This is a genomic window from Streptomyces alkaliterrae, assembly GCF_007097205.2.
Classification (GTDB): domain Bacteria; phylum Actinomycetota; class Actinomycetes; order Streptomycetales; family Streptomycetaceae; genus Streptomyces; species Streptomyces alkaliterrae.
Map to the genome: position 1 here is coordinate 1 of NZ_VJYK02000008.1, position 43,498 is coordinate 43,498.

Annotated in this window: 35 protein-coding genes, 1 other RNA gene and 1 pseudogene; 9 read left to right on the forward strand and 28 right to left on the reverse strand. The window is 72.3% G+C overall.

Translation table 11 applies throughout. The features are described 5' to 3' along the window. The 7 genes and pseudogenes from FNX44_RS01645 to FNX44_RS01675 form a co-directional block, all read right to left on the reverse strand. Positions 1-1,591: beta-N-acetylhexosaminidase (locus FNX44_RS01645; protein WP_143646091.1), on the reverse strand; the 1,591-nt coding region annotated here is incomplete at its 3' end. A 6-nt stretch (positions 1,592-1,597) separates the two neighbouring features. After that, positions 1,598-2,425, reverse strand: coding sequence for a carbohydrate ABC transporter permease (locus FNX44_RS01650; protein WP_143646092.1), 828 nt, complete (start codon positions 2,423-2,425; stop codon positions 1,598-1,600). Further along, positions 2,422-3,327, reverse strand: a complete 906-nt coding sequence (locus FNX44_RS01655) for a carbohydrate ABC transporter permease (protein WP_143646093.1) — start codon at positions 3,325-3,327, stop codon at positions 2,422-2,424. Before FNX44_RS01655 ends, FNX44_RS01650 begins: the two co-directional genes overlap by 4 nt. Before the next feature lie 3 nt (positions 3,328-3,330). Further along, complete coding sequence (locus FNX44_RS01660; protein ID WP_143646094.1) at positions 3,331-4,647, reverse strand: extracellular solute-binding protein; 1,317 nt, start codon at positions 4,645-4,647, stop codon at positions 3,331-3,333. 237 nt (positions 4,648-4,884) lie between these two features. Beyond that, positions 4,885-4,998 (reverse strand): annotated as a pseudogene (locus FNX44_RS28710) (DUF6126 family protein); the annotation flags it as partial. A gap of 65 nt (positions 4,999-5,063) precedes the next feature. Further along, positions 5,064-5,360: a DUF3039 domain-containing protein gene (locus tag FNX44_RS01670; RefSeq protein ID WP_143646096.1), complete on the reverse strand. Its 297-nt coding sequence runs from the start codon at positions 5,358-5,360 to the stop codon at positions 5,064-5,066. A gap of 106 nt (positions 5,361-5,466) precedes the next feature. Continuing rightward, the gene (locus FNX44_RS01675) at positions 5,467-6,027 is read right to left on the reverse strand and encodes a YqgE/AlgH family protein (RefSeq protein WP_143646097.1); all 561 of its coding nucleotides are present in this window, start codon (positions 6,025-6,027) and stop codon (positions 5,467-5,469) included. Between the two features lie 226 nt (positions 6,028-6,253). Here FNX44_RS01675 and murA point away from each other — a divergent pair, with 226 nt between their 5' ends. Continuing rightward, positions 6,254-7,582 (forward strand): UDP-N-acetylglucosamine 1-carboxyvinyltransferase, encoded by a 1,329-nt coding sequence (gene murA / locus FNX44_RS01680; protein ID WP_143646098.1) that lies wholly within the window; start codon positions 6,254-6,256, stop codon positions 7,580-7,582. 79 nt (positions 7,583-7,661) lie between these two features. Here murA and FNX44_RS01685 read toward each other — a convergent pair whose 3' ends face one another. After that, complete coding sequence (locus FNX44_RS01685; protein WP_143646099.1) at positions 7,662-8,372, reverse strand: NADPH-dependent F420 reductase; 711 nt, start codon at positions 8,370-8,372, stop codon at positions 7,662-7,664. Positions 8,373-8,493: 121 nt separating this feature from the next. Continuing rightward, entirely contained in the window at positions 8,494-9,462 is a 969-nt protein-coding gene (locus FNX44_RS01690; RefSeq protein ID WP_323369015.1) for an endonuclease/exonuclease/phosphatase family protein, read from the reverse strand. Positions 9,463-9,733: 271 nt separating this feature from the next. On the opposite strand from FNX44_RS01690, the gene FNX44_RS01695 reads away from it, so the two are divergent. Next, positions 9,734-10,474: a GntR family transcriptional regulator gene (locus FNX44_RS01695; protein ID WP_143646100.1), complete on the forward strand. Its 741-nt coding sequence runs from the start codon at positions 9,734-9,736 to the stop codon at positions 10,472-10,474. After that, positions 10,471-11,178: an HAD family hydrolase gene (locus tag FNX44_RS01700; RefSeq protein ID WP_228449532.1), complete on the forward strand. Its 708-nt coding sequence runs from the start codon at positions 10,471-10,473 to the stop codon at positions 11,176-11,178. Before FNX44_RS01695 ends, FNX44_RS01700 begins: the two co-directional genes overlap by 4 nt. Positions 11,179-11,309: 131 nt before the next feature. Here FNX44_RS01700 and FNX44_RS01705 read toward each other — a convergent pair whose 3' ends face one another. From FNX44_RS01705 to FNX44_RS01730, 6 genes are all read right to left on the reverse strand, one after another. Further along, complete coding sequence (locus FNX44_RS01705) at positions 11,310-11,591, reverse strand: HU family DNA-binding protein (protein WP_007498188.1); 282 nt, start codon at positions 11,589-11,591, stop codon at positions 11,310-11,312. A gap of 379 nt (positions 11,592-11,970) precedes the next feature. Next, positions 11,971-13,383 (reverse strand): NAD-dependent malic enzyme, encoded by a 1,413-nt coding sequence (locus FNX44_RS01710; protein WP_143646101.1) that lies wholly within the window; start codon positions 13,381-13,383, stop codon positions 11,971-11,973. A gap of 373 nt (positions 13,384-13,756) precedes the next feature. Next, on the reverse strand, positions 13,757-16,063 hold the full coding sequence (locus FNX44_RS01715) for a HelD family protein (RefSeq protein WP_143646102.1): 2,307 nt from the start codon (positions 16,061-16,063) through the stop codon (positions 13,757-13,759). Between the two features lie 165 nt (positions 16,064-16,228). Continuing rightward, positions 16,229-16,933 carry an anti-sigma factor family protein gene (locus tag FNX44_RS01720; protein ID WP_143646103.1) on the reverse strand — a complete coding sequence of 235 codons (705 nt, stop codon included), beginning with the start codon at positions 16,931-16,933 and terminating at the stop codon, positions 16,229-16,231. Then, positions 16,930-17,460 (reverse strand): sigma-70 family RNA polymerase sigma factor, encoded by a 531-nt coding sequence (locus FNX44_RS01725; RefSeq protein WP_323369017.1) that lies wholly within the window; start codon positions 17,458-17,460, stop codon positions 16,930-16,932. Before FNX44_RS01725 ends, FNX44_RS01720 begins: the two co-directional genes overlap by 4 nt. Before the next feature lie 356 nt (positions 17,461-17,816). After that, the gene (locus FNX44_RS01730) at positions 17,817-18,728 is read right to left on the reverse strand and encodes a glycoside hydrolase family 19 protein (RefSeq protein WP_143646104.1); all 912 of its coding nucleotides are present in this window, start codon (positions 18,726-18,728) and stop codon (positions 17,817-17,819) included. Between the two features lie 190 nt (positions 18,729-18,918). Between FNX44_RS01730 and FNX44_RS01735 the strand changes: the two genes are divergently transcribed. From FNX44_RS01735 to FNX44_RS01745, 3 genes are read left to right on the forward strand one after another with little or no spacing between them, the layout of a single operon-like run. Further along, positions 18,919-19,197 (forward strand): type II toxin-antitoxin system Phd/YefM family antitoxin, encoded by a 279-nt coding sequence (locus FNX44_RS01735; RefSeq protein ID WP_143646105.1) that lies wholly within the window; start codon positions 18,919-18,921, stop codon positions 19,195-19,197. Further along, entirely contained in the window at positions 19,194-19,457 is a 264-nt protein-coding gene (locus tag FNX44_RS01740; protein ID WP_143646106.1) for a Txe/YoeB family addiction module toxin, read from the forward strand. Before FNX44_RS01735 ends, FNX44_RS01740 begins: the two co-directional genes overlap by 4 nt. Positions 19,458-19,511: 54 nt before the next feature. After that, on the forward strand, positions 19,512-19,754 hold the full coding sequence (locus FNX44_RS01745) for a FitA-like ribbon-helix-helix domain-containing protein (RefSeq protein ID WP_185203236.1): 243 nt from the start codon (positions 19,512-19,514) through the stop codon (positions 19,752-19,754). A gap of 73 nt (positions 19,755-19,827) precedes the next feature. Here FNX44_RS01745 and ssrA read toward each other — a convergent pair. The 5 genes from ssrA to ftsE all read right to left on the reverse strand — a co-directional run bounded on the left by ssrA (position 19,828) and on the right by ftsE (position 23,735). Further along, positions 19,828-20,199: a transfer-messenger RNA gene (gene ssrA / locus FNX44_RS01750) on the reverse strand. A gap of 153 nt (positions 20,200-20,352) precedes the next feature. Further along, complete coding sequence (gene smpB / locus FNX44_RS01755) at positions 20,353-20,832, reverse strand: SsrA-binding protein SmpB (protein ID WP_143646107.1); 480 nt, start codon at positions 20,830-20,832, stop codon at positions 20,353-20,355. 17 nt (positions 20,833-20,849) lie between these two features. Next, complete coding sequence (locus tag FNX44_RS01760) at positions 20,850-22,022, reverse strand: S41 family peptidase (RefSeq protein WP_143646108.1); 1,173 nt, start codon at positions 22,020-22,022, stop codon at positions 20,850-20,852. A gap of 79 nt (positions 22,023-22,101) precedes the next feature. Continuing rightward, the gene (gene ftsX, locus FNX44_RS01765; RefSeq protein ID WP_143646109.1) at positions 22,102-23,013 is read right to left on the reverse strand and encodes a permease-like cell division protein FtsX; all 912 of its coding nucleotides are present in this window, start codon (positions 23,011-23,013) and stop codon (positions 22,102-22,104) included. Positions 23,014-23,045: 32 nt separating this feature from the next. Continuing rightward, positions 23,046-23,735: a cell division ATP-binding protein FtsE gene (gene ftsE / locus FNX44_RS01770; RefSeq protein WP_143646110.1), complete on the reverse strand. Its 690-nt coding sequence runs from the start codon at positions 23,733-23,735 to the stop codon at positions 23,046-23,048. A gap of 394 nt (positions 23,736-24,129) precedes the next feature. Between ftsE and FNX44_RS01775 the strand changes: the two genes are divergently transcribed. Beyond that, positions 24,130-24,324, forward strand: coding sequence for a hypothetical protein (locus tag FNX44_RS01775; RefSeq protein WP_143646111.1), 195 nt, complete (start codon positions 24,130-24,132; stop codon positions 24,322-24,324). A 176-nt stretch (positions 24,325-24,500) separates the two neighbouring features. Here the strand turns inward: FNX44_RS01775 and FNX44_RS01780 are convergent, their stop codons facing one another. From FNX44_RS01780 to FNX44_RS01800, 5 genes are all read right to left on the reverse strand, one after another. Continuing rightward, on the reverse strand, positions 24,501-25,115 hold the full coding sequence (locus tag FNX44_RS01780) for a hypothetical protein (RefSeq protein WP_323369018.1): 615 nt from the start codon (positions 25,113-25,115) through the stop codon (positions 24,501-24,503). A gap of 345 nt (positions 25,116-25,460) precedes the next feature. Further along, entirely contained in the window at positions 25,461-26,108 is a 648-nt protein-coding gene (locus FNX44_RS01785) for a LuxR C-terminal-related transcriptional regulator (RefSeq protein WP_143646113.1), read from the reverse strand. Between the two features lie 120 nt (positions 26,109-26,228). Beyond that, the gene (gene prfB, locus FNX44_RS01790; protein ID WP_143646114.1) at positions 26,229-27,344 is read right to left on the reverse strand and encodes a peptide chain release factor 2; all 1,116 of its coding nucleotides are present in this window, start codon (positions 27,342-27,344) and stop codon (positions 26,229-26,231) included. Positions 27,345-27,372: 28 nt separating this feature from the next. Further along, positions 27,373-28,575 carry a serine/threonine-protein kinase gene (locus FNX44_RS01795; protein ID WP_143646115.1) on the reverse strand — a complete coding sequence of 401 codons (1,203 nt, stop codon included), beginning with the start codon at positions 28,573-28,575 and terminating at the stop codon, positions 27,373-27,375. A 175-nt stretch (positions 28,576-28,750) separates the two neighbouring features. Next, positions 28,751-30,472, reverse strand: coding sequence for a serine/threonine-protein kinase (locus FNX44_RS01800; protein WP_143646116.1), 1,722 nt, complete (start codon positions 30,470-30,472; stop codon positions 28,751-28,753). A 341-nt stretch (positions 30,473-30,813) separates the two neighbouring features. Between FNX44_RS01800 and FNX44_RS01805 the strand changes: the two genes are divergently transcribed. After that, positions 30,814-33,990: an FHA domain-containing protein gene (locus FNX44_RS01805; protein WP_228449533.1), complete on the forward strand. Its 3,177-nt coding sequence runs from the start codon at positions 30,814-30,816 to the stop codon at positions 33,988-33,990. Positions 33,991-34,172: 182 nt separating this feature from the next. Further along, positions 34,173-36,401, forward strand: a complete 2,229-nt coding sequence (locus FNX44_RS29605; RefSeq protein ID WP_143646118.1) for a bifunctional glycosyltransferase/CDP-glycerol:glycerophosphate glycerophosphotransferase — start codon at positions 34,173-34,175, stop codon at positions 36,399-36,401. A 95-nt stretch (positions 36,402-36,496) separates the two neighbouring features. On the opposite strand, the gene FNX44_RS01815 is transcribed toward FNX44_RS29605, so the two are convergent. The 3 genes from FNX44_RS01815 to FNX44_RS01825 form a co-directional block, all read right to left on the reverse strand. After that, the gene (locus FNX44_RS01815; RefSeq protein ID WP_143646119.1) at positions 36,497-41,455 is read right to left on the reverse strand and encodes an NAD-glutamate dehydrogenase; all 4,959 of its coding nucleotides are present in this window, start codon (positions 41,453-41,455) and stop codon (positions 36,497-36,499) included. Positions 41,456-41,863: 408 nt separating this feature from the next. Then, complete coding sequence (locus FNX44_RS01820; protein ID WP_143646120.1) at positions 41,864-42,544, reverse strand: HAD family hydrolase; 681 nt, start codon at positions 42,542-42,544, stop codon at positions 41,864-41,866. A gap of 103 nt (positions 42,545-42,647) precedes the next feature. Beyond that, on the reverse strand, positions 42,648-43,202 hold the full coding sequence (locus FNX44_RS01825; RefSeq protein ID WP_143646121.1) for a DUF6912 family protein: 555 nt from the start codon (positions 43,200-43,202) through the stop codon (positions 42,648-42,650). Between the last annotated feature and the right edge of the window lie 296 nt (positions 43,203-43,498).

Here is a 43,498-nt window from a genome sequence, read left to right on the forward strand (position 1 = left end):
GTCGGTAGTCGACGCCGAGGGCGTCGAGCCGGGCGTAGTGGGCGGCGATCATGCGCCGGTCGAAGTCGGCGTAGTCGCGCGTGGCGGGGTCGCTCCAGACGACCTCGGCGAAGGCGGCGAGGCGGGGGAAGGTCTGATAGTCGAGGCGCTGCTGGTTCTCGACGACCTCCGTCCACAGGTTGGCCTGGGCGCCGATGACGTGCCGGGCGGCGTCGGTGCCGGCGAGTTGCGGCGGCACGGGCTCGAAGTGGTAGACGTCCCGCAGGGTGCGGACGTAGCCGATGGGGACGGGTTCGTCGTCGCCGTCGGCCTGCCGGTGGTCGAGGTAGACGTGCTGTTCGGGGCACATGATCACGTCGTGGCCGGCGCGGGCGGCCTGGACGCCGCCGGCGTAGCCGCGCCAGGAGGACACGGTGGCGCCGGGGGTGAGGCCTTCGCCGTCCGGGCCGAGGCTGCCGCCTTCCAGGATCTCGTCCCAGCCGACGAGTCGGCGGCCGCGTGCGGCGAGCCAGCGGTCGAAGTGCCGGATGAACCAGGCCTGTAGTTCGTCCTCGTCGCGCAGTCCGAGTTCGGTGATGCGGCGCTGGGCGGTGGCGGAGGCGCGCCACTGGTCCTTGACGGCCTCGTCGCCGCCGAGGTGCACGAACTCGCCGGGGAAGACGTCGAGTACCTCCTCCAGCACGTGCTCGAAGAAGCGCAGGGTGTGTTCGGTGGGGGCGAGGATGTGCGGGCTGACGCCCCAGCCGGTCCACACGTCGAGTTCGGCGGCCTGTTCGGGGGTGAGGGCGTCGGTGTTGCCGAGCTGTGGGTAGGCGGTGACGGTCGCCTGGGAGTGCCCGGGAATGTCGATCTCGGGTACGACGGTGATGTGGCGTTCGGCGGCGTAGGCGACGATCTCCCGGAGGTCGTCCTGGGTGTAGCGGCCGCCGTGGACGCGTTCGTCCCACAGGTCGGAGGCGGTGTGGCCGACGCGGGTGCGGGCGCGCCTGGCTCCGACCTCGGTGAGTTCCGGGTAGCGGCGGATCTCCATGCGCCAGCCCTGGTCGTCGGTCAGGTGCAGGTGGAGGACGTTGAGTTTGTGCGCGGCCAGCAGGTCGAGGGTGCGCAGCACGCCCTCCTTGGGCGTGAAGTGGCGGGAGACGTCGAGCATGAAGCCGCGCCAGCGCATCCGGGGCCGGTCGCTGATCCGGGTGTGCGGCAGCGTCCAGGTGGTGGTGCGGCCGAGGTTCGCGCGCCGGTGGGCGTCGGGGCCGAGGAGTTGGCGCAGCGTCTGGGCGCCCCAGAAGACGCCGGCGGTGTCGCCGCCGAGGATTTCGACACCCTGGTCGGTGATCTCCAGCCGGTACGCCTCGGGCGCGGCGGCCCGGTCGACGGCGAGTCGCAGGACCGGGCCGTCGGCTCCGGTGGTGTGCGGCGGCAGGTCGAGGCCGGTGGCGGTGCCGACCGTGGCGCGCAGCCACCGGGCGACGCCCTCGGTGGCGGGCCCGGCGTCCAGGGTGGTGCTCGCACCAAGCGTCAACTCACCTCCGGTCAGGCGCACCTCGTGCGGGACAGGGACAAGCCCGAGGTCGGGGACGGGTGTGTCGGTCATATGGGATCAGTCCTTCACCGCGCCGCCGAGTCCGGAGACCAGGCGGCGCTGAACGAGTACGAAGAAGACGAGTACCGGGATCGTCATCACGGTGGAGGCGGCCATCACGCCGCCCCAGTCGGGGGTGTCGGTGTCGAAGAAGACGAGCAGGGCCATCGGCAGGGTGGAGTTCTCGGTGGCGCTGATGATGAACGACTTGGCGAAGAGGAAGTCGTTCCACGTGGAGATGAACGAGAAGACGCTGACGGCGGTGAGTCCGGGGAAGACCAGGGGGAAGAGGATCTGCCACAGGAAGCGGGTGCGGCTGGCCCCGTCGAGGTACGCCTGTTCCTCCAGCGACTCGGGTACGGCCCGTACGAAGCCGCGCAGCATCCAGATCGCGAACGGCAGTGAGAACGCCAGGTGCGGCAGCACCAGCGAGCCGAGCGTGTTGAGCAGTCCGGCGTCCCGCATCAGGAAGAACATCGGGATGGTCAGCGCCTCGATCGGCACCATCTGGGCGATCAGGAACATGATCAGAAGTGTGGTGCGGAACCTGAACCGGAAGCGGGTGACGGCGGTCGCGGCGAGGAACGCGATCAGCGCGGAGGCCAGTACGACGGTGCCGGCGACCAGCAGGCTGTTGAGGAAGTACCTCCCGAAGTCCTGCTGTTCGAAGACGCGCCGGAAGGAGTCGAGGGTCGGGCTGAGCGTCCACGGTCTCGGCTGGGTCGACTGCACCTCGCCGGCCGGTTTGAACGCCGACAGCGCCATCCAGTACAGCGGGAAGGCGACCACCACCGCGGTGAGCAGCGCGGTCAGCTCGGCGGCCAGCCGCCAGGGTCGTCTGATCACAGTTCCTCCCCCTTCCGGCGGATGACGCGCAGGTAGACCAGCGTCACGACGAGCAGGATCAGCAGCATCACCACGCCGATCGCCGAGCCGAGGCTGTACTGCGAGGAGGCGAACGCCTTCTGGTACGCGTACACGTTGAGCACCAGGTTCTGGCCGGCGATGCCGCCTCCCCCGGTCATGACGTAGATCTGCGTGAACACCTTGAAGTCCCAGATGATCGACTGGATCGTCACCACGACGAGGATGGGCCGCAGCATCGGCGCCATGACGCTGCGCCAGATGCGCCAGGTCGAGGCGCCGTCCAGGGCCGCCGCCTCCAGTACCTCGGCGGGGATCGCGCGGATGCCCGCGTACATCGTGACCATGACGAACGGGAACGAGCACCAGACGACCGCGAACAGCACCAGCGCGAAGGCGCTGTACCGGCCGTAGGTCCAGGAGTGGTCCGTCAGGCCGAGCAGCTTGTTGACCGGTCCGAAGTCGGCGTCGAAGAGGAACACCCACACCGTGGAGCCGGTGATGGCCGGGGTCGCCCAGGCGCCGAGCGAGGCCAGCATCAGCAGCGTCCTGGGCAGCGCCCGGACTCGGGTGAGCAGTACGGCGAGCGCGCAACCGACCGCGAGTGTGCACAGCACGCAGGCGGCGGCGAAGACGACGGTGGCGCCCAGCACGCTCCAGAACTGTTCGTCGGCGAAGAGTTCGGCGTAGTTGTCCAGGCCCCGGAAGGTGGTCGGCTCGCCGCCGCTGACCTGGGCCTGGGTGTACTCGAGGAAAGAGATCAGGCCGAGCTGGTAGATCGGGTAGACCAGCAGCCCGGCGAGGACGACGAGTGCGGGGGCCAGGTAGAGCCAGGGCGTCCAGCCGGCCCCCCGCACGTCCTTGACCGTGGTGGTGCGGGCCATGTGTCAGCTCGCGGCCTTGGCGAAGTCGGCGTTCATACGCCGCGCGGCGTCGGCGGAGGCGGTGTCGACGTCCTTCCGGCCGCTGGCGATCTCCTGGAACATCGTGGGCAGCACCTGGCCGGCGTCGATCTGGCCCCAGGCGGGGGTGGCGGGGACAAAGCGCGCCCCGGCCCGCAGGGTACGGACGAACGGTTCGACGAACGGCTCGTCGGCGGCGACCTCCTTGCGGACGTCGTCGAAGGTCGGCAGGAAGCCCATGGCGTCGAACAGTTCGCGTTGTGTCTGCTTTCCGGCCAGTTCCCGCATCAGTTCGACGGCGAGCGTGCGATGGGAGGTGCTGCGCAGCACGCCGAGGTTGTTGCCGCCGGCGAACGCGGGGGCGATCTCGCCGGTCTTCACACCGGGCAGCGGCACGACGGCGTACTTGCCCTTCACCTGGCCGGACTCGACGGCCTGGCGGCTGAAGTCGCCGGCGATGGCCATGCCCGCCTTGCCGGCGGCGAACGCCTCGACGGTGTCGTTGCCGCCCATCCGGGCGCAGCGGGACGCCGGGCAGTTGTCCTTGCCGAACAGGTCGGTGTAGGCGGTGATGCCGGCGCGGGAGGCGGGGCTGTCGACGGCCGCGCGGAACCTCCCGTCCCGCTCGGTGGCGATGTCGCCGCCGTGCGCCCAGACGAACGGCATCGCGCCGTAGGTGTAGGCGCCGCCGACGGCGAGGCCGTACATGTCGGGCCGCTCGGCGCGGATGCGGCGCGCGGTGTCGGCGACCTCCTTCAGCGTGCGCGGCGGCTTCAGTCCGAGGTCGTCGAAGACGTCGGTGCGGTAGTAGAGGGCGCGCACGCCGACGAACAGCGGTGCGCCGTAGACCTTTCCGTCGACGGTGACCGAGCCACGGGCGGTGCGGTCGGTGTCCTTCGCCTCGTCCCAGGCGTCGAACTCCGCCGTGACGTCGGCGAGTCCGCCGTCCCGTACGTAGCCGGCGGTGTCGGTGTTGCCGTACTCGACGAGGTCGGGGGCCGAGGAGGGGTCGTTGAAGGCCGCCTTCATCCGCTCGGCGCGGCTTTCCACCGGTATGTAGCGGACGTCGACCTTCACACCCTCGTGGCGTGCGGTGAAGGCGTTGACGGCCTTGTCGACGATCGCGGCCTTGGGCTTGTTGTTCACCTCCTGGAACAGCCAGACGCGCAGCGTGCCGGTCTTCCGGTCGGCGCCGTCGCCGCGGTTGTCGGAGGTGCTGGGCGCGCAGCCGGTCGCGGTGGCCGTGAGGCCGGCGAGCAGCAGCGCGGACAGGGTCGTGGTGAGACGTGTGGAGAGTTTCATGGCCGCACTCCCTGCGTTGTTGCGTCATACGCAACGCGCGTTTCGTTCCGCACAATTGGGCGCAGGCTATGGCGGGCCGTTCGACTCGAACAAGGGAGCTGGCGAAGCTGTGATCCCCAGCCGCACTCCCTGCAACGCACTGGCGCCACACGGAAGACGGGAACGGAAAACGCCGCCGGTGCGGCGCCCTTCGAGAGGGGCCGCACCGGCGGCGTGTCGTTGATCGTCGACGACGGGCTACTGGCCGCCGCCCACGTAGAAGAGCAGCATCACAAAGCCCGCGAACAGGTGGGTGACGAACACGTAGACAAAGACGCGCAGCCAGACGCTGCGCTCCTTCCAGCGCTCGCTGCCGGCCGCGCCGCCGTCGTCGGGCGTACGGGGTGCCGCGTCGCGGCGGGGCGCCGGTGGGCGGCTCACTTCTTGCCGCCGCCCTTGCCGTCCTTGTCGCCCTTGCCGCCGCCGGCGCCCATGGACTCGTAGATCTCCTTGCACATGGGGCACACCGGGTACTTCTTCGGGTCGCGACCGGGTACCCAGACCTTGCCGCAGAGCGCCACGACGGGCGTGCCGTCGAGCGCGCTCGCCATGATCTTGTCCTTCTGGACGTAGTGCGCGTAACGCTCGTGGTCGCCGTCGCCGTGGGAGGTCTGCGGGGTCGGCTCTACCAGGGTGCCGGTGCCGGTTCCGCGCTCGGGCTCAAGAGTGCTCATACAGACCAAGGGTACTCATCCGGCGCCGGACCTCCCCACCTCCGCGGCGCCCTGTGGAAAACCCGGTCGGCGCTCCCCCGCGGGACCGGCGCCGCGGGGCCGGCCGTCAGTTGAGCGAGGGGTCGTCCGGGTAGGTGGCGACCATGGCCAGCTCGTTGCGCTGCCGCCGCAGCACCGCGCGCCACAGCTTCTCCGGGTCCGGCGAGGAGACGTCGCCCGGTTCGGATTCCACGACGTACCAGGCGCCCTCGGACAGCTCGTCCTCCAGCTGACCGGGGCCCCAGCCCGCGTAGCCCGCGAAGATCCGCAGCGAGCCCAGCTCGGCGGCCAGCACCTCCGGCGGGGCCTCCAGGTCGACCAGGCCGATCGCACCGTGCACCCGGCGCCAGCCCAGCGGGCCGTGCTCGCCGGGGATGACCGCGACGCCCAGCGCCGCGTCGAGCGAGACCGGTCCGCCCTGGAACACCACGCTGGGCGTGCCCGCGAACTCGGCCCAGGGTTCCAGGATGTCTTCGACGTCCACCGGCGTCGGCCTGTTGAGGACCACGCCGAGCGAGCCGTCCTCGTCGTGGTCGAGGAGCAGCACCACGGCACGGTCGAAGTTCGGGTCCGACAGTGCCGGCGTGGCCACCAGGAGCCGTCCGGTGAGCGAGGTCACCTGCGTCATGGCCCCATAGTCCCGCACTTCGGCGTTTCCGGGAGGGGCAACGCCCAACCACGACCGCCCCACGGGCCCCGGTGTGGGGCGGGCGACACGCCGGGGCGGGAACCGGTCACGGGGTGGAGGCGTCGTTCGACGCGGAGTGGCGGCCGTCGCACGGGGGGTCGACGGCGTCGCCACGCGCACTACCATTCCAGTTTGTCCCCTGCCGTTAGTAGAGATCGCGAGTCCCATGACCGTCACCACCGATGACGTTCTGCTTGTCCACGGCGGCACCCCGCTGGAGGGCGAGATCCGAGTCCGCGGCGCGAAGAACCTCGTGCCCAAGGCGATGGTCGCCGCACTGCTGGGGAGCGAGCCGAGCAGACTGCGCAACGTGCCCGACATCCGTGACGTGCGGGTCGTGCGCGGGCTTCTCCAGCTGCACGGGGTGACGGTCCGCGGCGGCGAGGAGGAGGCCGAGCTGGTGCTCGACCCCTCGCACGTGGAGAGCGCCAACGTCGCCGACATCGACGCGCACGCCGGGTCCTCCCGCATTCCCATCCTGTTCTGCGGTCCGCTGCTGCACCGGCTGGGGCACGCCTTCATCCCGGGCCTGGGCGGCTGCGACATCGGCGGTCGGCCGATCGACTTCCACTTCGACGTGCTGCGGAAGTTCGGCGCGACGATCGAGAAGCGCCCCGAGGGCCAGTACCTGGAGGCCCCGCAGCGACTGCGCGGCACCAAGATCCAGCTGCCGTTCCCGTCGGTCGGCGCGACCGAGCAGGTGCTGCTGACGGCGGTGCTCGCCGAGGGCGTCACCGAGCTGTCGAACGCGGCCGTGGAGCCGGAGATCGAGGACCTGATCTGCGTGCTCCAGAAGATGGGCGCGATGATCTCGATGGACACCGACCGCACGATCCGGATCACCGGTGTCGACCGGCTCGGCGGCTACAACCACCGGGCGCTGCCGGACCGGCTGGAGGCCGCGTCCTGGGCCTGCGCGGCGCTGGCCACCGAGGGCAGCGTGTACGTGCGCGGCGCCAGCCAGCGCGAGATGATGACCTTCCTCAACACCTACCGGAAGGTCGGCGGCCAGTTCGAGATCGACGACCACGGAATCCGGTTCTGGCACCCGGGCGGGCCGCTGAAGGCCATCGCGCTGGAGACGGACGTGCACCCCGGCTTCCAGACCGACTGGCAGCAGCCGCTGGTGGTCGCCCTGACCCAGGCCTCGGGGCTGTCGATCGTGCACGAGACGGTGTACGAGTCGCGGCTGGGCTTCACCGAGGCGCTGAACCAGATGGGCGCGCACATCCAGCTCTACCGTGAATGCCTGGGCGGCACGCCGTGCCGCTTCGGGCAGCGCAACTTCCTGCACTCCGCGGTGGTTTCGGGTCCGACGAAGCTCCAGGGCGCCGACCTGGTCATTCCCGACCTGCGGGGCGGCTTCTCGTACCTGATCGCCGCGCTGGCCGCGCAGGGCACCTCGCGGGTGCACGGCATCGAGCTGATCAACCGCGGCTACGAGAACTTCATGGAGAAGCTGCCCGCGCTCGGCGCGAAGATCGAGCTTCCCTGAGGCGGTAGAAGTCGATGACCGCCCCGCGAGGACGCGCCTCGCGGGGCGGTCGGCTTTCCGCGGTTCCCCGGGCGGCGTCTCAGCGCACGATCTTCACTCCGAAGCGGTGGCCGCCGAGCGCCAGCCCGATCGCGCAGTGCAGATGCGCGTACATCTCCATGCCCCGGGCCGCGAACAGTTCGCCGAGGTCCAGTACGTCCCGCCAGCCGTAGCCGTAGAGCAGCTCGGTGACCTGCGCCTTCGCGCCCTGGTGGTCTCCGGCGATCAGCGTGGTGTGGTCACCGCCGCCGAACTCGCCGGGGCGCACGACGGTCTCCTGCTCCTGGGTGACGAACGCCTTCACGACCCGGGCGTCGGGGAGCGCGCGCTGGATCTGCTCGGCGAGGCTGTCGGTGTCGCAGACGGTCAGCCGGGGCATGACGCCCCACGGCGTGGGCCAGGGGCGGGGCACGTCGGGGTTGTACTCGTAGGGCACGGCGTAGTCGACGAGGGTCTTCCCGGCGAGCGCGTCGCCGGGGATGCGGCTGAGCGCGGCCACCGCGTTGGCGCCGTCGATGCCGTTGATCACCAGCTCGGCGGCGTCCGCGGCCTCGGCGAAGGTGGTGAGGCGCACCTCGGGGTGTTCGGCGTGGAAGACCGGGAACGGCGGGGTGCCCATCATGTCGGGGGCGCTGCGGATCGACGTGGCCTGCGGGTCGCGGGTGCCGACGACGACCTCGTGGCCGAGCGCGGAGAGCGCGGCGATGTGGCAGCGGGCGCCGGCGCCGGTGCCGAGGACAGCGATCTTCATGGGGAGGACTCCTGCGGTGGTGCGGACGAACGGGCGGATTGGAATGCTTTGCCCTGTTCGGTTACCTCTTGCACCCTAGAGTCCGTTCCGGTCAGGCACTGTCCTCGACCCGGCGGCGCGGTCAGCCTCCCAGCGCGAAGTCCGTCAGGACGGCGGCGTGGTCGGTGGGCCAGCGGTTGCCCCGGTGGTCGGGGACGGGCCGGGGGCGGCCGTCGACGACGGCGGCCGACCGCAGCGGGGTGAGCGCGGCGCCCGCGTAGGTGACGTAGTCGATGCGGTCCTGCGGTTCGGCGCGGCCGGTCGAGCCGTTGTGGAACGGGTAGACGGGCGACCAGGTCTCCCCGGGCACGCGGGCCGGGTCGGGGTGGACCTCACGGAAGGAGTCCCGGAAGCCGGCGTTCGCGAGGATGCGGGTGGTCGGCCAGTCGACGGGCCCGTAGCCGCAGTGCCGGTCGCGGGTGGCGGCCGTCCAGTCCAGGTGGGAGGGCGAGTTGAAGTCGCCGACGAGCAGGACGGGCACGTCGTCGGCCCGCTCGACGGCCCCCGCCAGTCGTTCCGCCAGCTCCCTGGCCTGCGGCACCCGGCCGGACCGCTCCTCGCGCTCGAAGATCCGGTCCACGTCCATCCGGTCGAAGCAGGCGTCGTAGGGGCCGTAGGGGTGGTACCCGAGGTGGGCGGACCACAGCTCCAGCTTCCGGCCGCCGCCGAGTTCGAGGCGGACACCGGCGGCGGCGCTGGTCGAGCCGACGTGCCCGGTGATCGGGAAGCGGCTGATCACGCCGATGCTGCCGCCGGACTGGTAGTGGTGCCAGCCGAGTTCGGCGGCCAGGTCGCGGGCGGCATGGCCGGAGGTCTCCTGAAGGCCGACGACGTCGGGGCGGTGTTTGCGGATGACGGCGACCTGCTTGGCCAGGCCGTCGTCGACCTGGGCGCCGCCGTGCCAGAGGTTGAGGCTCATCACGCGCAGCCGCGTCGGCTCCGCGCGGCCCTCGGACGGCGCGGCCCCGGCGGGTGCCGCCACGGCCAGCAGCAGCCCGGCCGCGGCGAGCAGGGAGGCCAGGCGCCGGCCCGGCCTTCGGTAACGTCCCACGGTGTCTCACTCCCTACCTGTATGGACAAGACGCCACCCAGTAAGGCAGTCGTGGTTGACCGGCGGGTGTCCGCGAGGAGAACCGGAGCATGCCGGGTACCGGCAGGTCATGCGATGCTCGTGCAAAGGGTTTAACGCGCTCCGGATTGGTAAGGCGTATGGGCGCCGCTGGGTCAGTCTGAGCTTCTCTGTGCACAGGTCAAATGATCAAGCGCAGTACCGGCATCATGTCGGTGGATCGGACACCACCTCACAGAACCAGGGAGCCCTGTTGACCCGTAGGCACGAGCAGATCGCCGAGGCGCTGCGGACGGCCATCGGCGACGGCCGCCATCCGGTGGGCAGCGCGCTGCCGTCCGAGGCGGAACTGGCCGCCGCGCACGGCGTGTCACGCGGGACCGTCCGCCAGGCCGTCAGCGCCCTGGAGGCAGAGGGCATGGTGGGCTCGCGGCAGGGTGCCCGTCGGGTCGTGCTCTCCACGGCGCCCAGCCAGTCCTTCGCGGAGTTGCGCAGCTTCGCCCAGTGGGCGCGCGGCGGCGGACACACGCCGGGCGGCCTGGTACTGGAGTCCGCGCCCGGCCGGGCGGACGGCGAGGAGGCCGCGCTGCTGCAACTCCCGCCCGGCGGCGAGGTGCTGCGCGTCCTGCGACTGCGCACGCTGGACGGCGAACCCGCCCTGCTCGAACGGACCGTCTACGCGGGCTGGATCGCCACCTCGGTGGCGGAACTCCCCGACGACTGCGAGTCCGTCACCCAGGAGCTGTACGAGCGCACCGGGCTGGTCTTCGCGCACGGCGAGCACCACATCGACGCGGTGGCCGCCGGCACCGAGGACTCCCGCCGGCTCGGCGTGCGGCGCGGCAGCCCGCTGCTGCGGGTGAGACGCACCACCACGACCCCCGAGGGACGGCCCGTGGAGACCTCCGACGACCGCTACCGGCCCGGTTCGGTGGTGTTCACCGTGCGGAACTCCACTCGTACGAACCCGCTGGTCCGATCGGCGCTCGCATGACCGTGAGCACACCGCCCGAGCCCGCCGGCCGGCCCGGCGCCGGCTTCCGCGTCCCCCCGGCGGCGCTGCTGTGCGACATGGACGGCACGCTTGTCGACACCGAGCACACCTGGCTGCGCTGTGTGGCCGGACTGCTCTACGAGTACGGCGCCCCGGCCCTCGCCGACGACATCACCGCCGCGTTCGCCGGGCTGCCGCTGAGCCGGGCGGCGGAACTGATGGCCGAACGCACCGGACGGCCGGCGGGAGTGCTGGCCCGCCGTCTGGACCGGGTGTTCACGACCTCGATCAGAACCGGTCTGACGATCAGGCCGGGCGCGCTGCGTCTGCTCGACCAGGCCGCCGCACTGGGCGTGCCGATCGCGCTGGTCACCGCCTCGGAACGGGCGGTCGCCGATCTGGTGATCTCCGAGCTGGGCGCCGACCGCTTCCTGCTCACCCTCGCCGACGGCGAGGCCTCCCGCAGCAAGCCGCACCCGGACCCGTATCTGGCCGCCTGCCTGGGCCTCGGCGTGGCGCCGGAGGACAGCCTGGCGGTGGAGGACACCCCGGCGGGCGTCACGGCGGCGCTGACGGCCGGCTGCCGGGTCCTGGCGGTGCCGTCCGTCCCCGGCGTCGAGCGCGGGCCCCGGACGGTCGTGGTGACCTCGCTGACCGAGGTCGACCTCACCGACCCGGACCTGCTCGCCGCCGACCCCGACTGACGGGACGGCGACTGGCGGGGCGGTGACCGACAGGCCGGCGACGACGGCTCGACCGTGCGGCGGACCGCCCGTCAGAACCACGCGTGGGGTGGCCGTCCACTGGCGGACGGCCACCCCACTGCGCTGCTGCCTTACTTGCCCTTGGCGGCTTCCTTGAGCTTGGAGCCCGCGGACACCTTGACGCTGTACCCGGCCGGGATCTGGATCGGGTCACCGGTCTGCGGGTTGCGAGCGGTGCGAGCCGCACGGTGGGTGCGCTCGAAGGTCAGGAAACCCGGGATGGTGACCTTCTCGTCGCCCTTGGCGACGACCTCGCCGACGGTCTCGGCGAAAGCGGCCAGCACTGCGTCGGCGTCCTTGCGGGTCACCTCGGCGCGGTCGGCCAGGGCGGCGACCAGCTCACTGCGGTTCATGTCTGTTACTCCCGTGTTCTTCTTGCCGATGAGGCGTGAGATCGAAGCCGATGCTGCCAGGGGCCTATGACAGCCACTGGAACCGGGTCGGGTCTAACGACCCCCGCGCCCGGTCGCATCCTGCCCCCACCAGTGGGGCGAAAGCCAATCCGCCGCTCCACCGCGTCACCTCGAGTGGACCCCGGGCCCGCCGTGGTGACGCTCCGTGGCTCTTGTCAGCGCGCCGAAACCGACACGTCTGGCGCAACCCTACGCACGCCCGACACCGGTTGCTTCCGCGACGCGCCGCCTGTTGACGGTGACACCGCCCACAGCGCGGCCACACTCCACACGTTCGGACGCGTCATCGGCCCGGCGGCGCCGCTTCGAGGAGGCCGGCTCAGGATCCGGTGGCGGCCCGGGCCGCCTCCCGCACCGCGCCGGCCACCGCGCCGGAGACCTTCTCGTTGAAGACGCTCGGGATGATGTAGTTCGCGTTCAGCTCCTCCTCGCCGACGACGTCGGCGAGGGCGCGGGCGGCGGCGAGCATCATCGCGTCGTTGACGGTCCGCGAGTGCGCGTCCAGCAGGCCGCGGAAGACACCGGGGAAGACCAGCACGTTGTTGATCTGGTTCGGGAAGTCGGAACGGCCCGTGGCCACGACGGCGGCGGTCTGCCGGGCGACGGTCGGCTCGATCTCCGGGTCGGGATTGGCGAGCGCGAACACGATCGCGCCGTCCGCCATCGCCGCCACGTCCTCGCCGCCGAGCACGTTCGGAGCCGAGACGCCGATGAAGACGTCGGCGCCGACGACGGCCTCCTTGAGGGTGCCGGTGACGCCCTCGGGGTTGGTGTTGTCGGCGATCCAGCGCAGCGCGGAACCGCTGTCGGCGTCCTTGAGGTCGGCCCGCTCGGCGTGCACGACGCCGTGGATGTCGGCGACCACCGCGTGCTTGACGCCGGCGGCCAGCAGCAGCTTCAGGATGGCCGTACCGGCGGCGCCGGCGCCGGACATGACGACGCGTACGTCGCCGATGTCCTTGCCGACCACCCGCAGCGCGTTGTGCAGCGCGGCGAGCACGACGATGGCCGTACCGTGCTGGTCGTCGTGGAAGACCGGGATGTCCAGGGCCTCGCGCAGCCGCTCCTCGATCTCGAAGCAGCGCGGGGCGGAGATGTCCTCCAGGTTGATGCCCGCGAAGCCGGGCGCCATGGCCTTGACGATCTCCACGATCGCGTCGGTGTCCTGGGTGTCCAGGCAGATCGGCCAGGCGTCGATACCGGCGAAGCGCTTGAAGAGGGCCGCCTTGCCCTCCATGACGGGCAGCGCGGCCATCGGGCCGATGTTGCCCAGGCCCAGCACGGCGGAACCGTCGGTGACCACGGCGACGCTGTTCCGCTTGATGGTCAGCCGGCGGGCGTCCTCCGGGTTCTCCGCGATCTGGGTGCAGACGCGGGCCACGCCGGGCGTGTAGATCATCGAGAGGTCGTCGCGGTTGCGAATGGGGTGTTTGGACGACATCTCGATCTTGCCACCGAGGTGCATGAGGAACGTACGGTCGGAGACCTTGCCCAGCGAGACGCCCTCGATCTCACCGAGTTGACGGACGATCGCCGCCGCGTGGTCGGTCGAGGTGGCGGCGATGGTGACGTCGATACGCAGCCGCTCGTGGCCGGAGGCGGTGACGTCCAGCGCGGTGACATGGCCGCCCGCGGACTCCACGACCGTGGTGATCTGGCTGACCGAGCTTCCGCCGGCGGGGAGCTCGAGTCGGACGGTCATCGAGTAGGAGACGCTGGGCGCCGTTGCCATGGTCGGGTTCCTCTGCTTTCTGTCCTGCGAACGGGTGCGCGCTCCTCGCGCCGCCGTGCCTTTTGCATCGTCGCACCTACTGTCGGGTAGCCGGTAACCACCCAGATGTGAATGGAAACTTACTTCCGCGATGCGGTAGCGGTCAACGGAGGCGCCTGAGACGCGAAAAAAGCGCGGGGCCGACACGAGTGCTCGTGTCGACCCCGCGCGGAGTCTGGTGGCGCCGACCCGCCAGCTCGCCTCGCGGCAAGTGGTCGCTCGTAGCGACGAAGGTTGGGCCCGGGGGCATGGATCGGGCCGACGCCACAGTCAGGCTAACAAAGGTCCGCCGATGGTGATTCCCGATCGCCTAGATCCCTCGGCCGACCGGGTGTCAGTCCCGCAGCAGGTCGGGAACGCCCTGCTCGTCCGGCAGATCGCGGTCCCCGGAGATCACCGTCAGCCGTTGCGTCGCCCGGGTGAGCGCCACGTACAGCACCCGCAGACCGGCCGGGGACTCGTCGGCGATCTCCGCCGGCGAGACCACCACCGTCGCGTCGTACTCGAGGCCCTTCGCCTCCAGGCTGCCCAGCGGCACCACCCGGTCCGCGCCCTCGCCCAGGTCGGCCAGCCACTCCCGGGCCTCCTCCCGGCGGCCCATGGCCACCACGACGCCGACCGTGCCGTCCACCTCGGCCAGCAGCCGCCGGGTCTCGGCCCGCACCGCCTCGCGCGGCGACCGGCCGAACACCTGAAAGCGCGGCACCAGACCGGTCGAGCGCACCGCCGTCGGCGGGACGGCGCCCGGCATCGCCAGCGCGAGCACCCGGGACGCCAGCTCCGCGACCTCGGACGGGTTGCGGTAGTTCACGGTGAGCTCGAAGCGCCGACGCGGCCGGGTACCCAGCGCCTCGTCCCGCGCCTCGGCCGCCTCGTCCGGATCGGACCAGGACGACTGCGCCGGATCGCCGACCACCGTCCAGGTGGCCTGCCGCCCCCGCCGGCCGACCATGCGCCACTGCATCGGCGTGAGGTCCTGCGCCTCGTCGACGATGACGTGCGCGTACTCCCGCCGCTCGGCGCGTTCGTGCGGCGCGCGGTAGTCCCGCCGGGTGGGATCGCGGTCGGCGGCGGTGGTCAGCTCGGCCAGCCCGGTGAGCTGGTCCAGCGGGTCGGCCTCGCGCTTCCTCGGCTTCGCCGGTGCGCCCAGCAGGCCGCGCAGCTCGTCCAGCAGCGCCACGTCGTGCACCGAGACCGGACCGCTGCCGTCCGGCCCCAGCCGGGCCAGCGACCTCGCCAGCAGCCGCGCTTCCCGGTGCTGGAGGATCCGCCGCGACCAGCGGGACAGCCGCCGCTCGTCGGCCATCGCCGCAAGCACCCGGGCCGGTTCCAGCTCGGGCCACCAGGCGGTCAGGAAGTCGGTGAAGGAGTCCTCGGCGGAGACGTCCTCGTCGAACGCCTCCCGCGCCTCGGCGGCCAGCTCCGGGTCGTCGTGCCGCCGGGCGCCGCCGCCGCGCGCCCACAGCGCGTCCAGCAGCAGCTTGCGCGCCCGGGGCCGCAGGAAGTTCACCGGCGCCTGGCTGCTCAGGACCTGCTGCCGGATCTCCGCCAGCTCCTCGGCGGCCAGCTCCACCCGCGCCCCGGACACCACCACTCTCAGCCGTTCGGGTGCGTTCGCGGCGGCCAGCTCCTGGGTACCGCGCGCGGCCTTCCGCAGCAGCTTGACCATGCGCGAGGAGCCCTTGACCCGGGCGACCTCCTGCCGGTCGTGCACGGTGGCCTCCACGCCGTCCACCAACGCGCCGACGGCCCGCACGGCGACCTGGCCCTCCTCGCCCAGCGAGGGCAGCACCCCTTCGGTGTAGGAGACCAGCAGCGGCGTCGGACTCACCACGAGGATGCCGCCCGCGTACCGCCTGCGGTCCTGGTAGAGCAGGTAGGCGGCGCGGTGCAGGGCGACGGCGGTCTTGCCGGTGCCCGGGCCGCCCGTCACCTCGGTGACCGAGGCGGCCGGGGCGCGGATCACCACGTCCTGCTCGGCCTGGATGGAGGCGACGATGTCCCGCATGGTGTGCGTCCTGGCCTGGCCGAGCGCCGCCATCAGCGCGCCGTCGCCGGTCACCACAAGCTGCTCGCCGTCCAGGTACGCGGTCAGCTCCGGGCGCAGCAGATCGTCCTCCACGCCGAGCACCCGCCGCCCCTTGGAGCGGATGACCCGGCGCCGCACCACCCGGCCCGGCGACACCGGAGTGGCCCGGTAGAACGGCGCGGCGGCCGGCGCCCGCCAGTCGATGACCAGCGGCGTGTAGTCGGCGTCCAGCACGCCGAGGCGGCCGATGCGCAGCGTCTCGGCGATGTCGGCCGTGTTGTCGGGGCGCACGGCGTCCTCGGCCGGCTCGACGGAGGTGTACGCGCCGTCCGGGCCGCGCTTGCCGTCCTTGCCCGGCAGCAGGTCGATGCGGCCGAAGAGGAAGTCCTCGAACTCGCTGTTCAGCCGGTGCAGGTGCACACCGGCGCGGAACACCTGGGCGTCCCGTTCGGCGAGCGCGCCTGGTGTGCCGACCTGGCCGCCGCGCACGGCGTTGTCCATCAGGAACTCGGCCTCACCGATCTTCTCCTCGAGCCTCCGGTAGACCGCGTCCAGGTACTCCTGTTCGCGCTGGATCTCCCGGTCGCGTACGCCTGTGTCCTGCGCCTCCAACGCACCGGCCCCCTTCTGCTGTTCTCAGGGCAGCCGTCAACCGTACGCGACGCCGGGCCGTCGGCGCACACGAGAGCGCCCCGGCACACCGCGCACCGCACGCCCGGCACAGACCGGGCGTGCGGTGCGGGGGGGGGCTCAAGCGACCGGTCGGCCGCCGGGCGGCTACTTCGGCACGGTCACCAGGCGCTCGCCGTCCAGCGTGCGGACCTCGAAGCGGTCGATCTCGGCCGGGTCGTAGGCGGCGCCGCCCACGTAGTAGGCCGGCTTGTCCCAGCCGTACCCCTCCTCGGGCACCGCCCAGGTCGTCACGGTCTGCTCGCTGCCGTCCTTGCCGATCGCGATCAGGCCGCAGGTCTGCGGCCCGCTCACCCCGGCCAGCCGCATCGCGACCTCGGTGCCCCAGCGCTTCTCGGTGAGCGCCACCGTCGCGTCGATCTTCGTTTCCGGATCGGTGCCCCGGAACTTCTCGCCCGCCTGGAACGCCGCCTGCACCGCGTCCGGCGGCCCCGCCGACTCCCGGTCCAGCAGCGCGGAGCCCGCGAACGGCCCGGCGACCAGCACCGCCACCGCCGCCGCGACCAGCACCAGCCGCCGCACCCGACGCTTGCGCCGTTCGGCGGAGACGGTGTCCAGCAGCCGGTCCAGCAGCGCGGCGCTCGGCTGCGGCACCAGCGCCGTCTCCACGTCGCCACCGGCCGCGCCCTCCCGGTACTCCGCCAACAGCGGCCCCAGGCCCAGCAGTTCGTCCAACTCGTTCCCGCACGGCTGGCAGACCGCCAGGTGTTCCTCGAACCGTGCGGTGTCGGCGGCGTCCAGCGCGCCTATCGCGTACGCGCCGACGTCGTTGTGGTGCGCTGGCGACGTCATGCCGACACTCCTCTTTCCTCAAGCGAGAGCTTCAGGGAACGCAACGCGTAGTACACCCGGGAACGCACCGTGCCCGGCGGTATCCGCAGCGCCTGCGCGGCCTCGTTGACCGTGCGGCCCTTGAAGTATGTCTCGATGAGGGCTTCCCGGTGGGCGTCGCTCAGGTCGCCCAGGGCCTCGGAGATCGTCATCATGCGCAACGCCCGGTCGATCTCGTCCGCCGCCGGGATGGCCTCCAGCGGGGCCATCCCGGTGGCGGAGACTTCCTGTGGTCTCGCCCTGCGGCTGCGATGCCCGTCGATCACGATGCGTCGTGCGACGGTCACCAGCCAGGGCCGGATGGAGCCGGTGGCGCTCTGGAGCTGTTCCGCGTTGCGCCAGGCGCGCACCAGTGTCTCCTGCACCACGTCCTCGGCGCGGTGCCGGTCGCCGCCCACCAGTCGGAGCACGAAGGCCAGCAGCGGCCCGGCGTGCTCGTCGTACAGCGCGCGGATGAGTGCGTCTTCCTGGGAAGTTCGGTCAGCCACGGCGGCATCCTCACTCACCACGGACCCCCGGTGAAGTGTGCGGCGGTTTCTTGTCTCGCTTTGCCAAGAACCGCTCGAAGCCCTTCGAGTCACGTTCCTGCCAACTACTACGCCGACAAGTACGCACCCCTCCCCGGTTCCGTTCAACGCGCCCGGGACGGATTCCCGCCCGATCCGGTGGCGTTCGAACCTCCACCATCACAACCAGGACCTCCGCCCCGCAAACCACTTCAGCCCGTCCGGCGCTTGAGGACGCCTTCCCGCCCGTCCCGGGGTCCGGGGCAGCGCCCCGGGAAACGGGAAGGGGCGGGATCGGGGAGAGGCCCGCCGCCGGCGTCCGCCGCACGGCGCGCGGGTCAGCAGCGGAGGTTGCCGCCGGGGGTCGTGCCGAGGACCGAGCTGAACTGCTCGAAGAGCCGCACGCGGCTCTCCACCTTCGCCGGCTGACCGCCGTTGCACTCCAGCGCGCCGTTGATGGTGCGGATGGTCTCGCCGAAGCCGTGGCCGCCGACGATCGCGTTGTGCGCGGTCATCCGACCGGCGCCGGTCTGGGTGTTCCAGAACCACAGGGCGGTCTTCCAGGAGACCTCGGCGTTGTTCTCGACGAGGTGCGGGTTGCGCAGCAGGTCGATGCCGAGGGCGTCGCCCGCGGCCTTGTAGTTGAAGTTCCAGCTGAGCTGGATGGGGCCGCGACCGTAGTAGGCGGCGTTGCCGGCGGGGCAGCCGTAGGGCTGGGAAGTGTCGCAGTAGTGCGGGTAGTTGTTGCGGTCCTGCTCGACGATGTGGACGAGCCCGCCGGTCTCGTGGTGCACGTTGGCGAGGAAGGCGGCGGCCTCACGGCGCTGGGTGGCCTGGTCGCCGGTCTTGGTGAAGCCTGGGTAGGCGCTGAGCGCGCCGACGAGGCCCTGGTAGGTGTAGAAGCGGTTCCGGTTCGGGAACATCTGGTTGAACTGGGCTTCCGAGACGACGAAGTCGGGGTTGCCGGGCCCGGGGCCTGGGCCGGTGCCGCCGCAGGCGCCCCGGTGCTCCCAGACGGCGACGCCGCCTGCGGGGGTCTCCCCCTGCGTCCACCACTTGGCGCGCCAGTTGCTGCCGTTGTGGGAAGCGACGTCGCCTCCCCAGTAGACCTTCGAGGCGCTCCACGGCGCCGCGCACGCCTCGTTGGCGCGCGCCTGTTGCCCGCCGCCTCCGAGGTTCGGCAGGAACACGGCGAGCACGCCGAGCAGCACACCTGCCGAGAGGAGGGAGAGAAGTCTGGTTCTGGACATGGGGGGACCACCTCGCTTGCAGTGGGGGGTTGATCGCACCCAGTACACGACCCAGCCATGCCCACGTCAAGGTCTAGACCACTACTGACAGCAGTTCAGCACCCACCGTGCGGCACCGAGTCCGACCGGTACCCAAAACCGGTACAGGTGCGGTACCGTTTTCTTGTACCGGAAGATGGGAGCGTGACCGATGACCATAAGCGCCAGCGAGGCTCGCCAGAACCTCTTCCCGCTTATCAAGCGGGTCAATGACGACCACACGCCGGTCCGCATCAGCTCCAAGGGCGGCGACGCGGTCCTGATGTCCGCAGAGGACTATGACTCGTGGCAGGAGACCATCTATCTCCTACGCTCCCCCGCGAACGCGCGACGCCTCATGGAGGCCGTTGCGCGCGACAAGGCGTCGTCGTCCCCTGACATCACCAAGACCCTCGACGAGCTGCGAGAGCTGACCGGAGGCGAGGAGTGAGGAGTGTTCACTTCGACCCCGCCGCCTGGGAGGACTTCCTCTTCTGGCTCAGCTCGGACCGCAGGATGGCACGCCGCATCACCCGTCTGATCGGCGAGATCCAGCGCACGCCCTTCTCCGGCATCGGCAAGCCCGAACCTCTCAAGGGAGACCTGTCCGGCTTCTGGTCGAGACGGGTCGACGACGAGCACCGACTGGTGTACCGGGCTGACGACAAGGAAGTGAAGATCCTCAACGCCCGCTACTACTACGGCGGCTGAACCGCGACGGACGGAATCTCAGCGGACCGGCTGCTCTGAGGGCGGAATACGGTCGTGCCCACGACCGCATTCACCTTCGTGCCCACGACCGCATTCACCATCGAGAACGTCCCCGAAGATGTCGCCCGGCGCGTCGAGGCGCGGGCGGCCGCAGCCGGTCAGTCCCTCCAGGAATACCTGCTGGCGCTTGTCATCAGGGAGGCGTCGAGGCCGACCAACGCGGAATTGGCGGAACGTATGAAGCGGCAGGCGAGTGTTGATCTGTCCGGTGTCGACGTTCGGGGCGGTGGCGGCTGATGCCGCCCGGGCGGGCGGGCACGGCAAAGGCCTTGGGGCCGTGTCGTCGCCGACACGGCCCCAAGGCCTTGAACAGTGGAGATGGCGGGAATCGAACCCGCGTCCAACGGTGCGGAAGGAGGGCTTCTCCGAGCGCAGTCTGCTTCGATTTTCTCAGCCCCGGCAGTCACGCAGACAAGCTGCCGACGGGCTCAGTCACTGTTTGATGTCCCGGCAGACCCCGTGACCGGGTCTACGCGGTGAGTTCCCTAGCTGATGCCAGGAACCGGGTCGGGAACGCACCCGGGCTGACACTTCGCAAGTCGCTGATCAGGCAGCGAGGGCGAAGGAATCGCGCTTGGTGTTGGCGATTATTTTTTTGCGGCACATGGTTAGCGAGATCATTGCCGCGTTCCTCGGCTCGCTTCCCCTACTTCGACATCCGCTGTCGAAACCGATCATCCCCATGTTGAGTTGACAAGCACGTCGGGCCCGAGGGCCCGGCGGCGGTGTTGCCACCATCGTACGTGAACAACACGGCGGGGTGCCAGCACATTCCCACCGGTCGGGTGAGCGGGGCGGACGGCGCCCGGCCGGCCCCGGCGGCAGCGCCGCCGGGTCAGCGGCGGCTGCGGCGGCGGGCCGCCGAGATCGCGCGGTCCGCCTCACGGCGGTCCTGCTTCTCGCGCAGGGTCTGCCGCTTGTCGTACTCCCTCTTGCCCCGGGCGAGCGCGAGCTCGACCTTGGCCCGGCCGTCCTTGAAGTACAGCTGGAGCGGCACCAGGGTCAGACCGGTCTCCTGGAGCTTGCCGATGAGCTTGTCGATCTCGGCGCGGTGCATCAGGAGCTTGCGCTTGCGACGGGCGCTGTGGTTCGTCCAGGTGCCCTGGCTGTACTCGGGGATGTGCACGTTGTGCAGCCACACCTCGCCGGCGTCGATCTGGCCGAAGCCGTCGACGAGGGAGGCGCGGCCCTGGCGGAGCGACTTGACCTCGGTCCCGGTCAGTACGAGACCGCACTCGAACGTGTCGAGGATGTTGTAGTCGTGCCGCGCCTTCTTGTGCTGCGCGATGAGTTTGCGACCCGTCTCTTTTGCCATAGCCGGGCCATTGTGGCTCAATCTCGGGCCGCGAGGCCACTCAATACCGTGCGGGCCTTGTCCAGCGCGCGCTCGCCCGGCCGCACGGTGACGTCGGGGGTCAGGCCCTCGCCGTCGAGGACCCGGCCGGAGGGGGTGGTGTAGTGCCCGACGGTGAGTTCGGCGACCGAGCCGTCCGGCTGCTCCCGGGGCATCTGGACGGTGCCCTTGCCGAAGGTGCGGCTGCCGACGACCACGGCCCGGTCCCGGTCCTGGAGTGCGCCGGCGACGAGTTCGGCGGCGCTCATGGAGCCGCCGTCGACGAGTACGACAAGCGGCGCGGTGGTCTGGCCGCCGGGCTCGGCGTGGAGGGCGTGCTCCTTCTCCTGGTCGCCGTAAGTGCCGACGAGGCCGCCGTCGAGGAAGGCCGCGGCGGCGGCGGTGGCCTCGTGCAGCAGGCCGCCGGCGTTGCCGCGCAGGTCGAGCAGGACGCCGCTGCCTTCCGGGACCCGGCGGACGGCCCGGCGGACCTCGTCGCCGGAGCCCTTGGTGAAGGCGGTGACCTTGATGCGCGTGGTGTCGGCGGTGAGCCGTTCGACGGTGACCGGCTCGGTGGAGAGGCTGGCGCGACGCAGGGTGACGGCCCGGGCGCGGCCGTCCCGGCCGACGTCGACGGTCACCGTGCTGCCGCCGGGCGCGGCGCGCTCGCCGTCGTCGCCGCGCAGCCGGGCGACGACGTCGGTGACGGGCAGCTCGCGGACGTCCTCGCCGTCGACGGCCCGCAGCCGGTCGCCGCGGCGGACGCCGGCCCGGTCGGCGGGGCTGCCGGCGGTGACGCGGGCCACCTCCAGGGCGCCGCCCGAGGCGCGGCGGACGGCGATGCCGACGCCGACGTACCGCCCGTCGAGCGCCTGCTGGAGGCCTTCGTACTCGCGCGCGCTGTAGGCGGCGGACCAGCGGTCGCCGCTGCGGCTGACGAGCTTGTGCGCGTCGTTGGCCTGGTGGACGTCCTCCACGGCGGGGTCGGCGGCGCCGCTGGGGCTTATCGGCGTGCCCTGCGTCCCGCGCGGTCCGGCCGCCTCGCCGCCCTCCGCCTCCTCGCTCCAGGAGCCGGTCGCGAAGCCGGTGAGGAGGACGCCCGCGAAGACGAATGTCAGGGCGGCCCCGCGGCGCATGCGGCGGGGCTCGACGAACATCCGTGTGCCCGACATGGTGCGTCAGTCTAGGGCAGCAGCATGATCGTCTGGCCGGATCGCATGAGGGGCGCTCGCGGCGTTTCTCACACCGGTGTCACACGCGCAGGTACTTGCGCAGTGCGAGGAAGGCTGCAAAGGCGGGCATGATGACGCCCACCGCCAGCACCAGCGGAAGCACCTTCAACACCGAGTCCCAGCCGATGAAGTTGATGAGCGGGATCTGTTCCCGCAGCCATTGGTCGATGAGGAAGTACTTGCCGCTCATCAGCATTCCGCAGGCCAGCAGGCCGCCCAACAGGCCGGCCACGGCGGCCTCCATGATGAACGGGATCTGGATGTAGAAGCTGGAGGCGCCGACGAGCCGCATGATGCCGGTCTCCCGTCGGCGGCTGAACGCCGACACCCGCACCGTGTTGACGATCAGGAGGCCGGCGACGATCAGCATCAGCGCCATCAGGAACAGGGCCGCCCGGTTCATTCCGCTGAGCAGGTTGAACAGGTCCTCCAGCAGGTCCTTCTGGTCCTGCACCGAGTGCACGCCCTGCCGACCGGAGAAGGCCGTGCTGACGACCTCGAACTTCTCCGGGTCGCTGAGCTTGACCCGGTAGGACTCCTGCATCTGGTCCGGAGTCAGGGAGGGGGCCAGCGGAGAGTCGGGGAACTGCTCCTTGTAGTGCTTGAAGGCCTGCTCGCTCGACTCGTAGTAGACCTTGTCGACGACCCTCATCTTCTCGAGGTCGGCCTTGATCTCACGCTTCTGCTGCCCGGTGACCGCGCCCCGGGCACAGGCCGGCGCGGTGGCCGCGTCGGTCTTGTTGCAGAGGTAGATGGAGACCTGGACCTTGTCGTACCAGTAGCCCTTCATCTGGTTGACCTGCTGGCCGGCCAGCAGCGCGCCACCGAGGAGGGCGAGCGAGATCGCCACCGAGACGATCACGGCGAAGGTCATCGTGAGATTGCGACGGAGACCGACGCCGATCTCCGAGAAGACGAACTGGGCGCGCATGGCGTCCTTTCAGTGCTGGGAGCCGTAGCCGCTCAGTGCTGGTAGCCGTAGACGCCGCGGGACTGGTCGCGGACGAGGCGGCCCTTCTCGAGCTCGATGACGCGCTTGCGCATCTGGTCGACGATCTGCTGGTCGTGGGTGGCCATCACGACCGTCGTCCCGGTCCGGTTGATGCGGTCGAGCAGCTTCATGATGCCGACGGAGGTCTGGGGGTCGAGGTTGCCGGTCGGCTCGTCGGCGATCAGCAGCATCGGCCGGTTGACGAACGCCCTCGCGATCGCCACCCGCTGCTGCTCACCGCCGGACAGCTCGCCCGGCATCCGGTCGTCCTTGCCGCCGAGTCCGACGAGGTCGAGGACCTCGGGCACCGTCTTGCGGATCTGCCCGCGCGGCTTGCCGATCACCTCGAGCGCGAAGGCGACGTTCTCCCCGACCGTCTTGTTCGGCAGCAGCCGGAAGTCCTGGAAGACCGTGCCCAACTGGCGCCGCATGTGCGGGACCTTCCAGTTGGACAGCCGGTTCAGGTCCTTGCCGAGCACGTGGACCTGGCCCTCGCTGGCGCGCTCCTCCCGGAGCAGCAGCCGCAGGAAGGTGGACTTGCCGGAGCCGGAGGAGCCCACCAGGAAGACGAACTCACCGCGCTCGATCTCCAGCGACACGTCGCGGAGGGCGGGATGGTTCTGCTTGGGGTAGCGCTTGGAGACGTTGTCGAATCGAATCACTGATTTACACCACGTCGACCTGGGTAGGGGCTACGAGAATCGCGGCGGCGACTCTCCTCGGTGTGGGCGACCATACGCGAATCGGACCGGGCGTCGCAGTCCGCGTCCGGTTTGCCCCCAGGCCGCGCCGGGACGGACCGGTGCGAACGTCGCATAGTGCCCCGCTTTGGCGGGTTCGCCGTGTGTCAGCGGCTCGCGTCCACCTCGTCCGGCCGCCTGGAAGGGACACCGTGCACCGGACGGTCGATCCTGGCAGAGTGGACCCCCACCCGGCGGCGATCCACCCGACCGGGAACGAATCGGACGTCGACGGCGTTGACGTGGACGTCGGTGTCCGGCGTACGCCGGCGCCGCGACACCTACCGGAACGGACTCAGGGGGAGGAGGAGGCTCGATGACCTGCGACCGACTGGTGTGCGCCAACTGCGCGGGGCCGGTCAGCGAGGCCCGCTGCGCGGTCTGCCGCGCCGAGCGGGACCGCCGGCACCGGCAGGGCCCCTTGATCTCCCTCACCCCCGCGACGTTGCTGGCGCTGCTGCTCACGCTGCTCGCGGTGGCCCTGCTGGCCCACCAGGCCGCCGGCACGTAGGCCGCCGGCACGCGGCGCATACACAAGAGGCCGGGTTCGGACACTGGCTGTGTCCGAACCCGGCCTCTGCGTACGTGCCTCTGTGCGACGTCGTCGGCGGGCCGCCTCACGCCAACCCGCCGACGTCACCGGCATGTGCCACGGTCAAACGCCGTGGCGCCACACGAAGTGGTGAATCAGGCGGCCGCGGCGCCACCGCGCGCCATCAGACGCGGCAGCAGACGGAAGCCGACACCACCGGCGATCATCGTCGCGGCGCCGACCACCAGGAAGGTGGTCTCCATGGCGCCGGTCTCGGCGAGCTCGTCCTGCTTCTCCTGACCGCCCTGCGGGGCGGGCTTCTGCGGCGTGGTGATCTGGTCCTTGCCACCGGAGTTCGGAGCGGTGCCGTCAGGCGCCGTGGAACCGTCCGGGTTCGGGCCACCCGGCTCGCCCGGCTTGCCCGGCTTACCCGGCTCGGTGGGCTTACCCGGCTCGGTGGGCTCCGGCTCCGGGTTCGTGGGCTCGGGCTCCGGGTTCGTCGGCTCCGGCTCCGGGTTCGTGGGCTCCGGCTCCGGGTTCGTCGGCTCCGGCTCCGGCTCCGACTCGGTGGGCTCCGGCTCCGGGTCGCCCGGGATGTCGGTGTCGTCAGTCTCCTCCGGGTCGTCCGGAATCTCCGGCACCTCCGGGGCGTCGTTGCCGAGAACGGTGTCGACGGCGTCCGACACCGGGTTGGCCTGGGCCACACCGGCGACGGTCAGCGAAAGGCCCGCGGCGAACACGGCACCGGCCGCGATCCGCGCGATGCGCACACGCGTCTTGTTATTGGTCACTACCAACTACCCCCAGTAGCTGTGTCTTTGTCATGGTTCGGCGTTGCCGAGCCGGCCCCGCGACGGGGGGACACACCCTGAAAGGCCGAGCCCTGAGACGGGCCGGGACAGTTGAAGACGCCCCCCGCGTACACGCACGATGCCAGGCACACGCCTGCCGAGCGAACAGCTTTGCCAGTAAAGACTGCAGCGTCAAGCGAGGTCCGGGCGAAATGTCCGCAGTGGGCGATCGGTTGGCGTCACGGACGGACGGGTGTGAGGGATTCGACACACAAACCCCATCAAGCCGACACCTGTTGACTCGCCCGTCTCACTCGGGGCACGTCAGCCCGGGTCGCGGAGCCAGTCGTGGTCGGCGGCGATCCGCACGGCGTCGACGGACGTGCGGGCGGCCAGCTTCCGGACCGCGGCGCTGAGATGGTTGCGCACGGTCCCGACGGTGAGACTCAACTCCCGTGCGATGTCGGCGGTGTCGGCGCCCGTCGCGACGCGCCGCAGGATCTGGCGCTCCCGCCCGCTGAGCGGGCTGCGGCCGATCCGCCGTGCAGCCCGCAGCACTTCGGGATCGCCGACCGCATGCCCGGCGGCCACCGCGTGCACCCCGGCGACCAGGTCGGCGAAGGGCAGCCCGGTGTGCACGTAGCCGGCCGCGCCGGCCAGCAGCGCGCTGCGCACCTGGCCCGGTCCTGGCGCGCCGCCGAACACCACCAGCGAACGGCAGCCGGGGACGGCCAGTCGGAGCGCGTGGATCGTGTCGATGCCGTCCCCGCAGGGCGGTTCCCGCCCGTCGGCGGCGCCGGGGAGCCGGGTGCTGATGAGCGCCACCTCGGGGCCGCATACCCGTGCGGCGGACACCGCCTCCTGGCCGGACGCGGCCTGCGCCACCACCTTGACGCCGTCCTCCAGCCCCAGCGCCGCGGCGATCGCCTCCCGCAGCATCCGCTGCTCGCCGGCCACCAGCGCTCTGGTCATGCGGTGCTCCCTCCGCCAAGCGGTCAGTCCGCAGATGCAGATGCGCGAGGGGCGGGAAGAGTTGTACGCGAAGCCGCCCCGGGCGTGTGGTGTCGCACGGGGCGGGGCGGGCCAGCGGGCTCAGCCGGCCGTCTGCTCCTGCTGCTTGCGCCAGCGGATGCCGGCCTCCAGGAAGCCGTCGATGTCGCCGTCCAGCACCGACTGCGGGTTGCCGACCTCGTGCTCCGTCCGCAGGTCCTTGACCATCTGGTACGGCTGGAGGACGTAGGAGCGCATCTGGTTGCCCCAGGAGTTGCCGCCGTCGCCCTTGAGGGCGTTCATCTTGGCCTGCTCCTCCTCGCGGCGGCGCGCGAGCAGCCGGGCCTGGAGGACGCGCAGCGCGGCGGCGCGGTTCTGGATCTGGGACTTCTCGTTCTGGCAGGAGACGACGATGCCGGTGGGGATGTGCGTCATGCGCACGGCGGAGTCGGTGGTGTTCACCGACTGGCCACCCGGGCCGGAGGACCGGAAGACGTCGATCCGCAGCTCGTTCTCGGGGATCTCGATGTGGTCCATCTGCTCCACGACGGGCAGCACCTCGACGCCGGCGAACGACGTCTGGCGGCGGCCCTGGTTGTCGAAGGGCGAGATGCGGACCATGCGGTGGGTGCCCTGCTCGACGGAGAGCGTGCCGTAGGCGTAGGGCGCCTTCACGGTGAAGGTGGTGGACTTGATGCCCGCCTCCTCCGCGTAGGAGGTGTCCAGGATCTCGGTGGGGTAGCCGCGCCGCTCGGCCCAGCGCAGGTACATGCGCTGCAGCTGCTCGGCGAAGTCCGCCGCGTCGACGCCGCCGGCCTCGGCGCGCACGGAGACCATCGCCTCCCGCTCGTCGTACTCGCCGGAGAGCAGCGTGCGCACCTCCAGCTCGTCGACGGACTTGCGGACGGAGGCCAGCTCGGCCTCGGCCTCGTTCCGCGCGTCGGCGTCGTCCTCCGAGTCGGCCAGCTCGAACAGGACCTCCAGGTCCTCGATGCGGCCGTGCAGCTCCTCGACCTTGCGCAGCTGCCCCTGGAGGAAGGAGAGCTTGCTGTTGACCTGCTGCGCCTTGTCGGGGTCGTCCCACAGGGAGGGGTCGGCCGCCTGCTCTTCGAGCGCGGCGATGTCAGCCCTCATCCTGTCGAGGTCGAGAACGGCCTCGATCGACTCCATGGTGGAGGAGAGGGACTTCAGAGCTTCGGATGCATCGACGACTGCCACGCCTCCAGCCTAACGGTTAACGGCCCGGTCACGGTGTGGGCTGTTCGACGGCCGGCGGCGTGGGCTCGTCGCCGCCGCCGAAGGCCAGCCAGCCGCCCAGTCCGATGCCGACCGCGGCAGCCGTCCCGGCGGCGACGATCCGCAGCCGGCGGCGGCGCTCGGCAGCCCGGTGACGGGCGGAGCCGGCGCGCGGCTGGCCGGGGGCGCGGGGCGCGCGGGCGGTGCCGTGCGCGCCGCCCGCCAGTTCCTCGACGGCCGGGACACGCATGCTGGTGTGCGTCTCGCGGTTGGCCGAGTCGGGGTCGGGTCCGCCGTGGACCAGCGGCACGGCGCCGCTGGCGGGCGGGTGGATGTGTCCGGCCGGCTCGGCGGCGCCGACGGGTTCGTGGGCGGGCTCGGGCTCCGGCTCGTCGATCTCCAGGGCGGGCATCCCGGCGAGCGCGGGCGACATCTCCCGCAGTCTGGCGGCCACCTCGCCGGCGCGCAGCCGGGACGCGGGCCCCTTGGCCAGGCACTGGTGGATCAGCCGCCACAGCTCGTCGGGCACGCCGGGCAACGGGGCGACGGTCTCGGTGACGTGCCGGCGCAGCACCGCCCCGGGATGGCCGCCGCCGAACGGGGTGAAGCCGGCCAGCATCTCGTAGAGCACGGTGGCCAGGGCGTAGATGTCGACGGCCGCGCGGGGCGGCAGTCCCTCGACGATCTCGGGCGCCACGTAGTCGGGGGTGCCGACGACCCGGCTGCCCCCGCGCGCGGGCTCGTCGATGAGCTTCGCGACGCCGAAGTCGGTGAGCAGCGCGGACCGGGTGGCCTCGTCGAGCAGGATGTTCTCCGGCTTGACGTCGCGGTGGACGTAGCCGGCGGCGTGGGCGGCGGCCAGCGCGTCGGCGATGTCGGCGGCGATGGAGACGGCGGCCCGGGGCGGCAGTCGCCGTTCCCGGTCGAGCAGGCTGCGCAGGTCGGTGCCGCGCACCAGGTCCATGACCAGGGCGAGGTCGTTGCCGTCGACGACGAGGTCACGGACGCCGACGACGTGCGGGTGGTCGAGGCTGACCAGCGCGGCCCGCTCCTGGACGAAGCGGCCGACGAGATCCTGGTCGGCGGAGAGGTCGTCGCGCAGCAGCTTGATGGCCACCTGGCCGTCGGGGCCCGAGCCCAGCCACACCGTGCCGGCGCTGCCGCGTCCCAGGATCTGGTGAGCGGTGTAACGACTGCCGATCTTCCGTGCCATGGCGACAAAGCTACGCGCCGAGCGGGGTCGGCCGGAGGGCTGTTGGCGTGAACTGTCACTTGTGTACGGGAAAAAGCCCCGCAGATGTCGACAAATCTCCTCACCGACCGTCAGCCGATCGGCGCAACGCGCGCCGGGCCCGTGCGCGGCCGCCTGGCCTGGTCCCGCCGCCCGGTCAGACCGAGCCGGCGACGCGGTCCCTGACCACGTTGAACCAGTCGACCATCGTCTCCCAGAAGCCCCTGCCCTGGGCGACCCACTCGGGAACGGGGGTGAAGTTCCAGACCAGCGCCACGGTCGCGGCCAGGATCAGCACCATGAACAGACAGCCCTTGAGGCAGCCGAGGCCGGGGATTCGCATCGGGTTGGCGCCGCGCTGCCGGGACCGGCGCGGCTCGGGCGCCGGCGGCGGGTCGTAGCGGCGGGGCTCCGGGCGGCGCGGTTCCTGCCGACGCGGTTCCGGGCGACGCGGTTCCGGGCGGTGGCGCGGTTCGGCGCGGCGTGACTCCGGCTGGTGGGGCGCCGCGTGACGCTGGTCGGCGGCCGGGTCGTAGCCCTGCTGGTACGGCTGGTACTGCTGGGGCTGGTAGTGCTGCTGGTACTGCTGCTGCGGGGGTGGCGGCTGGTGCCGGGGCTGCGGCTGGGGCGCGGGCTGGCGACGCGGGCGGCGGCGCAGTGGGTCGTCGTCCGGAGTCAGCGGCTGGTACTGGGTCTGCTCGTTGCGGTCGCGGGCGGCCCGCATCTGGCTCTGCCAGGGGTGCGGGTCGCCGCCCTGAGCGGCGCCCGCGCCCTGTCCCGCGGCCTGGCCGTCGGGCAGCGGGGGCATCACGGCCGTCCGGCCGTCGACGCCGCCGGTGGCGGGCAGCACGCTGGTCGGGTCGGCGTCCGGACCGGTCGCGGGCAGCACGCTGGTGGCGGCGTTCGGGTCGTGGCCGGCGCCCGCGGGCAGCACCTGCGTGGGGTCGGCGTCACCGGCCGCCCGTCCGGCGCCCGCCGCGCCCAGCAGGGCACCGACGCCGAGCGCGGCGGCCCGCGCCGCCTCGTCCGCGTCCGGGGAGAGACCGGCGGCGACCGTGCGCAGCGCCCGGGCGAGGTCGTCGGCGCTCGGCCGCTCCTCCGGCCGCTTGCGCAGACAGCGCTCGACGACCGTCCACAGCGGATCGGGGGTGTGCTCGGGGCGCTGCGGGGTCTCCGTCAGATGCCGGTGCAGCACCTCGATCGTCGTCCCACCGCCGAACGGCGGACGGCCGCTGACCAGCTCGTACAGCAGGATGCCGGCGCCGTAGACGTCCACCGCCGGGGTCTGCTGCCGGCCCTCGGCGGACTCCGGGGCCACGTAGGCGGGGGTGCCGACGAACTCGTGGGTGCGGGTGATGCCGGGTGAGTCGGCGAGCCGTGCGATGCCGAAGTCCGTGAGCATCGGACGCATGCCGTCCGGACCGTCGGCGAGCAGCACGTTGGCGGGCTTGAGGTCCCGGTGGATGACGCCGTCGGCGTGGCTTGCGGCGAGCGCGTCGGCGATCTGCGCCGTCAGCAGCGCGGCGCCGACGGCCGAGAAGGGGCCGTTCTCCCGCAGGTAGCGGTGCAGGTCCGGGCCGTCGACGAGATCCATGACCAGGGCGAGCAGATCGCCCTCGACCACCAGGTCGCGCACCCGGACGATGTTGGCGTGGGTCAGGCGCAGCAGCACCGAGCGCTCGCGGAGGAAGCGCATGACCACGTCCGGGTCGCTCGCCAGCTCCTCCTTGAGCACCTTGATGGCCACCGACTCGCCGGGCTCGCCCGGGACGGCCGCCTCGGCGCCCGCGGCCTCCCGCTGCCGGGCCCGCCACACGGTGCCCGTGGCACCGCGTCCCAGCGGCTCCTCGAGCAGGTACTTGCTGCCTACCGGCCGCACGTCATCGGCTCCCTGATCGTGATCAACGCTCTGCGGCGTGCTTCCACCGCGGGACGGGGACCGCGCCCCGACGGTCCGTCCGCTCCACTTTAGGGCCTGCCCTGGGGCCGGGGCGTGCTCGGACGTCCGGCTCCACGGGCAGCTAGACGTGCGCGGCGCCGGATTGGTTGCCGCCGTCGACGGTCGGCTGCGGGCGGTGGGAGCGGGGTGACGGTAAGTGGTGTGAACTCCGCCACATATGATCAACCAGCCGCCGGTGACCGACCAGTCAAGATCACTGAGTGGCGGTCGAGTCACCAAACGTACCTGGCGGGTGGGAGGATGCTCCCACGGTCTGGCGCATGGTTTACGAACCGGGAGGGGCGATGCCGAACCAGATCCGGCTCACTGTCCTCGGGCCGCGTGGCGGCGGACGAGCGGGCGCGGCGGGCGGCGGCGACCGCGCGCCACGGGACTGCGACGTCATCGTCACCGCTCCCCCGGGCACCGTGCTGGCCGCGATCGCCGGTGGGCTCGGCGCGGCGCTGGCCGCCGCGACCGGTCCGGGCGGCGAGGGCGGCGGGCAGCCGGCCTCCGGCGGCGAGACGGTCGCCGTCTACGCCGGTGGGCGGCGGCTCGACCCGCAGCGGCAGGTCGTCGGCGAACCGCCGCTGGTCGACGGCGCGGTGATCTCCCTGCACGGGCCTGCCGACGAGCCCGCCTCGCCGACCCCGGGCGGGCTGCGCCTGGAGGCGGTGGCCGGCCCGGACTCCGGCGGCGTGTACCTGCTGCACGCGGGCCGGGTGCGGATAGGGCGTTCCGCCGAGGCCGACGTGGTGCTCGACGATCCGGACGTCTCCCGGCTGCACTGTGTGGTGGCGGTGGCCGCCGACGGCGGGGTGTCCGTCGCGGACCTGGGTTCGACCAACGGCACCACGGTCGACGGGGTGCCGGTCGGGGAGCGGCTTGCGGCGTTGCCGCCGGGCGCGGCGCTGCGGGTCGGGGAGTCGGTACTGCGGTTGTGTGTCGGCGCGCGTCCCGCCGACGAGCGCCTTGCCCCCACGCCGGAGGCCGGCTTGCACACCGGTGCGGACCCGGGCGCGCACACCGGCGCCCGGCCCGGCGGCCACGGCTCGTACGGCACCCACGGTTCCGGGCTCGTGCCCGGCGCCGCCACCCCGCCCCCGCCGGGCGGTGAGGCCTCGGCGACCGGACCGGGACCGGACGGCGTCGAGCAGCGCGGACGGGGCTTGGCCGCGTGGGCGCGTCGCTGGGGCGCACGCCCCGGGCGCGTCGATCCGCCGCACCCCCGCGCGCACAGCGCGACACCGCCCGCGCCGGACGCCGCGACGCCGCACACTCCGCGCGCACCGCACGGCGGCCCACCCGTCGGACCCGGCCTTCCACTGCCACCGCCGTCCGACGAGCCCCGCAGCGGCCGCTGGCCGGACGCGGCCGAACTGCTGCTCACCGCGCTGGACGGCGGCCCGCGCCTGTGGGAGCGCGGCCCTGGGCATCCGGACGCGCTGACCGTCCGGCTGGGCACCGCGCACCGCGCGCCGCGGCACCCGTCCGGGCGCACCTCGGCCGTGCCGCTGACCGTGGGGCTGCGGGAGGTCGGCTCGCTGGGGTTGGCCGGGCCGCGCGCCCGGCTGCTCGGCCTGACGCGTTCGGTGTTGGCGCAGCTCACCGCCCTGCACCCGCCGAGCGCGCTGGAGGTCGTGGTGCTGGCCGCCGGGCGGGGGCGCCGGGTGCGGGACTGGACGTGGCTCGGTTGGCTGCCGCATCCGCGCCCTGAGCACGGGCAGGACTGCCGGCTGCTGTTCGGCTTCGACCGCGAGCAGGCCACCGCCCGTACGGACGAGTTGGTGCGCCGGCTGGAGGACGGCCCGCTGGGCGCCGACTGGGCGACGGCCGAACCGGCGGCGGTACGGGCCGCCGCGCAGGCCTATCGGGGGCCGGCCACGGTGCTGGTGGTGGACGGCGATCCGGGCGCGGCCGCGCTGCGCGAGACGGTCGCCCGGCTCACCGCCACGGGAGCGGCCGCCGGCGTGCACGTGCTGTGTCTGACGGAGACGCCGCCGGCCACGCCGTCCTCGCCGGTGGCCGAGACGTTGTCCGCCGCGTACTCGGCGTTTCCGGCGTTCCGGGGCTGCGGCGCGGTGGCGTTGCTGAGCGGGGCGGTGGCGACCGCCGTGCGGCTGGTGCGCCGTGGTGGCGATCCCGGTGGCGAGCTGGCCACGGTGGACGGGGTGTCGGCGGCGTGGGCGCAGCGCTTCGCGCGGGCGTTGGCGCCGGCGCGGGAGTCGTCGGGGGCGCTGCCCGCGGCCGACCGGCCGGCCGCCGCGCTGCCGTCGAGCGCCCGGCTGCTCGACGAGTTGGGGCTGGCCCGGGCTACTCCGGCAGCGCTGCGGGCGCGTTGGGCGTCGGTCGCCGACCGGTCGGGCGGCGCCGGGGTGGTGTTCGGCGCCGGTCGGCGCGGGCCGGTCACCGCCGATCTGGCCGTCGACCGCAGCCATCTGCTCGTGAGCGGCACCGCGGGCAGCGGCAAGACGGAGTTGCTGTGTTCGCTGGCCGCCTCGCTGTGCGCCTTCGACCGGCCGGACCGGCTGGCGCTGGTGCTCGTCGACGGGCGGGACGGCGGCGGGGACGGTGAGGGCCGGGGGCTGATGGCGTGCGCGGAGCTGCCGCACGCCACGACGTATCTGCCGGCCGGCGATCCGGTGCGGATGCGCGCGTTCGCCCAGGCGCTCAGCGCGGAACTGAAGCGTCGCGCCGAACTGTTCAACGGTCGCGCCTACGAGGAGTGGGCGCGTGCGAACGGCGCGGGGGCGCGCGGGTACGAGGCGGGCGCACGCGAGGCGGGCGACGCCGAGGATCCGCAGGACCGGGCGACTGCCCGGATCGGCCGGCAGGGCGCGGCCCGGCCGCAGCCGGTTCCCGGTCCGGACAGCGACCGGGGCACGCTGCGGCTGCGCCCCGCGGCCTCCCGACCCGCCGCCAACGGCGAGGTCGCGCCGGTCGACGGGCCGCCGCCCCGGCTGGTGGTGCTGGTCGACGACTTCGACGCGCTGGTCGATCCGGCGCTGGGCAACCCGGGTCGCCCGGCGGCCGGTTCGGTGGTCCGCGCGCTGGAGTCCGTCGCCCGGGACGGCGCCCGGCTGGGCGTGCACCTGGTCGCCGCGACCGGGCGGCCGGACCGCACCGCGCAGACCCTCACCGACCAGGGTGCCGCACTGCGCGTCTCGCTGGACGGCGAACCGGGCGACGAGGAGCACCAGGTGGGCCGGGGTGTGCTGCACCGGCCGGACGGCACGGCGGTGCCGTTCCAGGGGGCCCGCGTCACCGGCCGCATCCCCCGGACGGCCACCACCCGGCCGACGGTGGTCGCGCTGGACTGGGAGCGGGCGGGCGATCCGCCGACCCGGCGTCCGGTGCGGGAGCTGGGCAACGGTCCGACGGATCTGGCGCTGCTGGCCAGCGCGTTGGAGCGGGCCACCCGGGAGGCGACGGCGGCCCGTCCGCCGGCACTGCTCTGACCGGTCGATCGGCGCCCCCGCCCCGTCAACCCCGACCGGGGCCGCCGGTCGGGTGGTCGGATGCGCCGAACGGACGGTTTCCGGTCGCCAGTCGGTCATCTGCGCGATATGTCTGCACGATTCGCCCCCTTACGTGACGCATTATCGGGCTAATCAGACCGCGCCCAGACCGTGGATGTGCCGTGCCTCGATTCAGCGTCATCGTTCCCGTCCACCAGGTGCAGGCATATCTGCCCGAGTGCCTGGACTCCGTCCTCACCCAGTCGTTCACGGACCTGGAGCTGATCCTGGTCGACGACGGCTCACCACCCGACTGCGGGGAACTGCTCGCCGACGCGGCGGCCGACCCCCGGGTGACCGTGCTGCGACTGCCCGGCCCCACCGGCCCGGGACCCGCGCGCAACGCCGGACTCACCTACGCCCGTGGCGACTACGTGCTGTTCCTCGACAGCGACGACGCGCTCACCACGGGGGCGCTCCAGGCACTCGCCGCCCGCCTCTCCGAGACCGGCGAGCCCGACGTGCTCGTCTTCGACCACGTGCGGGCGTTCTGGCACGGCGGCAGCGACCGCGGCGGCGGACCGCTGGCCCCGCTCGCCCAACGCGAACCGCAGGTGTTCCGGCTCCGGGACCGGCCGGAGCTGCTGCGGCTGCCGACGGCGGTGTGGAACAAGGTGTACCGGCGGCACTTCCTGGCCGCCCGCGGCCTGCGACTGCCGCCCGGCGCGCACGAGGGCGTGCCGTGGACGTGGTGCACGCTGCTCACCGCCGAGGCGGTCACCGTCCTGGACCGGGTCTGCGTGGTGCACCGGCAGCGCCGCGAGGGCGCGCTGCTGTCCGGCACCACCCGGCGGCACTTCGACGTCTTCGGCCAGTACGACCGGGTGTTCGCGTTCCTCGACGACCATCCGGAGCTGGCCCGCTGGCGGCCCGTGCTCTACCGGCGGATGGCCGACCACCTCGCGGGGCTGTTCCTCGCCCCCGGCCGGCTGCCCAGGGCGGGCCGGGCGGAGTTCTTCCGGCGCAGCAGCCGGCTGTGCCTCCGCCACCAGTCCTCGGCCGGTCGCACGAACCTGGCGCACGTCCTGGTGCGGCTCGGCGCCCGCCGGACCTTCTCCGCGCTGTGGTCGCTGCGTGCGCTGGGCCGCCGGCTGCGGGCCGCCGGCCGGTCGACACGGGCTGCGATGCTGCGGCTGCACCACTCGGTGCAGTGCCGGCGGCGGCTCGACCCCTCGCTGGCCGTCTTCCTGACCCACCCGGCCGACGGCCGGCCGGTGTACGACGGCGACCCGGCGGCGCTGGAGGCCAAGGCGCGGGAACTGGTGCCGGGGCTGCGCACCGCATGGGTGGCGGACGCGGCACACGCCGCCGAGCTGCCGCCGGGCGTACGCCGGCTGCAACCCGGCTCGGCGGCCTACTGGAGCGCGCTCGCCCGCGCCAAGTACCTGGTCAGCGACGGCGACTTCGGTGCCCGCCGGCACAAGCGGGCCGGGCAGGTGCTCCTGCAGACCCACCAGGGCACGCCGCTCGGCCGCCTCGGCGTGGAACTGCGGGACCGGTCCCCCCGCGCCGCCCGCCCGGCCCGGGGGGACGGGATGGGCGCCGAGGCGGCGCGGCTGCTGGAACGCGTCGAGGAGTGGGACTACAGCCTCTCGGCCAACCGCCACTCCACGCTGGCCTTCGAACGCGCCTACCCCGGCGGCTACACCACCCTGGAGTTCGGCGCGCCCCGCAACGACGTCTTCTTCCGGGCGACCGCGGAGGACGTCGCCGGGCTCCGCGCCGAGCTCGGCGTACCGCCGGGCGTGGTGGCCGTGCTCTACGCGCCCGCCGAACGGGACTACCTGCACGGCGGCGCACCGCCGCTCGAACTCTCCCGGCTGGCCAGTGCGTTGGGCCCCGGATACGTGGTGCTCGACGGTTCGGCGGCACGGCGCGCGGCAGAACTGTGCCTGGCCGCCGACGCGCTGGTGACGGACTACTCGCCCCTGATGTTCGACTACGCCGTGCTGGACCGGCCGATCGTCGTGCACGCCCCGGACTGGGAGACCTACCGGGCGACCCGCGGAAGCTGCCTCGACCTGCCCAACGCCGCGCCCGGCCCGGTGGTGCGGGACCTGGAGTCGCTGGTGGCCTGCTTTCGGGAGGACCTGTGGCGTTCGGCCCGGGCCGCGGAGCGCAGGGCGGCGTTCCGCGCCCGGTTCTGCCCCTACGACGACGGGCTGGCAGCGGAGCGCGTGGTGCGCTCGGTTTTCCTGGACGGGGCACGGCCGGCGCCGGTGGTCCCGCGCGAGCTGCGCCGCCCGGTGGGCGTACCGGGCCGGGAGGACGGCGCGCGCCCGGTGATCCACGCCGCCCGACGGGGCGACGGCTCGTCGAGCCCGCCCCCGGCGCGCGCCTCCCGCGCGTAGCGGCCGCGCCCCCACCGAGACGCGCGTCGGCCCGGCCGGGATTCTCCGGCCGGGCCGACGCGCGTCTCGGTGATGCCCTGGGATCAGGCGCCCGGTCAGCGGTTGCTGCGCAGCAGCGTGCGCATCGTCCGCATCGCGACCGACAGGTTCGCCAGGTCGAACGTGTCCGACGCCTTGATCTCGTCCAGCGTCACCCACGCCCGGCCCAGGACCGCGGCGTTCTTCTCCTCCCACGCCTTGAACCGCTCCTCCGGCGTGGCGTCCGCGTCACCGGCGGCGAGCACGTCGGCGGTGAGCAGCTGGTGCGCGGCGTACAGGTCCTCGCGGATCGAGGCGCGGGCCATGGACTGCCAGCGGTCGGCGCGCGGCAGCTCGCTGACCCGGTCCTGGAGCTGGGTGATGCCGAGCCGGTCGGCCAGGTCGAAGTAGACCTCGGCGACGTCGATCAGGTCCCGCCCGGTGCGGTCGGCGACCGCCACCACGTCCAGCGCGGGGAAGACCGAGGAGAAACCGGCCACGTGCTGGGCCAGCTCGTCCGGCACCCCGGCGGCGCCCATCTCGTCGTAGATCCTGCCGTACCAGGCGAGGTCCTCGCCCTTGAGCAGCTTCGGCAGCTCCGCCCAGACCGCCTCGACCCGCTCCTGGAAGAACGCCACCGTCTCGGCGAGCTGGAGCGGCTGCGGGCGGTTGCCCAGCAGCCAGCGGGTGGCCCGCTCGACCAGCCGCCGGGAGTGCAGCCGGATACGGGTCTGCACGTCGGCCGCCACGACGTTGTCCAGCGCCTCGACCTGGTCCCAGATCCGGCCGAGGCCGAAGATCGTACGGGCGGCGGTGTGCGCGCTGACGATCTCCTCCTGGGAGGCGCCGGTCTCCTCCCGCAGCCGGTGCAGGAACGTGGTGCCGCCGGTGTTCACCGTGTCGTTGACCAGCACCGTGGTGATGATCTGGCGGCACAGCGGGTGGTTGTCGATCTCGGAGGGGAAGCGCTCGCGCAGCGGACGCGGGAAGTACTCGTGGGCGAGCTTCCGCAGGTAGGGGTCGTCCGGCAGGCGGCTGTCGATCAGCTCCTCGGTGAGCGTGATCTTCGCGTAGGCGAGCAGCACCGACAGCTCGGGCTGGCTCAGCCCGTGCCCGCTGCCCAGCCGCTCCCGCACGACCTTGTCGGACGGCAGGAACTCCAGCTCCCTGTTGAGCCGGCCGCTGGCGGACAGGTGGCGCATGAACCGCTGGTGGGCCTGGATCAGGCTGGACGCCGTTTCCAGACCGTTGGCCAGCGCCACGTTCTGCGCGTAGTTGGTGCGCAGCACCAGCTCGGCGACCTCGTCGGTCATGTCGGCGAGCAGCCTGTTGCGCTGCTTGACCGTCAGATCGCCCTCGGCCACCACGGAGTTGAGGAGGATCTTGATGTTCACCTCGTGGTCGGAGGTGTCCACACCGGCGCTGTTGTCGATGGCGTCGGTGTTGATCCGGCCGCCGGCGCGGGCGAACTCGATACGGCCCAGCTGGGTGAGGCCGAGGTTGCCGCCCTCGCCGACGACGCGGGCCCGCACGTCCTCGCCGTTGACCCGGATAGCGTCGTTGGCCTTGTCGCCGACGTCCTGGTGGGTCTCGGTGGACGCCTTGACGTAGGTGCCGATGCCGCCGTTCCACAGCAGGTCCACCGGGGCCCGCAGGATCGCCTGCATCAGCTCCGCCGGCGTCATCTTGGCGACTCCGGCGTCGATGCCGAGCGCCGACCGCACCTGGGCACTGATCGGGATCGACTTCGCCGTCCTCGGGTGGACCCCGCCGCCGGCGGAGATCAGCTCCTTGTCGTAGTCCTCCCAGGAGGAACGCGGCAGCTCGAAGAGGCGGCGCCGCTCGGCGTAGGAGACGGCGGCGTCCGGGTCGGGGTCGAGGAAGATGTGCCGGTGGTCGAACGCCGCCACCAGCCTGATGTGCTCGCTGAGCAGCATGCCGTTGCCGAACACGTCACCGGACATGTCGCCGATGCCCGCGACGGTGAAGTCCTCGGTCTGGCTGTCGTGGCCCAGCTCCCGGAAGTGCCGCTTGACCGACTCCCAGGCGCCGCGCGCGGTGATGCCCATGCCCTTGTGGTCGTAGCCCGCCGAGCCACCGGAGGCGAACGCGTCGCCCAGCCAGAAGCCGTACGAGATCGCTACCTCGTTGGCGATGTCGGAGAACGTCGCGGTGCCCTTGTCGGCGGCGACGACCAGGTAGGTGTCGTCCCCGTCGTGGCGGACGACGTTCTTCGGCGGCACCACCTGGCCGGCGACGAGGTTGTCGGTGATGTCCAGCAGGCCGGAGATGAACGTGCGGTAGCAGTCGATGCCCTCGGCGAGCCAGGCGTCCCGGTCCTTGGCCGGATCCGGCAGCCGCTTGCCCACGAAGCCGCCCTTGGCGCCGACCGGCACGATGACGGTGTTCTTCACCTCCTGCGCCTTCACCAGACCCAGGATCTCCGTCCGGAAGTCCTCCTTCCGGTCCGACCAGCGCAGTCCGCCTCGGGCGACCTTGCCGAACCGCAGGTGCACACCCTCGACGCGGGGCGAGTACACCCACACCTCGTACGCCGGGCGCGGCGCCGGGAGGTCGGGGATGGCCTGCGGGTCGAGCTTCATCGACACGTAGTCGTGCGGCTCGCCGTCCGGGCCGGGCTGGAAGTAGTTCGTGCGCAGCGTCGCCTTGATGACGGTCAGGAAGGACCGCAGCATTCGGTCCTCGTCGAGGTTGGCGACGTTGTCCAGCGCGCCGTCCAGCTCCTCCAGCAGCCCGTCGATCAGCTCGGTGCCCGCGCTCTGCCGGTCCGGGGAGAGCCGCGCCTCGAAGAGGCTCACCAGCAGCCGCGTGGTGTGCACGTTGCGGCGGAGGGTCTCCTCCATCGTGGCCTGGCCGAACTTGGCACCCGCCTGCCACAGGTAGCGGGCGTAGGCCCGCAGCACCATCGCCTGCCGCCAGGTGAGGCCGGCGGCCAGCACGAGGGCGTTGACGCCGTCGTTCTCCGCGTGCCCGCCCCACACGGCCGCGAAGGTCTCCTGGAAGCGGGCCCGGGCGTCGTCGCCCATCCGCTGCAGCTGCTCCTCGGGCAGCCGCAGCCCGAAGTCGTAGATCCAGGCGCGGCTGCCGTCGGCCGGCCGCAGCTCGTACGGCCGCTCGTCGATGACCTCCACGCCCATCGACTGCAGGATCGGCAGGACAGCCGACAGGGAGACCGGCTCGCCGGTGCGGTAGATCTTGAACCGGCGCTCGCCGGGGGCCGCGCCGACCGGCTCGTACAGGCTGAGCGAGAAGTCCTTCTCGCCCACGCCCCGGTGCAGCTCGTCCAGGTGCTGCAGGTCGGCGACGGCGGCGCGCGGCGGGAAGTCCGCCTTGTAGCCCTCGGGGAAGGCCGTGTTGCCGTAACGGTGCGCCAGCTCGGCCGCGCGCTCCTCGCCCACCTCGGCGACCAGCGCGTCCGCGAAGCCGTCCGCCCAGGACCGGGCGGCGTCCACCAGCCGGGCCTCGATGCGCTCCACGTCGGCCTCGGTCAGCGCGTCCAGCTCGGTGCCCGGCGGGACGCGGATGACAAAGTGCAGCCTGGACAGCACCGACTCGGTGTTCCACGCGGTGAAGTCGACGCTGGCGCCGCCCAGCTCCTCCATGAGGATGTCGATCAGCCGCAGCCGCACCGCCGTCGTGTAGCGGTCACGCGGCAGGTAGACCAGCGCCGAGTAGTAGCGGCCGTACTCGTCCTGGCGCAGGAACAGCCGCAGCCGGCGGCGCTCCTGGAGGTAGAGCACCGAGATCGCGATCGAGCGCAGCTCCTCCACCGGGATCTGGAACAGTTCGTCGCGGGGGTAGGTCTCCAGGATCTGGAGCAGGTCGCGGCCGTCGTGGCTGTTCGGCGTGAAACCGGCGGCCGTCAGCACGGCCTCCACCTTGCGGCGGATCACCGGGATCTGCCGCACGCTCTCCACGAACGCCGACGCCGCGAACAGGCCGAGGAAGCGGCGCTCGCCGACGACCCGCCCCTGCTCGTCGAACTTCTTCACCCCGACGTAGTCGAGGTAGGAGGAGCGGTGCACCGTCGCCCGGCTGTTCGCCTTGGTGAGCACCAGCAGCCGGTGCTCGCGTGCCTTGGCGCGGGCGGCGGCGGTCAGCCGGTTGAAGGACGGCGAGACCGGGTGGCCGTCGTCCCCGCCGCCGTGGTTCGGGTCGGAGCGCAGAATGCCCAGGCCGGTGCCGGGGACCGGCTTGAGGACGGCGTCGACGCCGTCCTCCGGCTCGACCGGCTCCAGCGCGTACTCGCGGTAGCCGAGGAAGGTGAACCGGTCGTCGACGAGCCAGCGCAGCAGCTCCCGGGCCTCGTCGATCTCCTCGTCGCCGATGTCGTCGGTCGGCTCCGCGGGCAGGTCGTCGGCGATCTGCAGCGCGGCGCCGCGCATCTTCTGCCAGTCCTCGACGGCCTCCCGCACGTCGGACAGCACGCGGCGCAGGTCGGCCGCGATCTGCTGGAGGTCGCCGCTGTCGGTCTCCCGGTCGATCTCGACGTGGATCCACGACTCGGTGAGCGCGTCCTGCGGCAGGTCCTCGTCCACGTGCGGAGCGTGCGGCTCCCGGCCGGTCTCCAGGACCTCCAGCAGCCGGCCCGTCACGTCGCGGCGGACGACGACCTGGGGGTGGATGACGATGTGGATGCCCCGGTGCTGCCTGGTCAGCTCGTTGGTGACGGAGTCGACCAGGAACGGCATGTCGTCGGTGACGACCTCCACGACCGTGTGGGTGCACGTCCAGCCGTTCTCGTCGACCGTCGGCGTGTAGACCCGGACGTTCGCGGTGCCCTGCGGGCGCTCCTGCGCGAGCCGGTGGTGCCCGAGGGCCGCACCGAGGAGGTCGACCGGATCCCGGTCCGTCAGGTCCTCCGGGGCGGTGTGCAGGTAGTAACGCTGGAGGTAGGTGAGCAGCGTGTCCGCTGGGAGCCCCTGCGACGGGAAGCTCCCGGTCGGGCTGCTCTCAGCGACCTGGGCGGCTCGTACGAGCAGGTCGGCCTTGGCTTCGTCCAGCTTGGTCTGCATGTCCTCTGGCTCCTGTCGCGCGCCGTTGCGTGACGTCAGATGGGTGAAGGCACGTCGCCGTCCTGGGGGCGGCCGCACGGAAGGTGCGCTCGGTGACGACGGCATGCCGGGTGACACGGTCAGCGGCGCCCCGGGCACAGACAGGCCTCGGGCCGGTACCGGGGGCGGCAACGTCGCCGCGCGCCCCGTCCACGGTTGTCGTGGATATCGCGCTGATCACGTAGGTAAGGCTATCTCGCCGGCCCGGGGGCGCGTCATGGTCCCAATCTGAACAAATCCGCGCCAGGATGTTTGACGTTCTGCACAGCGGATACAAGACAGGGTCGCGATACACGGGACGCCCACTGGACCGGTGGGGTGACCCTTCAGCCCGTGACGAGCCTGCCGTGACGAATCAGCCGTGACGAGTCAGCCCGTGACGAGCTCGTCGGCCACGGCCACCGCCTCGTCCAGCGAGTCGACGACCGGAACGCCGGCCGTCCGCAGACTCGCCCGGCTGTGCGACCCACCCGTGTACAGGACCGCGTGCGCGCCCACGTGCGCCGCCGCCCGCGCGTCGTCCACCGCGTCCCCGATGACCACCGTGCGCACCGGGTCCACCGCCTGGTCGGCACCGGTGGTCAGCGCCTCCAGGTGGCGGGCCATCTGCTCCGCCTTGCCCCGCCCGTTGTACGGGGCGAGGTTGCCGTCCACCCGGACGAAGTGGTGGTCGATGCCGTGCCGCCGGACCATCGGCACCAGATGGTCGTGCGCCGCGAGCGAACACAGCGACTGCGTGTGACCGCCGGCCGCGCGGGCGGCCAGCAGCTCCGCGGCGCCCTCGGTCAGCACCGCCGCGTCCACCAGCGAGAAGTAGTGCCGGTGGAAGACCGCGTCCATCGCGGCGAACTCCTCGTCGGTCGGCATCCGGCCCATGACGCGCTCGTAGAACCGGGGTATGGGCACGCAGTACAGCTCGCGGTACCGGTCCAACGTCATCGAGGGCAGCCCGAGCTCACCGAACGCGGCGTTCGTGGCGGCTATGACGGTGTGGATGTCGTGCAGGAGGGTGCCGTTCCAGTCCCAGACGATGTGCGTGCGGCGGTCCATGTCTTCGACGGTATGTCCTGGCACTGACAACGCGACAGCCGGTTTTGCCCGGGGCGGCCCGGCAGCAGGGCCCCTCGCCCGACCCGCGGGGCTTCGCCGCAGGTCAGAGCAGGTTCTCCAGCTCCTGTGTGGCGTACCACAGCAGCTCGTGGTCCTCCGCCTCGGCCAGTGTCCCGGCGGCGTCCTTGCCCTCCGCGCCGCCGGGCCCGGCCAGCGCCCTGGCGGCCGCCTGGACGGCCTCCGCGGCGTCCTCGGCGTCCACGTGCACGGCCGCCACCCGCGACAGCGGCAGCGGGCGGGCCAGCCGGACCTCGCCCAGCCGCTCGTCACCCTCGCCGCGCTCGCCGCCGGAACCGCCCTCGCCGCCGTCCTGCCCGTCCTGCCCGTCCTGCCCGTCCGGTCGGACGTCCCGGTCGGCGACGTCGGCCGCGAGAACCACCCGGCGGCGCGCCGCGTCCTGGTCGGCGGCCAGCAGCCGCAGGCTCGCCCGGGCGGCCCGGCCGAGCGCCGCGTACTCCAGCTCCTCCAGATCGTCCGAACCGGACCACGCGCGCAGTCCCGGCGTCACCGCATAGGCCGTGAGCGGGGCCGGGCCCACCTCGCCCTCCTGGTGCGCGGCGGCGAGACCGGGGAGGGTGAGAGGAAGGTAGACGCGCATGACTGCCGCTTTCGTGTAAGGCCGGGACCGCAGTGACCGTCAGTTTACGGCGCGCTGTCGGCGCCGACCCGACGCGTCCGCCGGCCCGCAGGACCCCGCGCCGCCCCACCGACGCCGCAGGTCGCCCCGGGACCGCGGTCAAGGAGCGTCCGGGGGGTCCGCCTGATAGGTGAATTCACCTCGTTCACCCGGACAGACGCCGGGTGCGTTTGCGGCGGTCGGCACCGCTCGCTACAACCGTGCAAAAGCTACTGCCCGGTAGAAATCGGGCCCGACCGCACGGGGACACCATGACC

Bases quoted from the DNA above. Each gene is read 5' to 3' on its own strand.
- ftsX (WP_143646109.1), bottom strand. From the start codon at position 23,013: ATGCGCGCCCAGTTCGTCTTCTCGGAGATCGGCGTCGGTCTCCGTCGC.
- FNX44_RS01705 (WP_007498188.1), bottom strand. From the start codon at position 11,591: ATGAACCGCAGTGAGCTGGTCGCCGCCCTGGCCGACCGCGCCGAGGTG.
- FNX44_RS01775 (WP_143646111.1), top strand. From the start codon at position 24,130: ATGACCTGCGACCGACTGGTGTGCGCCAACTGCGCGGGGCCGGTCAGC.
- FNX44_RS01735 (WP_143646105.1), top strand. From the start codon at position 18,919: ATGACCATAAGCGCCAGCGAGGCTCGCCAGAACCTCTTCCCGCTTATC.
- FNX44_RS01700 (WP_228449532.1), top strand. From the start codon at position 10,471: ATGACCGTGAGCACACCGCCCGAGCCCGCCGGCCGGCCCGGCGCCGGC.
- FNX44_RS01710 (WP_143646101.1), bottom strand. From the start codon at position 13,383: ATGGCAACGGCGCCCAGCGTCTCCTACTCGATGACCGTCCGACTCGAG.
- FNX44_RS01815 (WP_143646119.1), bottom strand. From the start codon at position 41,455: ATGCAGACCAAGCTGGACGAAGCCAAGGCCGACCTGCTCGTACGAGCC.
- FNX44_RS01795 (WP_143646115.1), bottom strand. From the start codon at position 28,575: ATGGCACGGAAGATCGGCAGTCGTTACACCGCTCACCAGATCCTGGGA.
- FNX44_RS01730 (WP_143646104.1), bottom strand. From the start codon at position 18,728: ATGTCCAGAACCAGACTTCTCTCCCTCCTCTCGGCAGGTGTGCTGCTC.
- FNX44_RS01670 (WP_143646096.1), bottom strand. From the start codon at position 5,360: ATGAGCACTCTTGAGCCCGAGCGCGGAACCGGCACCGGCACCCTGGTA.
- FNX44_RS01805 (WP_228449533.1), top strand. From the start codon at position 30,814: ATGGTTTACGAACCGGGAGGGGCGATGCCGAACCAGATCCGGCTCACT.
- FNX44_RS01685 (WP_143646099.1), bottom strand. From the start codon at position 8,372: ATGAAGATCGCTGTCCTCGGCACCGGCGCCGGCGCCCGCTGCCACATC.
- FNX44_RS01820 (WP_143646120.1), bottom strand. From the start codon at position 42,544: ATGGACCGCCGCACGCACATCGTCTGGGACTGGAACGGCACCCTCCTG.
- FNX44_RS01785 (WP_143646113.1), bottom strand. From the start codon at position 26,108: ATGACCAGAGCGCTGGTGGCCGGCGAGCAGCGGATGCTGCGGGAGGCG.
- FNX44_RS01720 (WP_143646103.1), bottom strand. From the start codon at position 16,933: ATGACGTCGCCAGCGCACCACAACGACGTCGGCGCGTACGCGATAGGC.
- murA (WP_143646098.1), top strand. From the start codon at position 6,254: ATGACCGTCACCACCGATGACGTTCTGCTTGTCCACGGCGGCACCCCG.
- smpB (WP_143646107.1), bottom strand. From the start codon at position 20,832: ATGGCAAAAGAGACGGGTCGCAAACTCATCGCGCAGCACAAGAAGGCG.
- FNX44_RS01760 (WP_143646108.1), bottom strand. From the start codon at position 22,022: ATGTCGGGCACACGGATGTTCGTCGAGCCCCGCCGCATGCGCCGCGGG.
- FNX44_RS01660 (WP_143646094.1), bottom strand. From the start codon at position 4,647: ATGAAACTCTCCACACGTCTCACCACGACCCTGTCCGCGCTGCTGCTC.
- FNX44_RS01655 (WP_143646093.1), bottom strand. From the start codon at position 3,327: ATGGCCCGCACCACCACGGTCAAGGACGTGCGGGGGGCCGGCTGGACG.
- FNX44_RS01675 (WP_143646097.1), bottom strand. From the start codon at position 6,027: ATGACGCAGGTGACCTCGCTCACCGGACGGCTCCTGGTGGCCACGCCG.
- FNX44_RS01825 (WP_143646121.1), bottom strand. From the start codon at position 43,202: ATGCGCGTCTACCTTCCTCTCACCCTCCCCGGTCTCGCCGCCGCGCAC.